General features: G+C 50.5%; 49 protein-coding genes and 2 rRNA genes (1 of these 51 running past the window's edge). 26 read left to right on the forward strand and 25 right to left on the reverse strand.

Annotation, left to right across the window (positions count from 1 at the left end; all coding sequences use genetic code 11):
- From rpoN to DYH27_RS00020, 5 genes are all read left to right on the forward strand, one after another.
- On the forward strand, nt 1-1,515 hold the full coding sequence (rpoN, locus tag DYH27_RS00005) for an RNA polymerase factor sigma-54 (RefSeq protein WP_025067036.1): 1,515 nt from the start codon (nt 1-3) through the stop codon (nt 1,513-1,515).
- Between the two features lie 6 nt (nt 1,516-1,521).
- A complete protein-coding gene (locus DYH27_RS13640) occupies nt 1,522-1,653 on the forward strand; it encodes a hypothetical protein (RefSeq protein ID WP_262510576.1) in 132 nt (43 codons plus the stop codon).
- Nucleotides 1,650-2,267: a hypothetical protein gene (locus DYH27_RS00010; protein WP_013670719.1), complete on the forward strand. Its 618-nt coding sequence runs from the start codon at nt 1,650-1,652 to the stop codon at nt 2,265-2,267. The genes DYH27_RS13640 and DYH27_RS00010 overlap by 4 nt, the downstream gene beginning before the upstream one ends.
- Before the next feature lie 27 nt (nt 2,268-2,294).
- Nucleotides 2,295-2,801, forward strand: coding sequence for a 5-(carboxyamino)imidazole ribonucleotide mutase (gene purE, locus DYH27_RS00015; protein WP_004354089.1), 507 nt, complete (start codon nt 2,295-2,297; stop codon nt 2,799-2,801).
- 237 nt (nt 2,802-3,038) lie between these two features.
- The gene (locus DYH27_RS00020) at nt 3,039-4,964 is read left to right on the forward strand and encodes a 4-hydroxy-3-methylbut-2-en-1-yl diphosphate synthase (protein ID WP_029216431.1); all 1,926 of its coding nucleotides are present in this window, start codon (nt 3,039-3,041) and stop codon (nt 4,962-4,964) included.
- Nucleotides 4,965-5,515: 551 nt separating this feature from the next.
- On the opposite strand, the gene DYH27_RS00030 is transcribed toward DYH27_RS00020, so the two are convergent.
- Nucleotides 5,516-6,349, reverse strand: a complete 834-nt coding sequence (locus DYH27_RS00030; RefSeq protein WP_025067034.1) for a LytTR family DNA-binding domain-containing protein — start codon at nt 6,347-6,349, stop codon at nt 5,516-5,518.
- A 301-nt stretch (nt 6,350-6,650) separates the two neighbouring features.
- Here DYH27_RS00030 and nosZ point away from each other — a divergent pair, with 301 nt between their 5' ends.
- The 6 genes from nosZ to DYH27_RS00065 all read left to right on the forward strand — a co-directional run bounded on the left by nosZ (nt 6,651) and on the right by DYH27_RS00065 (nt 12,608).
- Nucleotides 6,651-8,687 carry a Sec-dependent nitrous-oxide reductase gene (gene nosZ, locus DYH27_RS00040; protein WP_025067032.1) on the forward strand — a complete coding sequence of 679 codons (2,037 nt, stop codon included), beginning with the start codon at nt 6,651-6,653 and terminating at the stop codon, nt 8,685-8,687.
- A 102-nt stretch (nt 8,688-8,789) separates the two neighbouring features.
- Nucleotides 8,790-9,407 carry a hypothetical protein gene (locus DYH27_RS00045; RefSeq protein WP_231287497.1) on the forward strand — a complete coding sequence of 206 codons (618 nt, stop codon included), beginning with the start codon at nt 8,790-8,792 and terminating at the stop codon, nt 9,405-9,407.
- A gap of 13 nt (nt 9,408-9,420) precedes the next feature.
- Nucleotides 9,421-9,906, forward strand: a complete 486-nt coding sequence (locus DYH27_RS00050; protein ID WP_025067030.1) for a nitrous oxide reductase accessory protein NosL — start codon at nt 9,421-9,423, stop codon at nt 9,904-9,906.
- Between the two features lie 35 nt (nt 9,907-9,941).
- Entirely contained in the window at nt 9,942-11,129 is a 1,188-nt protein-coding gene (gene nosD, locus DYH27_RS00055; RefSeq protein WP_036860342.1) for a nitrous oxide reductase family maturation protein NosD, read from the forward strand.
- On the forward strand, nt 11,126-11,836 hold the full coding sequence (locus DYH27_RS00060; protein WP_004354126.1) for an ABC transporter ATP-binding protein: 711 nt from the start codon (nt 11,126-11,128) through the stop codon (nt 11,834-11,836). Before nosD ends, DYH27_RS00060 begins: the two co-directional genes overlap by 4 nt.
- A 4-nt stretch (nt 11,837-11,840) precedes the next feature.
- Nucleotides 11,841-12,608, forward strand: coding sequence for an ABC transporter permease subunit (locus DYH27_RS00065; RefSeq protein WP_004353934.1), 768 nt, complete (start codon nt 11,841-11,843; stop codon nt 12,606-12,608).
- 92 nt (nt 12,609-12,700) lie between these two features.
- Here the strand turns inward: DYH27_RS00065 and cysS are convergent, their stop codons facing one another.
- Nucleotides 12,701-14,188, reverse strand: coding sequence for a cysteine--tRNA ligase (gene cysS / locus DYH27_RS00070; protein ID WP_025067028.1), 1,488 nt, complete (start codon nt 14,186-14,188; stop codon nt 12,701-12,703).
- 156 nt (nt 14,189-14,344) lie between these two features.
- On the opposite strand from cysS, the gene DYH27_RS00075 reads away from it, so the two are divergent.
- The gene (locus tag DYH27_RS00075; RefSeq protein WP_004354005.1) at nt 14,345-14,665 is read left to right on the forward strand and encodes a heavy metal-binding domain-containing protein; all 321 of its coding nucleotides are present in this window, start codon (nt 14,345-14,347) and stop codon (nt 14,663-14,665) included.
- Nucleotides 14,666-15,101: 436 nt separating this feature from the next.
- On the opposite strand, the gene lgt is transcribed toward DYH27_RS00075, so the two are convergent.
- The 5 genes from lgt to DYH27_RS00100 all read right to left on the reverse strand — a co-directional run bounded on the left by lgt (nt 15,102) and on the right by DYH27_RS00100 (nt 19,977).
- Nucleotides 15,102-15,944: a prolipoprotein diacylglyceryl transferase gene (gene lgt / locus DYH27_RS00080; RefSeq protein ID WP_004354094.1), complete on the reverse strand. Its 843-nt coding sequence runs from the start codon at nt 15,942-15,944 to the stop codon at nt 15,102-15,104.
- A gap of 96 nt (nt 15,945-16,040) precedes the next feature.
- Complete coding sequence (ychF, locus tag DYH27_RS00085; RefSeq protein ID WP_029216429.1) at nt 16,041-17,144, reverse strand: redox-regulated ATPase YchF; 1,104 nt, start codon at nt 17,142-17,144, stop codon at nt 16,041-16,043.
- A 184-nt stretch (nt 17,145-17,328) separates the two neighbouring features.
- Entirely contained in the window at nt 17,329-18,399 is a 1,071-nt protein-coding gene (rnc, locus tag DYH27_RS00090; protein WP_004353969.1) for a ribonuclease III, read from the reverse strand.
- On the reverse strand, nt 18,389-19,651 hold the full coding sequence (gene fabF / locus DYH27_RS00095; RefSeq protein WP_004354127.1) for a beta-ketoacyl-ACP synthase II: 1,263 nt from the start codon (nt 19,649-19,651) through the stop codon (nt 18,389-18,391). Before fabF ends, rnc begins: the two co-directional genes overlap by 11 nt.
- A gap of 89 nt (nt 19,652-19,740) precedes the next feature.
- The gene (locus DYH27_RS00100; RefSeq protein ID WP_004347843.1) at nt 19,741-19,977 is read right to left on the reverse strand and encodes an acyl carrier protein; all 237 of its coding nucleotides are present in this window, start codon (nt 19,975-19,977) and stop codon (nt 19,741-19,743) included.
- 356 nt (nt 19,978-20,333) lie between these two features.
- On the opposite strand from DYH27_RS00100, the gene DYH27_RS00105 reads away from it, so the two are divergent.
- The 4 genes from DYH27_RS00105 to DYH27_RS00115 all read left to right on the forward strand — a co-directional run bounded on the left by DYH27_RS00105 (nt 20,334) and on the right by DYH27_RS00115 (nt 22,593).
- Nucleotides 20,334-20,945: a DUF4254 domain-containing protein gene (locus DYH27_RS00105; protein ID WP_025067026.1), complete on the forward strand. Its 612-nt coding sequence runs from the start codon at nt 20,334-20,336 to the stop codon at nt 20,943-20,945.
- A gap of 30 nt (nt 20,946-20,975) precedes the next feature.
- A complete protein-coding gene (locus DYH27_RS13335; RefSeq protein ID WP_155803257.1) occupies nt 20,976-21,137 on the forward strand; it encodes a hypothetical protein in 162 nt (53 codons plus the stop codon).
- A complete protein-coding gene (locus DYH27_RS00110) occupies nt 21,134-22,207 on the forward strand; it encodes a glycosyltransferase family 9 protein (RefSeq protein ID WP_025067025.1) in 1,074 nt (357 codons plus the stop codon). The genes DYH27_RS13335 and DYH27_RS00110 overlap by 4 nt, the downstream gene beginning before the upstream one ends.
- 62 nt (nt 22,208-22,269) lie before the next feature.
- Nucleotides 22,270-22,593, forward strand: a complete 324-nt coding sequence (locus tag DYH27_RS00115; RefSeq protein ID WP_025067024.1) for a hypothetical protein — start codon at nt 22,270-22,272, stop codon at nt 22,591-22,593.
- Between the two features lie 313 nt (nt 22,594-22,906).
- Here DYH27_RS00115 and DYH27_RS00120 read toward each other — a convergent pair whose 3' ends face one another.
- Nucleotides 22,907-23,893 carry a ketopantoate reductase family protein gene (locus DYH27_RS00120; RefSeq protein WP_025067023.1) on the reverse strand — a complete coding sequence of 329 codons (987 nt, stop codon included), beginning with the start codon at nt 23,891-23,893 and terminating at the stop codon, nt 22,907-22,909.
- A gap of 115 nt (nt 23,894-24,008) precedes the next feature.
- Between DYH27_RS00120 and mutS the strand changes: the two genes are divergently transcribed.
- A complete protein-coding gene (mutS, locus tag DYH27_RS00125; protein WP_029216428.1) occupies nt 24,009-26,672 on the forward strand; it encodes a DNA mismatch repair protein MutS in 2,664 nt (887 codons plus the stop codon).
- A 304-nt stretch (nt 26,673-26,976) separates the two neighbouring features.
- On the opposite strand, the gene DYH27_RS00130 is transcribed toward mutS, so the two are convergent.
- The 6 genes from DYH27_RS00130 to DYH27_RS00155 form a co-directional block, all read right to left on the reverse strand.
- A complete protein-coding gene (locus DYH27_RS00130) occupies nt 26,977-29,553 on the reverse strand; it encodes an outer membrane beta-barrel family protein (RefSeq protein WP_025067022.1) in 2,577 nt (858 codons plus the stop codon).
- Nucleotides 29,554-29,559: 6 nt separating this feature from the next.
- Nucleotides 29,560-30,258 (reverse strand): DUF4974 domain-containing protein, encoded by a 699-nt coding sequence (locus DYH27_RS00135; RefSeq protein WP_029216427.1) that lies wholly within the window; start codon nt 30,256-30,258, stop codon nt 29,560-29,562.
- Entirely contained in the window at nt 30,255-30,752 is a 498-nt protein-coding gene (locus DYH27_RS00140) for an RNA polymerase sigma factor (RefSeq protein ID WP_004354061.1), read from the reverse strand. The genes DYH27_RS00135 and DYH27_RS00140 overlap by 4 nt, the downstream gene beginning before the upstream one ends.
- A gap of 212 nt (nt 30,753-30,964) precedes the next feature.
- Complete coding sequence (locus tag DYH27_RS00145; protein ID WP_025067021.1) at nt 30,965-32,044, reverse strand: S41 family peptidase; 1,080 nt, start codon at nt 32,042-32,044, stop codon at nt 30,965-30,967.
- Nucleotides 32,045-32,191: 147 nt separating this feature from the next.
- Nucleotides 32,192-33,334: a glycosyltransferase family 4 protein gene (locus DYH27_RS00150; RefSeq protein ID WP_029216426.1), complete on the reverse strand. Its 1,143-nt coding sequence runs from the start codon at nt 33,332-33,334 to the stop codon at nt 32,192-32,194.
- On the reverse strand, nt 33,309-34,508 hold the full coding sequence (locus tag DYH27_RS00155; RefSeq protein ID WP_029216425.1) for a glycosyltransferase family 87 protein: 1,200 nt from the start codon (nt 34,506-34,508) through the stop codon (nt 33,309-33,311). The genes DYH27_RS00150 and DYH27_RS00155 overlap by 26 nt, the downstream gene beginning before the upstream one ends.
- Before the next feature lie 294 nt (nt 34,509-34,802).
- On the opposite strand from DYH27_RS00155, the gene DYH27_RS00160 reads away from it, so the two are divergent.
- Nucleotides 34,803-36,125 (forward strand): reverse transcriptase family protein, encoded by a 1,323-nt coding sequence (locus DYH27_RS00160; RefSeq protein WP_029216424.1) that lies wholly within the window; start codon nt 34,803-34,805, stop codon nt 36,123-36,125.
- A gap of 98 nt (nt 36,126-36,223) precedes the next feature.
- Here DYH27_RS00160 and DYH27_RS00165 read toward each other — a convergent pair whose 3' ends face one another.
- From DYH27_RS00165 to DYH27_RS00175, 3 genes are all read right to left on the reverse strand, one after another.
- On the reverse strand, nt 36,224-36,841 hold the full coding sequence (locus DYH27_RS00165; protein WP_025067018.1) for an aminotransferase class IV: 618 nt from the start codon (nt 36,839-36,841) through the stop codon (nt 36,224-36,226).
- Complete coding sequence (locus DYH27_RS00170) at nt 36,825-37,814, reverse strand: aminodeoxychorismate synthase component I (RefSeq protein WP_029216423.1); 990 nt, start codon at nt 37,812-37,814, stop codon at nt 36,825-36,827. The genes DYH27_RS00165 and DYH27_RS00170 overlap by 17 nt, the downstream gene beginning before the upstream one ends.
- A gap of 98 nt (nt 37,815-37,912) precedes the next feature.
- Nucleotides 37,913-38,998: a sensor histidine kinase gene (locus tag DYH27_RS00175; RefSeq protein ID WP_025067017.1), complete on the reverse strand. Its 1,086-nt coding sequence runs from the start codon at nt 38,996-38,998 to the stop codon at nt 37,913-37,915.
- 671 nt (nt 38,999-39,669) lie between these two features.
- Between DYH27_RS00175 and DYH27_RS00180 the strand changes: the two genes are divergently transcribed.
- Nucleotides 39,670-40,311 carry a hypothetical protein gene (locus DYH27_RS00180; RefSeq protein ID WP_004353937.1) on the forward strand — a complete coding sequence of 214 codons (642 nt, stop codon included), beginning with the start codon at nt 39,670-39,672 and terminating at the stop codon, nt 40,309-40,311.
- A 16-nt stretch (nt 40,312-40,327) separates the two neighbouring features.
- Here DYH27_RS00180 and upp read toward each other — a convergent pair whose 3' ends face one another.
- Nucleotides 40,328-40,987, reverse strand: a complete 660-nt coding sequence (gene upp / locus DYH27_RS00185; protein ID WP_013670693.1) for a uracil phosphoribosyltransferase — start codon at nt 40,985-40,987, stop codon at nt 40,328-40,330.
- Between the two features lie 277 nt (nt 40,988-41,264).
- Between upp and pckA the strand changes: the two genes are divergently transcribed.
- A complete protein-coding gene (pckA, locus tag DYH27_RS00190) occupies nt 41,265-42,878 on the forward strand; it encodes a phosphoenolpyruvate carboxykinase (ATP) (protein WP_013670692.1) in 1,614 nt (537 codons plus the stop codon).
- Nucleotides 42,879-43,216: 338 nt separating this feature from the next.
- On the opposite strand, the gene DYH27_RS00195 is transcribed toward pckA, so the two are convergent.
- The 7 genes from DYH27_RS00195 to DYH27_RS13485 form a co-directional block, all read right to left on the reverse strand.
- Nucleotides 43,217-45,391, reverse strand: coding sequence for an outer membrane beta-barrel family protein (locus DYH27_RS00195; protein WP_025067016.1), 2,175 nt, complete (start codon nt 45,389-45,391; stop codon nt 43,217-43,219).
- Between the two features lie 761 nt (nt 45,392-46,152).
- Nucleotides 46,153-46,764, reverse strand: a complete 612-nt coding sequence (locus DYH27_RS00200; protein WP_025067015.1) for a hypothetical protein — start codon at nt 46,762-46,764, stop codon at nt 46,153-46,155.
- Nucleotides 46,765-46,832: 68 nt separating this feature from the next.
- The gene (locus DYH27_RS00205; RefSeq protein ID WP_025067014.1) at nt 46,833-47,447 is read right to left on the reverse strand and encodes a hypothetical protein; all 615 of its coding nucleotides are present in this window, start codon (nt 47,445-47,447) and stop codon (nt 46,833-46,835) included.
- Nucleotides 47,444-48,649, reverse strand: a complete 1,206-nt coding sequence (locus DYH27_RS00210; RefSeq protein WP_025067013.1) for a DUF4280 domain-containing protein — start codon at nt 48,647-48,649, stop codon at nt 47,444-47,446. The genes DYH27_RS00205 and DYH27_RS00210 overlap by 4 nt, the downstream gene beginning before the upstream one ends.
- A 2-nt stretch (nt 48,650-48,651) precedes the next feature.
- A complete protein-coding gene (locus DYH27_RS00215; RefSeq protein WP_025067012.1) occupies nt 48,652-49,569 on the reverse strand; it encodes a hypothetical protein in 918 nt (305 codons plus the stop codon).
- 132 nt (nt 49,570-49,701) lie between these two features.
- Nucleotides 49,702-50,091 (reverse strand): transposase, encoded by a 390-nt coding sequence (locus DYH27_RS00220; protein WP_051132049.1) that lies wholly within the window; start codon nt 50,089-50,091, stop codon nt 49,702-49,704.
- Nucleotides 50,072-50,608 carry a hypothetical protein gene (locus tag DYH27_RS13485; RefSeq protein ID WP_051132048.1) on the reverse strand — a complete coding sequence of 179 codons (537 nt, stop codon included), beginning with the start codon at nt 50,606-50,608 and terminating at the stop codon, nt 50,072-50,074. Before DYH27_RS13485 ends, DYH27_RS00220 begins: the two co-directional genes overlap by 20 nt.
- 597 nt (nt 50,609-51,205) lie before the next feature.
- On the opposite strand from DYH27_RS13485, the gene DYH27_RS00235 reads away from it, so the two are divergent.
- From DYH27_RS00235 to DYH27_RS00260, 6 genes are all read left to right on the forward strand, one after another.
- Nucleotides 51,206-51,682, forward strand: coding sequence for an arginine repressor (locus DYH27_RS00235; RefSeq protein ID WP_004353991.1), 477 nt, complete (start codon nt 51,206-51,208; stop codon nt 51,680-51,682).
- Nucleotides 51,683-51,733: 51 nt separating this feature from the next.
- A complete protein-coding gene (locus tag DYH27_RS00240; RefSeq protein WP_004353986.1) occupies nt 51,734-51,934 on the forward strand; it encodes a PspC domain-containing protein in 201 nt (66 codons plus the stop codon).
- 276 nt (nt 51,935-52,210) lie between these two features.
- Nucleotides 52,211-52,765: a helix-turn-helix domain-containing protein gene (locus DYH27_RS00245; protein ID WP_004354046.1), complete on the forward strand. Its 555-nt coding sequence runs from the start codon at nt 52,211-52,213 to the stop codon at nt 52,763-52,765.
- A gap of 147 nt (nt 52,766-52,912) precedes the next feature.
- The gene (locus tag DYH27_RS00250) at nt 52,913-54,586 is read left to right on the forward strand and encodes an AMP-binding protein (RefSeq protein ID WP_025067010.1); all 1,674 of its coding nucleotides are present in this window, start codon (nt 52,913-52,915) and stop codon (nt 54,584-54,586) included.
- Nucleotides 54,587-55,120: 534 nt separating this feature from the next.
- A 16S ribosomal RNA gene (locus tag DYH27_RS00255) occupies nt 55,121-56,651 on the forward strand.
- Nucleotides 56,652-57,043: 392 nt separating this feature from the next.
- Nucleotides 57,044-57,500 (forward strand): 23S ribosomal RNA (locus tag DYH27_RS00260); it runs 2,448 nt beyond the window's last position.
- The 16S and 23S rRNA genes sit together here, the layout of an rRNA operon.

A 57,500-nucleotide genomic window follows, 5' to 3' on the forward strand; every position in this document is an offset into this window, starting at 1 on the left:
ATGGCACAGGAACAAGTACAGATCCAGACCCAGAAACAGCAGCAGGTGCAGCGGCTCTCGCAGCAGCAGATGCTGCAGGTGAAGCTGTTGGAAATGCCGCTGACGGAACTGGAGGAGTGTGTCAATGCCGAACTGGACGACAATCCCGCACTGGAACGAGGCGGTGAGGAGACAGACGATATTGATACCGGCGACGCAGCAGAGCAGACGGAGGATGACGACTTCGACACACAACAGGAACGGGAAGAACGGCAGGACGCACTCGACTCGGCGCTGGAGCGCATGAAGTCGGATGATGATATTCCCACCTACGACTCCCGCCAGCAGCGGAACAACGCCGACTACGAGGAGATTGTCTACGGAGACACGACTTCCTTCATCGACAAGCTCAACGAACAGGTGGGCGAGAGAGAACTTACCGGCCGGCAGAGGGAGATCCTGGAATATCTTATCGGCAGTCTGGACAATGACGGACTCCTGCGGAAGGACCTCGGCAGCATCAGCGACGAGCTGGCTATCTACCATGGCATAGACGCTGCCGTCGGCGAACTGGAGGAGGTCCTGAAGATATTGCAGGACTTCGACCCCCCCGGCATCGGAGCCAGGACACTGCAGGAATGCCTGCTGCTGCAGGTGGACCGGAAAGCGGAAAACGGCGAGTGGGATCGTGACGGGCAGCTGTACCGCTGCATCCGCACCATCCTCTCCGACTATTTCGACGCTTTTACAAAGAAACACTGGGACAAGATACAGTCGGCACTCCTGCTGTCTGACCGTCAGGTTGAGACGCTTCAGCGAGAGATCCGCAAGCTGAACCCGAAGCCGGGTGCCTCCATGGGCGAGACGCAGGGCCGGAATCTCCAGCAGATCACCCCCGACTTCATCATCGACACCGAGGATGACGGGACGATCACCTTCAGCCTCAATCACGGCAATCTGCCCGAACTGCACGTCTCCACGGCATTCAGCGAGATGCTGGCAGCCTACCGGGATAACAAGGCGGGCATGAACCGGCAGGAGAAGGAGGCTTTGCTCTATGCCAAAGAGAAGGTCGACAAGGCACAGGGGTTCATCGAGGCGGTGAAGCAGAGACGGCATACGCTGCAGGTGACGATGAAAACTATCATCGATATACAGCGCAGGTTTTTCCAGGACGGCGATGAAGCTGACCTCAAGCCGATGATTCTCAAGGACATCGCCGACCGGACCGGACTGGACATATCGACTATCTCGCGGGTGAGCAACATCAAGTATGCGCAGACAAGATGGGGCATCTTCCCGCTCCGCTTCTTCTTCTCGGACAGCTATACGACGGAAGACGGCGAGGAGATGTCTACCCGGAAAATCAAGGTCGCACTCAAGGAAGTAATCGGGCAGGAGGACAAACGCCGGCCGCTCAGCGATGACGCACTTGCCAAGGTCATGAAAGAAAAGGGGTTCCCGATAGCCCGCCGCACGGTCGCCAAGTACCGGGAACAGCTCGGACTGCCTGTCGCAAGACTGCGAAAGGAATGACGGGTCGTGGATGGTGGCTCGTGGGTGGTGAGTGCTGATGCTTACCTGTTCATCGCTTATCATCGTCCCGCCTATCATCGCCCATCATCGCCTATCCCCGCTTATCATCGCCCATCCTCTCCCACCCTAAAAGAATGAAGGAAAAGAACATCATATTGACAGCAAGAATCGTGAGCATGGTGCTCACGCCTTTCTATCTGCCCGTCGTGGGCATACTGGCTATCTTCATATTCAGTTATCTCAGTATGTTCCCATGGCAGGCCAAGCTGGCATACGTCCTGATGGTCTATGCCTTCACGGTACTCATCCCTACCTTGCTCATCCACCTCTACCGGCAGTATCATGGCTGGACGCTCATTCAGCTGGGGCAGCGGGAGCGGAGAATGGTCCCTTATGCCATCTCCATCATCTGTTATTTCACGTGTTTCTACATCATGAACCTGCTGCATCTGCCGCACATGCTGACATCGATACTTATGGCGGCACTGGTGATACAGATTCTCTGTGCCGTCATCAACGTGTGGTGGAAAATCTCTACCCATACGGCAGCCATCGGCGGAGTGACCGGCTCGCTGATAGCCTTCTCTCTGCTGCTCAGCTTTGATCCGATGTGGTGGCTCTGTCTTACCCTCGTCGTCTCCGGCATGGTAGGCAGCAGCAGGATGATTCTCAGGCAGCATTCATTGGAACAGGTCACATCGGGATTCTTCCTGGGACTGGTCTGCTCATTCCTTACCGTCATCATCGTGTAAGCCTATTCATTTAAAACAATACAGAACATGAAGCCATTAGTAAGCATTATCATGGGTTCGACAAGCGACTTGCCCGTCATGGAAAAAGCTTGTAAGTGGTTGGAGCAGCAGGAGATTCCCTTTGAGGTGAATGCCCTCTCTGCCCATCGCACACCCGATGCCGTCGAAACCTTCGCCAAGGAAGCCAAAGGGCGGGGCATAAAGGTAATCATCGCAGGTGCCGGCATGGCGGCGGCACTGCCCGGTGTCATCGCTGCCTCAACTCCGCTTCCGGTCATCGGCGTGCCGATTAAGGGAATGCTCGACGGTCTCGATGCCATGCTGTCCATCATCCAGATGCCACCGGGCATACCGGTTGCCACCGTGGGTGTCAACGGTGCCCAGAATGCCGCCATTCTTGCCGCAGAGATGATGGCGATCGGCGATGAGGCCATTGCCTGTAAAGTGGATGCCTGGAAGGCTTCTCTGGGAGAGAAGATTGAGAAGGCCAACAGGGAACTGGCCGAGCTGAAGGATTACAGGTTCAAGTGCTGAAGGGCCTTAGGCCTGGGCCAGCCCCAGCCCAGCCTCACCCCCGGTCCGGCCTCACCCCCGGCCCCTCTCCGAATGGATAGGGGAGTAATCACCGACGAAGGGTCTTGTCAGGGGATGGCTTGAGTAGACTCATCACCGCCTATCACCGCTTATCACCATTTATCATCGCCTACCACTCACCACCTATTATCGCCTACCGCATCGCCTATCATCGCCCATCACAACTTATCATCATCCATGATCGATTTATTCAACTTTGAAAGAAGGAAAACCTCAGTCACCCATGTCGGCACACTCGACATCGGTGGAGAGAACCCAGTACGCATACAGTCAATGACCACCACCTCCACGGACGATACCGAAGGGAGCGTGGCACAGGCAGAGCGCATCATTGATGCAGGAGGAGAACTCGTGCGCCTCACCACGCAAGGAAAGCGAGAGGCAGAGAATCTCAAGAACATCAATGCGCAGCTGCGGGCCGACGGCTACATGACACCTCTCTGTGCCGATGTCCACTTCAATGCGAATGTAGCGGACGTGGCAGCTCTCTATGCGGAGAAAGTCCGCATCAATCCCGGCAACTATGTGGATCCGGCACGGACGTTCAAGAAACTGGAGTACACCGATGAGGAATATGCCCGGGAACTGCAGAAGATTGAGGATCGGCTTGTTCCGTTCATCAATATCTGCAAGGAGAACCACACCGCCGTACGCATCGGCGTAAACCATGGCAGCCTGTCCGACCGCATCCGCAACCGCTATGGAGACACACCGGCAGGCATCGTGGAGAGCTGCATGGAGTTCCTGCGTATCTTCCGCAGGCATGATTTCCATGATATTGTCATCTCCATCAAGTCATCCAACACCGTTGTCATGGTCCGATCGGTGCGTCTCCTCGTGGCCGAAATGGACAAAGAGGATATGCACTATCCGCTCCATCTCGGTGTCACGGAGGCCGGCGAGGGTGAAGACGGCCGTATCAAAAGCGCCGTGGGCATCGGTGCGCTGCTTGCCGACGGCATCGGCGATACTATCCGTGTGTCGCTGAGTGAAGAGCCGGAGTGCGAGATTCCTGTAGCGAGGTATCTCGCATGGTATATCCGTCGTCACGAGAAGCATCTTCTCATCCCCGGCGAACGGTATTCCGGCTTTGATTATCTCCATCCTGAACGCCGCGAAACGGTGGCGGCAGGCAATATCGGTGGCGGCAACGTGCCTGTTGTCATTGCCACCCGAAAGGCCGGACAGGCTGCTGTTGATGTCTCTTCGCCTGAACTGCCGAAGCCGGACTATATCTATGTACAGGGAAGACTACCTGAAAACAAGGTGAAGAACCAGAAGTACATCCTTGATTACGATGCCTATATGGAGCTTGCCCATGGTGGCAGGCAGTCCCTTGAGAATGTTTACCCCATCTTCCCTGTCACAGGAATGCCCTTCATCAGTGCGATAGATACGGAAGTTAAGTTCCTTGTCCTGAAGTTCGGAACACCTTCCGAAGAATTCCTTGCCTGCCTGAAGGCCCACCCTGAAGTGGTGGTCGTCTGCATGACAAGCCATCAGAACCGTCTCGGCGACCAGCGGGCACTGGCGCACCAGCTGATGATTGCGGGCGTGAAGAACCCCATTGTCTTCGCACAGATGTACCGGCATTCCACACCAGCAGCAGAGGAAGAACCCCTCGCCAGCCAATCTACAGCCCCCATCACTCCGAAGGAACAGTTCCAGCTGGAGGCGGCAGCCGACATGGGAGCACTGATGATGGACGGACTGACCGATGGTGTCTGGCTTATGAACGACGGAAATCTGTCACAGGACGACATCGAGCAGACCGCCTTCGCCATCCTCCAGGCAGGCCGGCTGCGCATGGTGAAGACCGAATACATTTCCTGCCCGGGCTGCGGGCGGACCCTCTACGACCTCCGTACCACCATCGCCCGCATCAAGGAAGCTACCAAGGGCATGACGGGACTGAAGGTAGGTATCATGGGGTGTATTGTGAACGGACCGGGCGAGATGGCTGATGCCGACTATGGATACGTGGGTGCGGGTCCGAAGAAAGTCAGTCTATACCGCCGGCAGGTATGTGTTGAACATAACATCCCGGAAGAAGAAGCCGTGGACCATCTGCTGGCTCTGATCAAGGCAGACCGGGAGAAGTAGCCTCCGTGAATCCTGCCGCAACCGCACTGTCAGGATGGCCGGATGAAACAGAATGGAGGAAAGGGCTTATGGAGCAGGCTGTCTTCATAAGCCCTGATTCGTTTACAGGCCGGCCCTGGCATTTCCCGGAATCCGTTTGTATCCCTTATTGTCGCTGTCCGTTAGAACTTGAATGTCATGGATTTCCATGTGTAACTTTCTTTCAACCGGCAATCTCTCATTGCCTTTGGGAAAGCCGGTGCGCCCCATCAAATTACCATCTATATGATAGTGACAAGGAGCAGACATAGCCACCTTCTGCCGATGTGTTGATGCCCGACACACATTGTGCTGGCCGTGAACACCAGACGTGTCGAGGGACAACTCTCTTGCGATATGCCGCCGGGAAGAAAGCGGGTTGCGGCAGGCTGCAGTGTCAATGCTCCCCATCGCATCTATTCCCGGTCTATCCCGGCAAGGGCGACGACCGGACTGTCTGCCGAAACATAAAGGCTTCCTCCCCGCAACGGACAGACCGTCCCTGCCCTTTCCATCACGCCATGGGCAACCCGTCAACCGACGAATCGGCGGAGTCCTGGGACAAAAGTGCGGGAGACAGGGACGGTGTCATCACAGCCGGAGAGACGCAGCTGGTAACCGTTGGAATTGCCTTTAGCAGAGCTGATGTTGTTGATGTTCACAAGAAACGAACGGTGGCACTGGAAGATGTTGTCGTAAGGCAAGGCGGCTTTCAAGGCTACCAGTGTTGACCGGAGTTCGGTTTTCACCGTTTTGCCTTCATTCCGGTAACACACACAGACATTGTTTTTTCGCGATTCGATATACAGCAGGTCGTTGATGGGCAGGGTGAGGTCGGCTCCCCGAAGATTCTGGTCGTGCAGCGTGATGACAATGCCCGCCTGCTCATCGGTGGTCTTCCGTATCAGCTCTTCCAGTCTGCCGTTCAGCATCCGGTTGTAGTTTATCAGCGTAAAAATGCCCGTGACGATCACCCAGACAAGGAAAGTCCAGTAAAAGAAGACCCAGAACAGTCTTCCCGTCAACGGGATATGGAAAAAGAAGGCGGCATAGACCGTCATGGAGACTGCCATGGCCAGTTCAATGCCGATACTGTACAGAATCTGATGTCCGTTGGTCACCGCGATTTTCCTGTACGACAGCGTCTTGAAGAAAAGGACTGAACCCAGCCACAGGACACAGGCGGTCAGTACGCCGAAGCCCAGGCACATCAGGAAAATACTGCCCCGGTACTGGCTGATCCCGAACGGCTGCAGAAGATAGAGAAACAGGAAAATGCCACCTCCTGACGCAACACTCGTGCGCCAGGAGGTGGCATTTCCCTGCAATGTACATCTGCTGCGGAGGAAAGATGACAGTCTGCTCATGATTTTTCTTAAAGGGTTGTTGTCTGCCTGCAAAGTTACGCTTTTTCTCCCTTTCCTGCAAGTCTCATGCCCGGATAAGACCAATGGCCTGACAGTCCTGGCGTTCCCTGCCGTTTATGTCTGGAAACCTCCGGAATCCTTCATGGGCGGCCTACGGAACAGTTCTACAGGCTTTTCCCCTTTCGACAGCAGACAGCAGATTATTCATAAAGGAAACATTATATTGCTTTATAATTTGCTTATTTCTTTAAAATTCCATACCTTTATGCCCTCAAAACAAAACTTTTAATTGATCTTCATTATGAAAAAGTCTATTCTATTTTCGCTGGCATCGCTCATTGCCTTCGGCGGTGTGCTGCATTCCTGCAAGCCCAAGAAGACCGGGCAGATTGCAGTCGACGACGATGCAGCCAAGCAGGTCTACGTTGCTCCCGGGCACTATGACGAGTACTACGACTTCGTGTCGGGAGGCTTCAGCGGACAGGTGGCTGTCTATGGCATCCCGTCCGGCCGCCTGCTCAAGGTAATCCCCGTCTTTTCACAGAACGGTGAAAACGGCTATGGCTATGACGAGAACACCAAGCCCATGCTGAACACATCCTTCGGATTCGTGCCATGGGACGACTCGCACCATACACAGCTTTCCGAGACCGATGCCATGTACGACGGCCGCTGGCTGTTCATCAATGCCAACAACACGCCGCGTATTGCACGCATCGACCTCAAGAGCTTCCGTACAGCAGAAATCATCGAACTGCCGAATACGAGCGGCAACCATGCTTCGCCGTTCATCACCTGCAACACAGAGTACATCGTGGCAGGTACCCGCTTCAGCGTCCCGGCCGATTACGAGAACGGTGACGTGCCCATCAAGGACTACAAGGAGAAGTTCCGCGGACACATTTCTTATATAAAGGTAGACAAGAACACCGGCGGTCTCAGCCTGGACTTCCAGCTGGCTCTGCCGCCGTTCAACTACGACCTGAGCCACAGCGGCAAGAATGCCTCTGCCGACTGGTCGTTCTTCACCTGCTACAACACCGAGGAGGCCCACTCCCTTCTGGAGGTCAACGCTTCTCACAACGACAAGGACTACATCCTCGCCATCAACTGGAAGAAGGCTGCGGAACACGCAGCAAAGGGCGACTTCGACTGGAAGCCCTGTAAGTATGCGCACAACGTGATGCACGAAGACACCGAGCAGGCCACTTCCGAAATCCTGAACAAGGTGAAGGTGATTGATACCAGGAAATACAACGACTTCCTTTATCTCATCCCATGTCCGAAGTCTCCGCATGGCGTGGACGTGGACCCGTCCGGCGAGTACATCGTAGGTAACGGCAAGCTGAGTGCCAACCTGCCTGTATTCAGCTTCACGAAGATACAGGATGCCATCAAGAACCACCAGTTCGACGGCAAGGTCGACGGCATCAACGTCATCAAGTATGAATCTGCCCTGCACGGTGAAGTACAGTCGCCGGGGCTGGGATCACTCCATACCGAGTTCGATGCTGACGGAAACGCCTATACCAGCTTCTTCATCTCTTCGGAGATTGTGAAATGGAGACTGAAAGACTGCCAGATAGAAGACCGCATCCCTACTTATTACTCCATCGGCCATCTGTCCGTACTGGGTGCCGACACCAAGAAGCCCTACGGAAAGTACATGGTAGCCTACAACAAGATTACGAAGGACTGCTTCCTGCCGACGGGTCCGGAGCTTTGCCAGGCAGCACAGCTCTATGACATCAGCGGAAAGAAAATGCGTCTGATCCTGGAATTCCCGACCATCGGCGAACCCCACTATGCCAGTGCCATCGCAGCAGATATGCTGAAACCGAACATGATGTACTTCACCCGCCTGGCCGACAACCACAATCCTTACAAGATAAGCACTGCCCAGCAGGCACGTGTGGAGCGTCACGACAACCGCGTGGACATCTACATGGCAGCCATCCGCTCACGCCTCGTTCCCGACAACATCGAGGGCATCAGGCTGGGTGACGAGGTTTATTTCCACGTGACGAACATCGAGCAGGAGTGGGACATACCGCACGGCTTCACCGTAAAGGGCAACAACAATGCCGAGATTCTCGTCATGCCGGGTGAGACCTGCACGCTGAAATGGATTCCGAACAGGGTAGGCATCCTTCCGTTCTACTGTACCGACTTCTGCAGTGCGCTCCATCAGGAAATGCAGGGATATGCCCGCGTCTCTCCGAAGGGCAGCAACACACCGCTGAGCTTCACCATCGACGACAAGCTGCCGTCACAGTTCGCTGCCACGAAACCGACGACCCAGTCGGCTGCAGCTCCTACGACGCACAAGAGAAAATAATCACTGAAAACAAGTCAGAATCCAATGACCTGCCCTCATCGCCTGTACAAGGACAGAATGTCCAGCAGGCATGAGCGACAGGTGCTTAAATCTGTAAAGAACATGAAATTGAGTTTTTCCGGTAAGATAACAAAATCGAGCATGATACTGCTCATCGTTGCAGCACTGTTCACGGCAGTGAGTGCTTTCACTTCGGTATGGCGCATCGACCTGTCGGCCCCACAGTACCCGGAGGGCATGGTGCTTTATATTGGAGGCACGGAGGGTGTCTCCGGAGGTGATGATGGAAACGACCTCTACAAGATCAACGAACTGAACCACTACGTAGGCATGGCACAGATCCACCCGGGCGACTTCTGGGAATTCACGGTACTGCCGATCCTGCTCTGCGCCTTTGCCGTCTTGTTCCTGGTCGCAGCGATTATGAAGAGCAAGAAGCTGAGCATCGCATCGCTGATTTCCTTCGGTATCTTCGGCATCCTCGGCTTCGTCGATTTCTACCACTGGACGTATGTCTACGGCCATAATCTGTCGCCCGATGCTCCTATCAAGGTGCCGGGGATGGCTTATCAGCCGCCTATCATCGGCGAGAAGCAGCTACTGAACTTCGACGCACTGTCCCAGCCGGACCTCGGAGGCTATCTCCTGGTTGCTGCAGGACTTCTCCTTGCCTTCGTAGTAATCAAGGAGATGGGTGTCTTCGGAAACAAGAAGAACTGAAAATATCCGATAAATGAAAAAGACTATCACCACTCATCTGACGGGTGTAGCAGTGTCAGCCGCAGTGCTGATGCTGACGCTCGTCTCTCTGGTGGCCTGTACGCATGACAACAGGCCCCAGCCCATCAGTCTCGGGAAAGAAGACTGCGCCGGCTGTGGAATGACCATAGAAGTTCCCAGGTTCGCCTGTGAATTCATCACGGACAAAGGCAAGTGCTTCAAGTTCGACGACCTGTCCTGCCTGTTCCATTACATGAATGCCAAGAACCTCTCGGACAGCACAGTCGAAAAAATTTACGTGGCCGACTATGAGCATCCTGACTCGCTGATAGACATCAAGCAGGCAGGACTTGTTCTCGGACAGGACATCAAGAGTCCTATGAATGGCGGCGTGGCAGCCTTTCGCAATCGCGCTCATGCCCAGAAGTTCGCCGTCAAGACCCGTTCTATTCTCCTTGATTCATGGGAAAGATTAAAGATACAGCACGCAGAACATTAACATTTTCCGTATGCCTTGCCCTATCAGTGTCTTCATTGTCTGCACGGACAATCGAGGTCGGAAAAGGCAAGGCATTCGTCTCCATAAGTAAGGCTCTGCGCACGGCAAAGCCTCATGACGTGATTCTTGTCTATGGGAATAAGGTCTATAAAGAACACCTGCTCATCGACAAGCCTGTCCTGCTCAGAGGGACGGGACACCCCGTCGTGGACGGTGGACAGCGGGGCAACGTGGTCAGCATCAAGGCAGACAATGCCGTCGTGGAAGGCTTTCAGATACAGAACTCCGGCCGTTCCTCACAGATAGACTACAGCGGCCTGCATGCCGAAAACGTGCAGAACGTCACGGTACGCAACTGCGTGTTCCGCGCCAACCAGTTCAGCGTGATGTTCCAGAACTGCAGGCACTGCACGGTTGCAGGCAACGACATCTCCAGCAACATCACGCTCAACCCCATCATGGGAAATGCCGTACACTGCTGGAAATGCGACCATATGCACATCACGGGCAACAAGATCGGGTACAACCGGGACGGCATCTACCTGGAGTTCGTCAACAGTTCGCACATCGACCGCAATACGGTCAACGGCTGTGAACGCTACGGACTGCATTTCATGTTCTCCCATTTCAACGTCTACAGTTCCAATCATTTCAGCCACAACCAGGCAGGAGTGGCGGTGATGTTCGCCCACAACGTGACAATGCTCAACAACATCTTCGAGTTCAACCGGGGCACATCCTCCTACGGACTGCTCATCAAAGAGCTGCAATACAGCACCATCAAAGGAAACCGTTTCCGCAACAACACGGTGGGACTGCTGGTAGACGGCGGCTCCGACCTGCTGGTACATCACAATGAAATCAAGGCCAACGGATGGGGAATGCGGCTGATTTCGGCCAGCACCAATGACACCATCACCTGCAACAACTTCCTCGGGAACACCTTTGACATGACCACCAACGTGAGTTACAACCGCAATACGGTCAACGGAAACTACTGGGACAAATACGAGGGTTACGACCTTGACAAGAACGGTTACGGCGACGTTCCTTTCCATCCGCTCAGCCTTTTCTCCATGCTGGCCGAACAGAACGAGAACGTCCTGTTCTTCTTCCACAGCTTCCTGATGAACCTGCTGGATGCCACAGAGAAGGTACTTCCATCCGTGACCCCAGACAATTATGTCGATGAATATCCCCACATGAAATCTTACAAGATATGATTACCATCAAGAACCTCAATAAGTTTTACGGCAGACAGCATGTGCTGCACGACATCAATCTGCAGCTGGAACAGGGACAGTGCATCGGCTTCGTGGGACCGAACGGATGCGGCAAGACGACACTGATGAAATGTATCCTCGGACTGGCAACGCCGCAGTCAGGTGAGGTGCTGGTTGACGGCATGAACGTACAGGAGAATCCCTCATACCGCCGGCACATCGGCTTCATGCCGCAGAACAGTTGCTTCCCGGAGAACATGAGCGTAGGCGAGACATTCAGGACCATCCGTGACGTACGCAAGGACAGCGACAATCTCGACAAGGAACTCTATGATGCCTTTGAGATTGAAGCCATTGCCGGCAAAAAGACGAAAACCCTGTCCGGAGGGACAAGCCAGAAGGTAAACGCCGCTCTGGCATTCCTTTTCAATCCGGACATCCTCATCCTCGACGAGCCTACGGCAAGCCTGGACCCCATCGCCGCCAGCATTCTGAAAGACAAGATTGTCAGGGAGAAGAACAAGCTGGTGTTCATCACCTCCCACATTCTCAGCGAGCTGGAGGGCATCGCCACGCACATCATCTTCATGGAGGAGGGGCACATCCTGTTCTTCAAACCAGTAGAACAGCTCCTGCGTGAGACCTGCCAGGACAACGTGTCACAGGCTGTCATGTATTATTTAAAGAAGAGCGGTAAACACCAATAAAACTATGGGAAAGATAACAAAGATCATCTTCATGGACAACGTCAAAAGCAGGGTCGTTGTCTTTTATTTTGTCCTGCTGGCCCTGCTGTCATGGACCTCTCTGCTGCTGCAGGACAACGAGTCGAAAGGCGCACTGACAATACTCAATATCATCCTGTTCGTCACGCCGCTCATGTCCCTGCTCTATACGGTGACGTATCTGTACGACGCACACGATTTCCTCGTACTGCTGCTGAGTCAGCCCGTCGAGCGGCGGCGCATCTGGCAAAGCCTCTATACGGGAGTCTCTTCCAGCCTGCTCATCGCCTTCCTGCTGGGGGCGGGCATCCCCATGCTGCTCTATACGGACTGGGGAACAGGACTGGTGCTGCTGCTCATGGGATGTGTCACCACGCAGATATTCGTCTCCCTGGCTTTCCTGGCGACCATGCTCGCCAGCGACAAGACACGCGGCACGGGTATCTCCATTCTCATCTGGCTGCTCTTCACAATGATCTACGATGCTGTCCTGCTCTATGCCCTGTTCCTGCTAAGCGATTGGCCTGTAGAGACACCGCTGCTGGCTCTGCTCATGCTCAATCCACTCGACCTGACCCGCTTCCAGGTCATCCTCAAGATGGATGTATCGGCCATGATGGGATATGGCGGTGCCGCCTTCAAGGAGTTCCTCGGGGCTGCCGGTGGAATCGTCGTGTCCTCACTGCTGCTCCTGCTGTGGATCATCGTCCCCTACTTCCTTTCCCTGCGCATCTTCCGAAAGAAAGATTTATAAGAATGTAAGAAAAGAAAACACCATAACAAGATCCCGCCCTTCACACAATGTGCTGGGCGGGATTTTCCGTGCAAGCGTTGTTACATCATTACTTACCGGTCGAGCTTCCACGTGACACCGTCCTTGGTGTCCTTCACCTGGAAGCCGGCAGCGGAGAGGGCATCGCGGATCTGGTCGCTGACGGCCCAGTTCTTCTCGGCCTTCGCCTTGGCACGGAGGTCGAGCACCATATCGACAACCTTTCCATAAGCCTCCTCACGAGCATCATTGTCGGCACTGCGCTCGTTCTTCAGACCGAGGATGTCGAAGGCGAAGAGGTGCATCGCCTCCGTGAGTTCCTTGAGGTCATCGGCAGAAATCTGCGCTTTATGGTCGATGAGGATGTTCACAAGATGGCAGGCCTCGAAGAGTTCCGAGATGACGGCAGGCGTCATCAGGTCGTCGTTCATCGCCTCGTAGCACTTCTGCCGGAAGGCCGATACGAACTTGCCGGTATTTCCGTCGGAGGCTGCGGAGGCCTGGATACGGGCCAGGTCTTCAATGCCGTTCATCAGCCGTTCATAGCCCTTCTCGGCAGCCTGCAATGCCTCGTTGGAGAAGTCGACCGTCCCGCGGTAATGCGCCGAGAGGATGAAGAAGCGGATGGTCATGGGCGAATAGGGCTGCATGAGCGTCTCGTGCCTGCCGGTGAAGAACTGTTCAAGCGTGATGAAGTTGCCGAGCGACTTGCCCATCTTCTGTCCGTTGATGGTAATCATGTTGTTGTGCATCCAGTACTTCACCATCTGGTCGCCCTGGGAGGCCACGGCCTGTGCGATCTCGCACTCATGGTGCGGGAAGATGAGGTCCATTCCCCCGCCGTGGATATCGAAGTGTTCGCCCAGATACTTCCGTCCCATCGCCGTACACTCGCAGTGCCAGCCGGGGAATCCGTCGCTCCACGGTGAGGGCCAGCGCATGATGTGTTCCGGCATGGCACGCTTCCAGAGTGCGAAGTCGGCCTGGTTGTGTTTCTCACCTACTCCTGCCAGCTCGCGCGAGTTGTTGATCATGTCGGTGAGGTTGCGCCCGGAGAGGATGCCGTAGTGGTGGTCCTTGTCGTATTTCTCCACATCGAAGTAAATGCTGCCGTTGCTTTCGTAGGCATATCCGTTGGCAAGAATCTGCTTTACAAGCTCTTCCTGCTCGATGATGTGGCCTGTAGCGTGCGGCTCGATGCTCGGCGGAAGAACGTTCAGCGCACGCATCGCATCGTGGTAACGGTTGGTGTAATGCTGCGCGATTTCCATCGGTTCCAGCTGTTCGAGGCGTGCTTTCTTCTCTATTTTGTCATCGCCTTCGTCCGCATCATGCTCCAGATGGCCCACATCAGTGATGTTGCGCACGTAGCGCACCTTGTACCCGATGTGCCTCAGATAGCGGAAGAGAATGTCGAAGGTGATGGCAGGCCGGGCATGCCCGAGATGCGGATCACCGTAAACGGTAGGTCCGCAGACATACATGCCCACGTGGGGGGCTGCTATCGGCTGGAAGAGTTCCTTCTTCCGGTGCAGCGTATTGTAAATAACCAAGTCTTGCATAAGAGAGCTGTTTATAATCTTTATGTTGCAAAATTACAAAATTATTATCAGCCTTCATACAATTGTGCGGTCTTTTTGCTACCTTTGCCGCACGGCGGTCCTGCCCATGCAGGGAAGCAGCCGTTCGTTTTCAGAAACAATCAAAAACAAAATCTTATGATTATCACGACAACTCCGACCATTGAAGGTCATCCCATCCAAGCGTACAAAGGACTGGTAACAGGCGAGACCATTATCGGTGCAAACGTTTTCAAGGACTTCCTTGCCGGCATCCGCGACTTCATCGGCGGGCGCAGCGGTGCCTACGAGAAAGTGCTCCGTGAAGCCAAGGACACGTCACTTCAGGAGATGATGCAGCGGGCGGAAGAGCTGGGAGCCAACGCCATTGTCGGCATCGACCTCGATTATGAAACTGTCGGACAGGGCAGCTCGATGCTTATGGTGACGTGCTCCGGTACGGCGGTGAGAATTGAATAAAATGAACAGGAAGAATCTAAAAAGGTGTGCTGGAATATTTCCGACACACCTTTTTCAATTCTGGCACTTATTCAGAGTTATTGCTGTCCGATAAAACTTAAATGGCCTGATTTCCCATACGGCATCTCCCTTAGGCAGACAATCCTATATTGCTTTCGGCAAGATAAGTCCCCAATCCGATAAGTTTTGTCGGCTTTTAAACTGCAAGCAGCTTCACAACCCGGCAAAAACTCGTAGGGTGTCGGGGGCTCACACCATTGGTGTCTGCCGACGACACCACCCGAGATGGACACCAACACACAGGCAGGAAAGGGTAAGAAAGTCATATTCCTGTCAATACAATATATATCAAGATGTGCCCATGACTGACTTATACAGGGAATGTTTACCGGAACCGTAATCATCCAGAACAGAGCGATGACAGTCTGACGGATTGTTACTGCCTCCTGTATTCTTTTCCCCTCGACCGCAGGATGGCCCACACACCTATAGCGATGAGCGGAAGGCTGAGGATCTGTCCCATGTCAATGGGCAAGCCTGCCTCGAAGGCTTCCTGCACTTCCTTGGTGTATTCGATGGCGAAACGGAAAGTGAAAATAAGCGTGAGGCAGAGACCGAAGTAGAGCCCTGTCCCGACCTTCTCCGGATGTTTCCGGTAAATCAGGAAGATGACAACGAAGAATACGAGGTAGGCAATGGCTTCATAGAGCTGCCCGGGATGGCGCGGGTGGGTGTCGACATTGTAGAAGATGAACGCCCACGGCACGTCCGTCACCTTACCGATGATTTCCGAATTCATCAGGTTTCCAAGCCGGATAAAACAGGCCGTGATGCCCGAGCAGATGCCGAAGAAATCGAGCACCACCCAGGTATTCATCCCCGACCGGCGGATGTAGAGGTAGAGTGCGATGAGCAGTCCGGCCACTCCGCCGTGGGATGCCAGCCCCTGATAGCCCACGTATTTCCACGATCCGTCGGCAAGGTGGTGGAAAGGAATGAAGATGGAGAGGAATCCGTCCCATGAAGTAAGGAAGTCCTGCGGCTCATAGAAGAGACAGTGACCCAACCGGGCACCTGCCAGTACGCCGAAGAAGACATAGAGGAAAAGCGGGTCGAACTTCTCGTCAGGGAATTTGTGCCGCCTGTAGAGCCACTGCATCAGAAAATAACCCAGGACAAGTCCCACGAGCCAGCACATTCCGTACCAGCGGACAGGAACCGAGCCGATGCGGAAGATTACCTCTTCGGGCTGCCAGACGATGTAAAGTAGATTGTTCATAAGATAAAAGAAATCAGAACAGCCTCATCCTCGAACCCCTCCCCGGTGCATTCGGCCGGTGACCGTCGGTCTGGAGAAGGGATGGAGGGGAAGACGCTATACGTTGAACCTGAAGTGCATGATGTCGCCGTCCTGCACCACGTAATCCTTGCCTTCAATACCGAGCTTGCCGGCTTCGCGAATGGCAGCCTCTGAACCATACCTGAGGTAGTCGTCGTACTTGATGACCTCCGCACGGATGAAACCCTTCTCAAAGTCGGTGTGAATGACGCCGGCACACTGCGGAGCTTTCCAGCCTTTGTGGAAGGTCCAGGCCTTTACCTCCATCTCTCCGGCGGTGATGAAGGTCTGGAGGTTCAGCAGGTGGTAGGCCTTCTTGATGAGCCGGCTCACGCCGCTCTCCTCCAGCCCGAGCTCTTCCAGAAACATCTTCTTGTCCTCGTAGCTATCGAGAGACGCAATGTCCTCCTCGGTCTTGGCAGCGATGATCATGGCCTCCGCTCCCTCCTCGGCAGCAATCTGCTCAATCTGCCGGCTGTATTCGTTGCCGGTCTTGGCACTGTCCTCATCGACGTTGCAGACATAAAGCACCGGTTTTGTCGTCAGGAGGAAGAGGTCGTGGGCGGCCTGCTGTTCCTCCTTGCTGTCAAACTCCACGCTGCGGGCGTTCTTCCCCTGCTCCAATGCTTCTTTATAAGCCTCCAGGACAGACACCATCAGCTTGGCGTCCTTATTACCCGCAGCGGCTACCTTCTGCTGTTTCGAGAGCTGCGCCTCGATGGTTTCGAGGTCCTTGAGCTGCAGTTCGGTGTCTATGATTTCCTTATCCTCAACCGGATTGACAGCCATGCCGCCCTCTCGTACCACGTTGTCATCCTCGAAGCAGCGGACGACATGGATGATGGCATCGCACTCACGGATGTTGCCAAGGAACTTGTTGCCCAGCCCTTCACCCTTTGAAGCACCCTTTACAAGTCCTGCTATATCGACAATCTCGCAGGTAGCAGGAACGATGCGTCCCGGATGGACAATCTCCGCCAGCTTGTTCAGCCGCTCGTCAGGAACAGTGATGACACCGAGGTTCGGCTCAATCGTACAGAATGGGAAGTTGGCTGCCTGTGCCTTGGCACTGCTCAGACAGTTGAAAAGCGTGGACTTGCCGACATTCGGCAGTCCTACTATACCACATTTTAATGCCATGCTTAAATAAACGTTTATATCTCTGGTGCAAAAGTACACAATTTATTTGAGATAAGCGATGATAGGCGGGGATAAGCGATGATGACCTGTGAGGGATAGGCGATTGTAAGCGGGGATAAATTAGGTAATGGGGATTAGGGCAACTCATTATCGCCTATCCCCATTTATAATCGCTTATCATCGTCTACATCTCCGCCTCAAAGGCTTCTGCCTCAGCAGCGGCGATGATGGCCTCCCTGTCGTTTCCCTGTGGTAAAGATCCATCGGGGAAATCATGGTCGCAGGCTGTCTTGCCGGATTCCGCTTTCTCTGAACCGGTCGCCTTCCCATACCCCTTCTCATCGGCAGCCGACGACTTCTCGTCGAAGACTTCTTCCTGGAAGGGGTTCTCGTGCTTCTCCATCTCAGTCTCCGCACCCACGATGAAGTTCATATCCTGCGATGTTTCCGGCACGTCCAGCACCGGCTCTTCCTCCATCTTCGTGCGGCTGGCCTTGGCCGAGAACACCTCGTCGATGAACTGCGGTTCGCGGCGCAGACGCTGGAGTGTCAGTTTGGAAGCCTCCTGCTGGCTTTCCTTTTTCGAGTAGCCGCGCCCCTCACCGCATGGCAGCCCTTCCATGAGTACCTGAAAGTAGAAAGTAGGGCTTCCCTGCTTGTCCTTCTGGTTCTCAATCAGTTTGAATTCCATCTTCACCTTGTTCTTCTGACTCCATTCAATGAGCTTCGACTTGAAGTTCACCTCCTTGTAGGCCACCTTGTCAATGTTGATGAGTTCACCGAGAATCTGGGTCTTCATGAACTTCATGCAGGCATTGTAACCATGGTCGAGATAGAGTGCGCCGACCAGCGCCTCAAAGGCATTTCCTCCCAGATAACTGTTATGTGAAGACGAGTGGCCGTTGGAGAGAATCAGCTGGTTGATACCCATCTCCTTTGCCAGCCGGTTGAGCGTATCGCGTTGTACGATCTTCGAACGTGTATTGGTAAGGAAACCTTCCCGCTTCCCCGGGAAATGTTCGTAGACAATGTCGCCGACGATGGCATCAAGGATGGCATCGCCAAGGAATTCCAACCGTTCATTGTTTACAGGCTTACCCTTTGCATTACGCCGTGCGACGCTCTTGTGCAGGAGTGCTGTCTTGTAATAAGTGATATCGTGTGGAATGATGCCGATGATCTGGTACAAGGACAGATAAAGCTCCTTCTCCTTGCGGAAAGGGAGCCTTATCCTGTCAATAATATTATTCAGCATACTTCTTGAATACAACACAAGCATTGTGGCCGCCGAAACCGAAGGTATTGCTGAGCGCAGCACGTACCTCGCGTTTCTGGGCCTTGTTGAACGTGAAGTTCAGGTTGTAGTCCAGTTCCGGATCCTTGTCATCTTCCTTGTGGTTGATGGTAGGAGGAACGATGTCGTTTCTGACAGACAGTACACACGCCATGGCCTCTACGGCACCTGCCGCACCGAGGAGGTGCCCGGTCATACTCTTGGTAGAAGAAATGTTCAGCTTGTAGGCAGCCTCACCGAACAGCTCCTTGATGGCTTTCGCCTCGGAGATGTCACCGACGTGGGTAGATGTACCGTGGACGTTGATATAGTCGATGTCCTCCGGCTTCAGACCTGCATCCTCAAGAGCTGCTTTCATGACGAGCTTGGCACCGAGTCCTTCCGGGTGAGAAGCAGTGATGTGATAGGCATCAGCCGACTCACCTTCACCGATCATCTCAGCATAGATCCGGGCACCGCGGGCTTTCGCATGCTCCAGCTCCTCGAGAATCAGGCAGCCGGCACCCTCACCCATCACGAAGCCGTCGCGGCTTGCAGAGAACGGACGGGAAGCGTGTTCCGGGTCGTCGTTGCGTGTAGACAGGGCGTGCATGGCGTTGAAACCACCTACACCGCAGGCGCAGATGGCAGCCTCAGCACCACCGCTGACGATAATGTCGGCCTTGCCAAGACGGATCTGGTTGAATGCAGCTGCCAGCGCATTGCTCGAAGAAGCACAGGCGGAGGTCGTCGTATAGTTAGGACCGTGGAATCCGAAGTGGATGCTGATCTGTCCAGCTGCGATGTCCGCAATCATCTTCGGGATGAAGAAAGGATTGAACTTGGGACCGTTCTCCGGATGGGTTGCATAGTAGCTCACCTCATCCTCGAAGGTCTTGATACCGCCGATGCCCACACCATAGATGACACCGATGCGGTTCTTGTCGGCCGTCTCCAGGTCGATTGCCGCATCCTTTACACCCTGGATGGCGCTGATCATTGCCAGCTGGGTGTAGCGGTCGAGCTTGCGGGCCTCCTTGCGGTCAATGTAATCATTGATGTTCAGGCCTTTGACCTCACAGGCGAACTGCGTCTTGAACTGGGTTGTATCGAAACTTGTAATAGGAGCTGCACCGCTCTTCCCTGCCAGCATGTTCTGCCAGGTCTCCTCAGGAGTGTTACCCAACGGAGTAACGGCACCCAGACCTGTTACGACTACTCTTTTTAATTCCATGCGTTGAAATATAAACTAAAAAAGTAAAGCTAAAAAAAAGCCAAGCAAAGGGATAGGCTTTGCTTGGTACTTTTATCTTGAGCAGACGCTTACTTTGCGTTCTCCTCAATATAAGAGATTGCGTCGCCTACGGTAGCGATCTTCTCAGCCTTATCGTCCGGAATAGAGATACCGAACTCCTTCTCGAATTCCATGATGAGCTCTACTGTGTCCAGTGAGTCAGCACCGAGGTCATTTGTGAAGCTTGCTTCAGGCTTTACTTCAGCCTCGTCAACACCGAGCTTATCTACGATAATAGCCTTTACCTTTGATTCAATTTCTGACATAATTGTAAGTTTTAATTGTTTAATATTGATTTCCAAATTCTAAAATGCGCTTGCAAAGGAACTGTTTTTTTTCGATGTATGCAAGTTTTTTACTCAAAAAAGCACATTTAACTGCACATAGTATATGTATTTGTGCAGCTTTTTAAGCATTTTGCTACTTTATCTGGCGACAAATCAAATGATTATATCAGTTCATTCAAACCTTTAATTATCCTGCCATGCTGTTGCCTGTCTGGTGCAGTACGCCGTCCGGCAAGGTTTCCCTGGATTTCTTACAAAGAAAAACAACGGTATTTATTTTGCGCTTTAAGGATTTTACTATATATTTGCAAAATAAACAGAAAAATAAAAACCGAATGTCATTTACAGAGCATTGTAACGAGATTTTCAATCAGGCAATCCGCGATTACCACATCACGGATAATGTAGATACCCCCATCAGTAACCCTTATGACAGGGATTCCATCGAGAACCGGCTCTACCTGAAGTGCTGGATAGACACAGTCCAGTGGCATTTCGAGGACCTCATCCGTGACCCGCACATCAACCCGGAGAACGGAATGAGCCTGAAACACCGCATCGACCGGTCCAACCAGGACCGTACTGACCTTGTGGAGCAGATCGACTCCTACTTCCGTCAGCTCTACTCAGATGTGGCACCCTTGCCCGAGGCAACCATCAACACGGAAAGTCCGGCATGGGCGGTAGACCGGCTGTCGATTCTGGCACTGAAAATCTACCACATGAAGGAGCAGACCGAACGCACGGATGCACCGGCCGAACACATCGAGAAATGCAGGTCGAAACTGAACATCCTCCTCGAACAGCAGAAGGACCTCAGCCTCGCCATCGACCAGCTGCTCGATGACATCCAGCACGGACGGAAGTACATGAAAGTGTACCGACAGATGAAGATGTACAACGACCCTGCGACAAACCCGATACTTTATAATAACAAGAAGAAGTAAGCCTAAGCCTCACCCCCAACCCCTCTCCGAATGGAGAGGGGAGTAATCACCGATGAGGGGTCTTGTCAGGGGGATAACTTGGGCAGAATCATCACCGCCTATCACCGCCTATCACCGCCTATCACCGCCTATCACCGCCCTTCATCGCCTATCACCGCCTACAGCCTCTCGTCACCGCCCATCATCCTATGAAGACCCCACACCTCCTTATTATCCGTTTCTCGGCCATGGGCGATGTCGCCATGACAGTTCCCATCGTCTACTCGCTTGCGAGACAGTATCCCGATGTGAGGATCAGCGTTCTTTCCCGTCCTTTCGCACAGCCTTTCTTCCAGGACCTTGCACCGAACGTATGCTTCATGGCGGCTGACCTGAAAGGAGAATACAAGGGGCTGGCAGGCCTCAACAGGCTATACCGCCGTCTGATTGCCAAGCAGCCCACTGCCGTGGCCGACCTCCACAATGTTCTCCGCACACGTTACCTCCGCCTGCGCTTCCTTCTTGGCGGCTATCCTGTGGCACATATCAACAAACACAAGAAAGGGAAAAGACAGCTGTGCCGGAAAGAGAACAAGGTGTTCGCACAGCAGCCCACCTCCTTCCACAACTATGCGGATGTGCTCGGACAGCTGGGCTATCCTGTCAAACCTGATTTCAAGAGTATCTTCCCACAGGAAGGCGGCGACCTCCGGAACCTCCCTAATATAATAGGTGTAAAACAGCCTGATGAATGCTGGATCGGCATCGCACCCTTCGCTGCCCATGCCGGCAAGATGTATCCACAGGAGAAGATGGGAAAGGTCATCTCTCTGCTCACAAAACAGCATCCTTCCTGGCGCATCTTCCTCTTCGGCGGTGGCAGACAGGAAATTGAAGTGCTGAACGGCTGGGCAGCAGAGTTTCCGCAATGTCTATGCGTTGCCAATGCCCTTAAAGGACTGGAACAGGAACTCATCCTCATGAGCCACCTCGACACCATGCTCTCCATGGACAGTGCCAACATGCACCTGACCTCCCTCACCGGTACGAGGGTCGTAAGCGTATGGGGGGCAACACACCCTTACTGCGGATTCATGGGATGGAACCAGAAGGCGGAGGATGCCGTGCAGATTACCCCCCTGCCCTGCCGTCCCTGTTCCGTCTTCGGCAACAGACCCTGCCATCGTGGCGACTTCGCCTGTATGAACAATATCCTGCCTGAAGAAATCGTACAACGCATCGAAGCAGGATTACTGTCGGGACAGAAGACCATGGTGTTATAACAAATGGTGTCGATATCAACAATGACGTCTTTATAATCCACCCGGCTTATCATGATGCGTTTATGGGTGGAGAATGGTCTGTTGATGATATGTATCCTTCGCACTATTACAAAATTGACGACCGCATCGTCTTTCTCTGCTCACGTGCAGATTCCTTTACAAAACAGGAGAAATGCAGGAAAGCCTATCATCAGATAGTGCCCGACAGCCTACGTGTGCGCTATGATGACTTGGCCTTTATCCTTATTGAACATAAAGGAAACAAGGCTAATTTGCTGTCAAGTGATGAAATAAGAAAGCGAAAAATCAGCTCCGTAAGTGCTTTTAGGGAAGCTGTCAAATTCATAGCTCCAAAGGTTACTGAAGAGCAATTAGAAAACGAATAACTTTATCAAGCAGTACGGTAAGGTGATTTTATAATACAGAAACAGTAACTGTAAACACCGGAAAAGACAATTCCTCTCCTGATCTCCCATCCTTATTTCAGCCGATAATCAGCCTTGACGGAATTATTTTCATGAAAAAAAATATTTCTGTTCATGAAGAAAAATATTTCTTTTCGTGAAGAAAAACATTTTCTTTCATGAAAATAATTTTGTGCGTGATAGCTTTTCAGAAATGAAAGGGACGAAGATAACCTTACCATCTGGTATCAGACAGAGATTAAAAAGCTGCTTCCTTTCCTTCCTTATATTTCTTTTACCTTTCGATTATTTTTCTTCTAATATCCTCTAAATACTGATAGAAAACAGGGGCTGGAACATTGTTCGTTTTTCCTTCGTTATATACGCTATTGCAGATATACTGCAAGTCATCAATGTTCCCATGTAGTTCCATAATCCTTCTTGTAAGATTATTTGTGGCAAACATACGTTTCATGAAAATAGCTGAAAGCTGAGCCGGTAGTTTATATACCCATAATTCATTTCTGTAATATTTCATATTGATGCCACGTGAAGCTGCTATTTTTGTTGTCTCACGAATGGTTTTTATGACAGTTGTCAATAGCTTTAGAGAGTTCATAAGTTTATGCACTGAAGCTGTGCTGTCATTTATATCTCCATTTTTCCCGATAACCGAGATGACTGCTGCATTGACAGCCATGTGTATCCATATCCACTCCAGCATATTATAAGGGTTCTCAAGTTTGATATTACAAGACTTGAATAGATTGCAGACAGCCTTGTAATTTGATATTGTTGTCTTGTTTTCAGACTCTATCATGAAATGATCGAATAAACAACAATCAAGTTCAGCCTTTGCAACCAGCTCTTCTCTTTTTGTTCTTATGCAACCTCCTGCAACGGGAAAGCCTAAGACATAATCGTATCCTTGCATGATACCGTCAAGATATTGCTTGTCATACCATAGATTACAGCACAAGAGTATTGTTCCTTTGAATGCTTCTTTTTGCAGTATCTCCATCACATTGGCAATCTTTCCTTGTGAAATACTTATGAAAATCATGTCATATTCTTTTTTTGAGTGTGGATTTACCGTATACTCACTCTTGACTTGAATACCTTTAGATGATTTTCTTCCGTCTAATAACGTAACTTCAATATTGGTTACGTCTTTTTTATTACTTCCTTCCCGAATGTAATGTTCAACATTGTGACCAGCTTCTTTAAAAACAGAACCATAAGTTGTTCCGATAACTCCTAATCCTATAATCAATATATCCATGTTTGTGTTTATTTTTGACAAAGGTAATTAATTATTTGGGCTTTCCTCCTTATTTTTGTAATTTTGTAAGTCTAAGGATAAAATAGGAAACAGACTTAATAAGGAAGTAAAAGACATGGCAAAGGACGACAAGGGACTGACTCCGATGATGAAGCAGTTCTTCTCGATGAAGGCACAGCACCCGGGTGCCCTGATGCTTTTCCGCTGCGGCGACTTCTACGAGACGTATGGTGAGGATGCCGTGGAATCGGCAAAGATACTCGGTATCACCCTTACACGCCGTAACAACGGAGGAAACTGCGATTCAATAGAGATGGCCGGGTTCCCGCATCATGCCCTCGATACTTATCTGCCAAAACTCATCCGTGCCGGAAAGCGAGTGGCCATCTGCGACCAGCTTGAGGATCCGAAGAAGAAACGCGAGGCCATCAAAGGGAAAAAAGGACTTTCGGCAATGGACAAGATGGTGAAGCGTGGCATCACCGAACTTGTCACTCCAGGGGTCGCCCTGAGCGATAACGTGCTGAACTACAAGGAAAACAACTTCCTTGCAGCGGTACATTTCGGTAAAGGTGCCTGTGGGGTAAGTTTCTTAGACATATCTACCGGTGAGTTCCTGACGGGTGAAGGCACCTTTGATTACGTCGAGAAGCTGCTGGGCAACTTCCAACCCAAGGAGGTACTCTTCGACCGTGCGAAGAAACAGGACTTTGAACGATACTTCGGCACACGGCTCTGCACGTTCGAAATGGACGACTGGGTGTTTACCGACCAGACAGCGCGCCAGAAGCTCCTGAAGCATTTCGGCACGAAGAACCTCAAGGGATTCGGCGTTGACCACCTGCATAACGGCGTTGTTGCAGCAGGCGCCATCCTGCAGTATCTGGAGATAACACAGCATACCCACATCAACCACATCACTTCGCTGGCACGTATTGAAGAAGACAAGTACGTGCGGATGGACCGCTTTACCATCCGATCCCTGGAACTGATTGCACCGATGAACGAAGACGGGGCATCACTTCTGGATGTCATCGACAATACCGTCACGCCGATGGGCGGACGTATGCTGCGCCGCTGGATGGTCTTTCCGCTGAAGGATGCAAAACCCATCAATGAGCGGCTGGACGTAGTGGACTATCTTTTCCGTGAGCCAGATTTCCGCGAATGCATCGATGAGCAGTTCCACCGCATCGGCGACCTGGAGCGTATCATCTCAAAGGTAGCTGTCGGCCGGGTGTCACCACGTGAGGTAGTGCAGCTGAAGAACGCCCTCATGGCTATCCAGCCAGTGAAGACAGCCTGTCTTTATGCAAAGAGCGAGACGCTGAAAAGGATCGGCGAACAGCTGAACCTCTGCGAGTCCCTGCGTGACAGAATAGAAAAGGAGATACAGCCCGACCCGCCGCAGCTGGCGGCGAAAGGCAACGTGATAGCACCGGGGTATGACCGGCAGCTCGACGAGCTGCGCTCTATCCGTGACAACGGCAAGCAGTATCTGCTGGAGATTCAGGAGAAAGAGGCAGAACAGACGGGTATCACCTCCCTGAAGATAGGATTCAACAACGTTTTCGGCTATTACTTAGAGGTACGCAATACGTTCAAGGACAAGGTGCCGGAGGATTGGATCCGCAAACAGACACTGGCGCAGGCAGAGCGTTACATCACACCCGAACTCAAGGAGTACGAGGAGAAGATACTGGGTGCTGACGAGAAGATACTGGCGATGGAGGGGCAGCTTTTCATGGAACTGATACAGGATATGCAGGAGTTCATTCCGCAGATACAGATCAATGCCAACCTCATTGCCCATCTCGACTGTCTGCTTTCGTTCATGAAGGTGTCGCAGCAGCAGCGGTATGTACGCCCGGTGGTAGACGGTTCGGAGGTATTGGACATCAAGCAGGGTCGCCACCCGGTGATTGAGACACAGCTTCCGATAGGCGAACAGTACGTGCCTAACGATGTGCTGCTTGATACGGAACACCAGCAGATCATGATGATAACGGGTCCGAACATGGCAGGCAAGTCGGCACTGCTGCGGCAGACGGCACTCATCGTGCTCCTGGCGCAGATAGGCTGCTTCGTCCCGGCCGAACGGGCACGCATCGGGATGGTGGACAAAATCTTCACACGTGTGGGGGCTTCGGACAACATCTCACTGGGGGAGTCTACCTTCATGGTGGAGATGACAGAGGCCTCGAACATCCTTAACAATGTCACTCCACGCTCGCTGGTCCTCTTCGACGAACTGGGACGCGGCACAAGTACCTACGACGGCATCAGCATTGCATGGGCCATCGTGGAGTATCTGCACGAACATCCACGTGCACAGGCACGTACCCTCTTCGCCACGCACTACCATGAACTGAACGAGATGGAGAAGAGCTTCCCACGTATCAGGAACTTCAACGTCTCTGTAAAGGAAGTCGACGGCAAGATCATCTTCCTCCGCAAGCTGGAACCGGGCGGCAGCGAGCATTCCTTCGGTATTCATGTCGCCGAGATAGCGGGCATGCCACGCTCCATTGTCAAGCGTGCGAACGTCATTCTCAAGGAGCTTGAAACGGATAATGCGCAGGTGGGGGGTGTCGGCAAGGCTGCCGTTGAGCGGCTTGACCAGAGCAGGGAAGGCGTGCAGCTCTCCTTCTTCCAGCTCGACGATCCTGTCCTCACGCAGATCCGTGACGAGATTCTCGGTCTGGATGTCAACAACCTTACGCCTGTTGAAGCCCTCAACAAGCTGAATGACATTAAGAAAATACTGAAAGGCCAGTAACTAAACATCTGCTAATTCTTGCAAGTTTTTGAAGAACTTGCAAGAATTGGCAGGTATATGAAAAGTTGATTAAGTCTTATCTCATCAATATTTTCACAGCCACATATTACCGGTTCTCTGAATGAATAATTTCCCGGAAAAAAATTACTGTCATTCCTGTCATCCGGCATAGGCTTATAAATATTTAGTATACTGCCAGTTGGTTGGGAATGTTAAAATGACAGCAAACATTCTTGATACTTACATCATGATAACGACTAAATTATAAAGAGCATTATAACTCCTGTCATTTATGCTCTCTTCTCTACTTTGCGCGCTGAGATTCCGTATCACGGTTGTCATGGTAGGTGCGGTGGACCTGCCTGCCGCCGAATGACCATGCAGCACGGAATCCGATATACCGGGAATGATTGTCAAATCGGTTCGTGTTGGTGTACTCCTGGTAGAATATGGTGTTCCGGTTGATATTCTGATGAAAGGGATCGCCAATGGTAAGACCCATTTTCAAGCGGTCGTCCAGACAGCTGTATTTAAGGCTCATCCGCAGGTAAGCATGAGGATCACTTTGAGTCTGTGCAAAATATTCCCGGAACCAGTGCCGATAGTTGATCTCGGCAATGAGCGTCTTCTGCCGGTTGAGCAGGAACGAGAGCGAACCTTCAGCCCGCCTGCCCCATCCATTTATCTGTAGCACGTCTGTCTGATAATCGGAATGGGAATCATAGTAATATACTTCTCCTCCTATGTTAAGGTTCATCCATGCCAGCACATTACGGTTATAATTGGCATAGACACCGGTCTTTTCATGGCGCAGGCCGTCATAGGGACCGGTTACCTGACTTCCGTTTGCGAGGAATGTGGTTCTCCAGCCTGTCTCCCCTTTGGCATGACTGCTGTAGAGAACGGCATAAAGTCCTTTCCCATTGCTATAGTTTATCTCCATGTTGCGGGTATAGGCAGCTGCGAGATAAGGGTTTCCTGTCATGTAATCAGTGGTGGATGTATAGATACGGAAAGGATTGAGGTCGTTGAAATCGGGTCGTTCTATCCCCCAGTTGGCAGCAAATGCCAGATTCTGATTCCCTTTCAATTGCCAGTTCAGGTGCAGCGTGGGATAGAAGCGTCCGTAATGACTGCGGCTGATCTGTCCCTGTGTGAGCTGGTTGCTTTCCGTCCATGTATGTTCGTAGCGTAATCCGGCCTGCACCTGAAGCTTTTCCGTGAGCTGTTTCTTTACCGATAGATAGGCTGCAAGGGTTCGCTCTTTGTACAGAAATTCATTGCTTTCGGCCGCATTGTACTTCCACTGTCCGTTGGCAAAGTTCTCCAGCATCAGACTTGTCTTGTTGCAGATGGCAGAGAAAGATGCCCCTGTCTCCATATAGAGATGCTTGAAAGGCAGGGAAAAATCAAGTTTCAAGGCGTTTATCTGGTATTTTGCCTTGCTTTCATTGCGCAGCGATTCGGTCATCCCGTTTGTTACCGACACGTTCTCGCTTTGCGTGGGGGCATTGCTGTTGAAGATGTTATAGTTCAGGCTGACAGTCTTCTCTAATGAATCGAGCCTGTATTCTGCATACAGTGTCGTACTTACGTTGTCGTTCCAGACAGCCGGGGCATGAGCTGTCGTAAATGTCGTGTCCTTGTTGATTGAAACAAACGTGTGCCGGGGAGATGTGTGGTCGGCATAGACTGATGCCATAACACCCAGTTCCAACCGTCGGGTGGCATGATATTTCACGATGGCATCTGCATTATACGACGGCCAGGGGGCTATGGTCCGCTTTCTTGTACTGCGCTGATGACCGTCTTTGAAGTCATAGACACAGTAAGACTCGTTGATTACTTTATCCAAAGACATTCCCAGACCTGTGGACAGCTCAAGTTTCCTGCCGGCATAGTTGAGGTTTATATCCTGGAAATACCGCCCACGGTACTGCCGCTGCACCTCCTCACTGATACTTCCACTCCACCCTTTCGACTGGTCACGCTTCATGACGACGTTGATGTATCCCGCATTGGCTTCTGCCTTATACTTTGCCGGTGGAATGGTTATTACCTCTATACGCTCAATATCTTCCGCCTTCAGGCTGCGGAGCTTTGCCTTGACAGCATCGGCAGTCATTTCAAGGATATGCCCGTCAAGCATGATGTGGGTACTGCCTTTGCCTACGATGCTGACGATCTCGTCGCTGACAGTCAGCATCGGTACACGTCCCATCACTTCTATACCGTTCATCCCCTTGGAGAAAGGGTCATTGCCGACAAGATATTGCAGCCGGTCAACATCATTTTTGATAACCCGACGCATCCCTTTTACTGTCACAGCTTTCAGCCTGTATGCATCTGGCTTCATACGGACGGTACCGATATTGCCGACATTGACCAGCTTACAGTAAGTAGCGAATCCAACGAAAGAAACCCGCAGCAAGACCTTCCGCTGACTGCAGGGGATGACAAAATCGCCTCCGTTATTGGTCACTCCGCCATTGATGAAGCCGGAATCCGATGGATTCAACAAAGCTACATTGGCAAACGGTACAGGCTGGCTGTGCTGATCAACAACGTGTCCGATGACCTTTGCTGGTGATTTCTGCGTACACTCTACGAAGATAATACTGTCACTGACGGTCATGCGCATGGGATAGAAGCCCAATACCTCCCGTACCGCTTCGGGAACGGTGCGGTTACGTAGGTTCGCTGTGACTGTAAAGTCCTCTAATTCGTTATAGATGAAGTTGATTGTGTACCGCTGGCTGGCATTGTCAATGTCGGTCAGCACATACGGCAGAGGAGTCTTATTGTAGTTCCGGGTGATGTGCTGTGCCTGCACGCCACAGGCAATCAGCAGCAGTATGCCAAGAAAGAGATGCTTTCTCATAGTGCTTTACTCTATGGTGATTGTACTGTCAGCCAAAGTCAGCTGTACTTTTTCAAAGCTGTTCAGTGTCTCTACTGCACGTTCTACGCTCTGGTCTCTGTTCCAAAGAAAGCGCAGGCGCAGCCGTCCCGCTTCGGGGTTACGACAGACAGTTCTTATCCCATAATAACCGGCTATCTCCCGGACAATGTCCTGCAACATGACATTATCAAACTGCCTGGAAAGAACCGTCTCCCCTGCCTCCTTTCCCGTTTCTTGCCGCCTGTTGTATGTGGAAGCTGTGCGTATTGAGTCTTTTCCCCGTAATGTTTCAGTATGGGCCATTTTGTCTGTGACTGCAACATCTGCATCCGTTGCCAACTGTTTTCTGCCACCTTTGACAATACTGACCGCAGCCAAGGCAATTCCCGATACAGTGAGAACACCAATGACTGCTGCTGCAATCTGTCTGTTATAATGGTGTACAGGTCTGGAAGTAGACTTCTTTTCCATCAGCTTGTGCCATTCCTCTTCTATGACCTCATCTGTCAGTTTATCGGAAGCCCGTCCGTACTCGTATGCACCGGCAGCGTCTGACAGGAGCTGATAGGTCTGCCGCAACTCGTCATCACGCAACAGTTCGTTCAGCTGTTCGTCAGTATATCGGTCAGGATGCTCTGTCATGTCAAGCAGCCTTTCCATCCGTCCGTAACTATCTTTCTTCATTTCTGGTTGGGGTTAAATTGTTCTTTCATTTTCCTGATCGCCTTTGCCAAGTGCTTGTAGACGGCGGCTTCACTGATGCCGGTCTGTTCTGCAATGGCTTTATAGGACAGTCGCTTGTCAAAGCGCAGGCGGAAGACAGTACGGGTCTGTGATGTCAGCCTGCTGTCTGCAAAGGCCAATAATGCCATGTAGCGATCCGTCTGGTGCTGTATGAGCGATAAGTCAGGCTCGGTTTCTGTTGTCAACAGCTTATTGACACGCTCCCTCATCTGTTTCTGTCGGATGATGTCCAGGCACTGGTTGCGCACGCTTGCAAGCAGATAGCTGTCTGTTCCTTTCTCTGGCAGGTGGGCATTGCCACGGAACAGCCGTGCAAACACTTCGCTCACGGCATCTTTTGCCTCATCAGTATCATGCAGCATTGCCACCGCCAGCCTGAACATTGCACCGTAGTGCATTCGGAACAGGTGTTCAATGGTTTCTTCTTTCGACATAGATATCTATTCGTTTTTTTTCTGTTCTTACCCTTATAACGAATGAAGATGGATTTCCCCAACCCCTTGATGTCGTAAATTGTCTTTAAAGTGGGATTTATGTATTATGGGACAGGATAAAAGTTTGAAGACAGCGTAGCAAAGTGAACCGCAAGGGTCTGTTCCTTTGGTACGCTGTCTTTTGTCAGGTCATAAAAAAGGACTTGCTTTTTTCAGTTCGTCTTCAAATGCCGTGCAACCCATATCACCCATGTATCAACGTTGTCTTTTAGAGAGGTTGGAAGTGGAATAGGTATCTTTACATCTGGTTTGATACCCAATTCTTTGTTTTTAATTTGCAAAGCGAAATCTTCATCGACACAGGTGGGGTAATAGCAGGTAATCCCGCTGTGTGGGAGTCGGAAAGGGGTTACATTACCCGACAGGTTGGCTCCGCTGGTATTGTCTTGTCCATATATTTTCCCACGGTTGCAATAATCTTTAGTAAAACGGACTAATGTCTCTCCAGAACTTGCTGTTCTATTATCGACAAGGATTGCAACTTTGATGAACTTGCTTGGTAAGAAAGTTATCTCCTCATCGTTTTCTTCTTCGTTTAAGGGTATAAACTGTGACTTTGATATCTTCGCTTTTTCAGCGAGGGTTATGTCCCCTTGTTTCATCAGTACATCTATGTTCGCAGGACTGCATCTGAATAACACTTTCCAACTCTTGGTAGGTTTATGATCTGCAAGTATTTCAAAGAAAGGTTCCCAGATTGCATCATTCCCGCCTGTATTGCCTCGGATGTCCAGGATCAGGTAGGGACAGTCTGTCTTTTTGTACACCTGCGCTACACTGTCAACCCATGCAAAAGTGGGATTCTGCCCGCCACAGGAGGGTATTCTTACCAGATACGTATCCGAATCAACCCTACAGGCAAGCGGCTGTGGATCATATTCCATTTTCTCCTTGTACTGGGTATGCACCTTTCGGTCGTATTCCTGCCAGAATTTATGCCGGTCAACAATAAAATGCGTGTCGAATTGAGAAAAGAACCAGAACACGTAATCACAGGTTGCGGTCTCTATATCTTGTCCTTTCAACAGGTGTTTTCTGATTGCCTTTTTATGTTTTCTATATTCCTTACCGTACATTTCGTTGATGTATGGGAAAGTGGCAAGATTGGCTTCTGTAAACTGTGTGAGATATTGATAATCCTGCAGATTATGGTTTATGCTGTCAGGACAGGTTGCAGATGATGGCAATATCCAGTATAAAGCTAAGAATACGAAAAACGATTTCAAGTTCATAATATCTTTTTTTAGATTTACGTCCGACATTCCCGACCGCTTGGGAATGCTGTTCCCAAGGCCTGGGAGGCGTATTCCCGACCGTCCGGGAACTTCATTCCCAGACGGTCGGGAACAGTAGGTCTGTAGTTTTACCGTCTTGCCTTTTCACCTGTTTATCTTTCCCAAGGCTTTCCCATAGACTTCAAGGACCTGTGAAGCGACATCCTGATTTTCGAACCGTCTGACGTAATGCCGGCTTCTCTCAACCATTCCTGTACGGTTTTCCATCGCTGACAGCACAGCGGCGGCAGATCCGTCAGCATCGTCCGGGTCCACATACAGGCTGTCGGGGCCTCCCGCCTCTTCCAGGCAGCTGCCCGTTGCAGCCACCACCGGCAGTCCACTTTGTATGGCCTCGATGACAGGTACGCCGAAACCCTCGTACCGGGAGGGATAGATAAATGCCTCCGCCTGCCGATAGACAGCCGGGAGCAGGGTGTTGGGAACACCCTGCAGGAAGTGTATGCGATTGCCAAGGCCCAGTCTTCTGATTTCCGCATCAAGCCGTTTCTGGTATTTCGTCTGCCGGCCTACGATGACAAGATGCAGGTCGGCTGGCAGTTTTGCCATCGCCCGGATGCCCAGGAGGATGTTCTTCCGTACCTCCACCGTACCGACATTCAGCACATAACGCTGCGGAAGCCGGTACTTCCGGCGTGCCTCTACCAGCAGGGAGGGGCTGACGGACTGGCTGAAGCGGGTGCTGCAGCTCTGATAGACCAGGTCGATCCTGTCCTCAGGGAAGTCGCCATAATATAATATGTCACGCTTCGTACACGCACTGATGGCGATGATGCGCGTTGCCTCCCGCAGCATCTTGCGGAACTTCAGCTTATAGAAGAAGGCATCAAGGGCAGGGTAGAACTCCGGATGACGCAGGAAGATAAGGTCGTGGACGGTGACGACTCCGGGAATGCCGGCCGCCGAAAGGCCTTCCGGCAGTTCTCCCGACAGACCGTGGTACAGTTCCACCCCATCGCGCCGGAGATCCTTCACCACACCTTTCATGCGCCACCAGTCACGCTGCAGACGGAAATGAAGGTGGCGGGGATAGCAGAACCGCACATTCTCCCTGGGCTGCACCTGGCAGCGGAGGTCGTCGCGGCCGGCATCAGGAGCGTAGAGCCGCAAGGTCGTGTCGGGCATGATGGGTGCAAGGTCGTTGACCAGCGTACGTCCGTAGCTGCCCAGACCTGTTCCGTTTCTTACGATCCGTTTGGCATCATAGCCTATTGTCTTCTTTCTCATGGGCTGTAATCTTTTCGGTTGGGGCATAGTCCCTGAAGCCTAATTCATAGCAGAGCCAGAACCAGAGGATGCTTATCGGCAAGGCACGGAGAGCGTAAGCCTGGATGTAGTCGTGACGTATGTGCTTCGGGAAGAGGTCGCAGTTGCCCATTCCCGACAGTATGAAAACAAATGCCATCAGTGCCACTGCCCACTTCCCGCGCTTCCAGGGCGCAGCCGTGTACCATATACAGGCACCTGTGAGGGCGATAATATAGCCGCTTGCCTCACTGCCCGTACTGAAGAGTATCACGAAGAGCAGCACCGAGGCAAGGAGGGTTTCGCGGAAGGCAAGATACCGGTACTGCCGGCGGCGGAGGTAAGGCAGGGCGAAGAGCACCATGCCCGGGAGGATGAGCCACAGGTCGGAATAGTCCATATTGCCTGTCGTGCGCCGTACCAGACCCAACAGAGAGATGTTCTGTGCAAAGGAATGGATGTTCTCCGTGTTCTTTCCTACGAGGCAGCTGAACCATTCGTGATACTGCCCTATGATGTAGGCAGGTGAACTGATGGCCATCGGTGCAAGGAAAAGAACAACAGTCCAGACCGCCAGCCAGACCACCAGCCGCACCTTGTGGCGTGAGAAGAGGAAGAATGCCAGTCCGACGATTCCGTAGAGTTTCACCAGCGTCCCCAGCACGATGAAGAAAGCCGCCCATCCTTCATGCTCCTTCTCGATGAGAAAGAACGACGACAGGATGATGGCGGCAATGGCGATGTTGAACTGCTGCATGAACAGTGCCGTCAGCAGAGTAAAGCCGCAGAACCAGTAGATGTATACCTGCTGGCTCTTCCGCAGCCCCGACCAGTAGACTGCCGCAAACAGCCAGCCCGACAGGAACAGAAGCCACAGCAGCATGCCCGCCCACTCCGGGAGAACGGCGAAAGGAGCGATGATCAGGGAGAAAAGAGGGCCGTAATGGTTCACGTCATCATACTCTGCCGGGTAGGCGGCATAGAGCGACGTTCCGTTGACGGTATGCCAGAATACGCCCTTGAAGATGAGAAAGTTGTTGTGGCTGCGGTGCAGTTTCAGCATCCCCGCCAGCGACAGCACCGTCCACAGTCCCAGCAGCACACGGCGGTCGGTGAGTAGGGGGTGACTCAGAATTCGTTTGATTTTATCGTTCATTACCGTTAGTTTCGTTTTTGTTGCATTGCATTCCATACGCCTTTGACAGCGCAAAAGTAGCAATAAAGAATGACAAAAGCCCTGAATCGGCACGTTTTTATGGCGGAAAAGTTTTGGTAGATAGAAAAAAACATCTATCTTTGTCACCGATAGGAACGTCTGAAAGAATTAGAAGTAGTTTCCGGCGTATTCGCCGGAGTTTGATACGAAGTATCATTTTATTGATAACGAAGGTTCTCAATAAAAGTAATTCCCTTACAGCGTTCCTATTTTTTTGTCTGAAAACAATGCACTATGGCAACCAGAACAGTAAACGGGAATGAATTTACGAAAGCCGACTTTGACAGCCGGCTACGATGGCTCAACGAGCCGAAAGAGCTTTCTGCACTTCTCAATGAGGTGCTTGATGCATTCTGCTTCACCAAGAGTCGTCCTGCACAGCTGCGTTTCTTCGCCAACACGTATAATACACAACGACGCTGCCGGACTTTCAGACTCCGCAAGAAGCACGGCGGATATCGTGAAATCATCGCCCCGAAAGGAAAACTGCGTGATATTCTTCATGCGCTGAACATTGTGCTGCAGACTTTCGACGACCCTACTCCATGGGCCTACGGTTTCGTCTGCGGACGCTCCGTAGTGGACAATGCCCGTCCGCACGTAGGCAAACGCTATGTACTGGGGCTTGACCTAAAGGATTTCTTCCCCTCCATCACACGCCGGCAGGTGGCCGACTGCCTGACGACGGAGCCTCTCGGTTTCTCGCCAGTGGCTGCAGATCTTGTCGCAGGGCTGGCTTCAGTGCGTACAGACGAAGGCCAGGAGGTGCTGGCACAGGGCTTCGCCACATCACCGACACTGTCGAATTTCGTCTGCCGGGAGATGGATCGGGAAATTGCGGACGTTGCCGCAGCACAGAGCATCACCTTCACCCGTTATGCAGACGATCTCACCTTCAGTTCTGATGCGGACATACTTCGGCCTCAGGGAGCGTTTGTACAGCAGATAAAGACCATCGTTGAGCGTCACGGATTCAGGCTGAATGAGGCGAAAACCCACCTGCAGCGGCGCGGAAGGCGGCAGGAGGTAACGGGTTTGATGGTAACGGAGAAGGTGAACGTAAGCCGTCATTACGTCCGCGAAGTGCGTTCACTGCTGTATATCTGGGAACGCTACGGATATGAAAATGCCTGCAAGGCTGCGTGGAAAAGCTACAAGCTGCAGCACGGAAAGACCAAAGGACACCTGCATCATGTACCCCTCAACAGGGTTCTGGCCGGCAAGCTGAACTATATGAAGATGATCCGTGGAGCCAGTGATCCGCTCTACCAGCGTCTTGCTGGCCGATACGCTGCCCTGCGGGATGCGAACAGAGACGGAATCATGAATGTGGAATACAATGCCTATATGGGCGAGTATGTTCCAAATTCACACAGAAGGCGGCCGGCTGGCGACGACGGTCTTTATACAGAGAATACTGCGGGACGGTACCGCCGCAGCGGTACCCGCGACATTTACAGCCCTGAAAGAAAAGGCAACCGCATTCTGAAATTCATCCTGAAGGTCGCCATGTGGGCCGCCATCATACTGGCCTATCTGTATTTCCGCTCACGTTGATCCTACTGGTAAAGGCGGCTGTCGGGGCTGTTACTTGCTTGCCTTCCTTATTCCCGGGCTGGTGAAAGAGAGGAGCTGCTCCTGTTGCTTCACTGCTTTCAGATGTCCTCGGCATCTGTTCTCTGTATGATTCTGTCGACAGGCAGGACGGTTGTTCCCAGAGGCAGCATGGCATTGATGAGACTGATCTGCCGGTAACGGGGCAGGTCGGTGACAAGAATATCACGCTCCTGGAGCAGACCGCTGTCGAGCAGACTCTGCCGCATGGTGCCGCAAAGGAGCGGAGCAGCGGGTGTAAACCATTGTTCACCGTCGCAGAGTGCGATGTTGGTATAAGAAGTATCGGTAAGGTGATTGTCACGAATGATAAGTATTTCGTCACAGTCGCCTTGCCGTTTTTTCAGCCTGTCGAGTGCGGAACGGTCTGCACACTTGTAGGAATAGCTTATGCCGTTGTCGTAGACAAGGCGCAGGGAGTTGATTTGCCGGGGTGCATAAGGCATACAGGTAAGGTCGTGGATGCCCTCCTTGTCATAGACGAAGCGCAGCTTCGAGCAGCCCATGGGCAGGCTTACAGACTTCAGGACATCAGCGATGCGCACACAGCCCGCCATCCCCAATGCCTCTCTGTATGTGCGGTTCATCCGCTGCTCGTGGTAAACAAGGTTGCAGACGTGTCCGTCAACAACCCTCATCGTTTCAATATATCGGGACATACACCTTCTCTATCACCTCTTTATATTCATCATCATTATTGCTCTGTGCCGTAATGCCGCCCCCGGCCTTGTAACAGAACTGTCCGTCCCTGTCCTGGTCGATGAAGCGGATCATCACCGCACTGTCCAGCTGTCCTTTGCTGTAACATCCCATCACACCTGTGTAAAATCCTCTTTCGTAACCTTCGGCTTCATGGATGATCTCCATGGTACGCTGTTTAGGGGCACCCGTGATGGAACCGGCAGGGAGCAGGCGGAAGAGCAGGGAGCCGATATGCTCGCGGTAGCCGGCAGAAAGCTGCCCTGTAATCTCCGAACTCGTCTGGAGGATTTCGCCCTTGTTCGTCGTCACGTGGTCGACATACCGGTAGCGTTTCACCTGCACCTTCTCTGCTATCATGCTCAAGTCATTGCGGATAAGATCGACGATGGTAGCGTGCTCGGCGGCCTCTTTCCTGTTTTCCATCAGCTCCTTCTCTGCTTCAGGGCGTGTGGCGTCAATCGTCCCCTTCATCGGAAAGGAACTGACAACGCCTTCTCCGTTGATACGGACGAATATCTCGGGAGAGAAACAGACGAAGCGGTCCTTTAGCCAACAGCGGTACAACGCCTTTGAACGCATGAAGATGTCGTGCAGCGAGAGGTTGGTACGGACAGGAATTCTGCACGTCAGGTTGGCCAGATAGCTGTCTCCCTCCCGCTCCCGTTGTTTCACGAGGCTGATGCGCCGTTCGTAGTCCTCCCTTGAGGGCGGCTCGGTGTACCACTCTACCGGCCCGGCTGTGCTGGTCTCATCCTCAGGTATGTTGCCAAGCGCAGGAAAGGAAAAGAGCAGCTCGGAAGGATCGACCGCCGCCGTCTCTTCCACATAGGCGCAGTCGGCCTTGTAGTTGATGATGAAGACAAAGCCTTTTCCGTTCTTTGCCAGCGTGTTCATGCGCTGGATGGCGTGTTCTTGATTGTATGGTGTCATATTCTTTTGTAGGGGGTGGGCGATGATAGGCGATGATAGGCGGGGATGGATGGAGACAAGCGAGGATAGGAGGGGATGGACGAGGATAAGCGGGGGGATTATACCTTTGGGGGATTAGCCTGCCGGCAAGGCTTAATGGTGATTTTGATAAGATAGGTACCTTTGCTGATGCGCTGCTCAATCTGATACCTTTCAGGATAAATCAGCTCCAGCCGGCGGTACATGTTCTCCAGTCCGATGCCCCTTCCGCTCTTGTCCATGTCGGTCTTCGGATAGTTGCTGTTCTCACACAGGAAGATGATTTCTCCCTTGTCTTCCGTGATGGATATGTGTATGAACGACGGTCTGTTGCCGCTCACACCGTGCTTGAAGGCATTTTCTACGGGTGTCAGGAATACCAGCGGTGCAATGAGCAGCTGTGAGTTGTGGATGACGAATTCACTCTTTATCTCCACATTGCCGGCTGAACGCAGCGTCATCAGGTTGATGTAGTTCTTGATGAAGGCGATCTCGCCGTTCAGGCTCACCTCCTTGGGCTGCGTCTCGTAGAGTGCGTAGCGCAGCAGTTCGGACAGCTGCCCGATGGCCTTCTGCGCATTGCTCGGGCTTGTCTGTGTCAGCGATGATATGTTGTTGAGCGTATTGAAGAGGAAGTGCGGGTTCAGCTGGTTCTTCAGCCATGCCAGTTCGGCCTCGGTCATCTTCTGTTTCTGCTCGCGGAGCTGTCTCCGGAGGGTGTTGTGGCGGATATAGTAGCGCACGAAGATGGCTGCGACCACCATGGCATAATTGAGAATCGTCCACATCACACCGAACTGGTAGAATCCGATCCGGATGGTGGTGTCGGGCAGGTCGGCGTTGTAGATGGAAAAGATATGCTTGTTCCACAACAGGATGAAAAGCAGATTGATAATCCAGAAGGCGCACTGCTTCACCTTGCTTCTCTTTTCAAAGAGATAGGGAACAAGCAGGTAGAAGTTCGCCATGAAGACGGTAAGGAGCAGGAACAGCACGAAAGCATTGACGCGCATCGACTCCTTGGCGGCACTGACATCGTGTTCGAGTAGCATGATGACCAGCGACCAGATGGAGACGAGCAACGCATAGATTCCCACCTGTACGCCCAGGACGGACAGGTTGCGGCGGCTCAGGCAGAGCTTCTTTATCTCTTCCATTGTCTTCATGCTGCAAAGATAATCTTTTAAAAGGAAAGAAACAAGCGGATTCCATACTACATTTTCACTTTTACACTGTTCGTCTTCAACATTCAGGATAATAAACGAAGAATCAGTACCTTATAATGAATTATCGCTGTCTGGTAAACTTTTCCATTATAAGTCGGTCAGTTCCCTTGTCCTATGTATGACAGTGACAGGAACGAAACCGATATCCTTCCGGTGTGCTGATGCCCGACACCGGCCGTGCTGTTGGTAAACACCAGTCGTGCTGAGGGCCCGCACGCCTGCAATCTGCCGCCCGGATGGAAACAGCTTGCAGCAAATACCAAAGGGCAACGTACTTTATTTGCAATGTGCAGTATTCGGGAGAATGTCCACCGGGTTGTGATAAACTCTTTGCCATCATTTTAATGGTAATCAATGAGGATATATGAAAAGCTTGTTCTGAAAAATCCATGCTGGTCTGTTCCTACAGTTCAGCTACCATATCAACTTTTGACACACTCTCTCGGGGTGACAGGGGTTCTTAGTCATTCGTCCCGAAACATAGCATCTCAGCGGTCCGGATAGCTATGCGGCCCGCATTCTCGCCGTCTGTCCCTGATATTTGGAGGCAGCCGGAAGGTTTCATACTTTTGCAGCGAAGATTTATGTTTCACTTGTTAAATTCAAAGCGTATGAAAACTTTAGTTTCTAAACTCGTCGTTATCGTTGCCCTTATGTGTGCAACCAGTGTGAATGCCCAGGATGCCCGTCCGTCTGACAGACAGCTGGAGACGGCATTAAGCAAGGTGAATGCCGATGAGGCAGTGTCTGTCGTGAAAGGGATGGATGAACTGAAACGGATAGAGGCACAGACTCCTGATGCGTGGCTGCCTGTTTATTACCGGACGCTCTTTGCCCTCCAGTATGCCGTCCGTTTCCCGCAGAACAGTTATTCCACGTTGTTTCTGGATGCCGTAAAGACGGATGTCGAGGCATTGCAGTCGAAGGAGGATGCCGACCGCTCAGAGGCGTTGACGCTCAAAGGGCTCTATTACACGGCCCTCATCGTGCAGAATCCTCCAGTGAACGGGAAGCGGTATTGTGTGGATGCCATCATTGCCTACAAGTCGGCAATAGGTGTCAACCCGGATAATCCCCGCGCCCGACTGCTCCTTTACATCTTCTTCGATCAGATGAGCAAGGCCACCGGGAAGCCCAGTATGAACGGCCCGGAGGAGCTGGCGACCATCAGGCAGCTTTTTGCAAAGGAAAAGCCGATGGGGCTGCAGCCTGCATGGGGCAGTAATCTGATGGACTTTTATGGGTTGAAGTAAAGGGGGGAGGTCCTTTCTAAATCTTCTCTCCATAGCACAGGTCACCGGCATCGCCGAAGCCCGGGACGATGTACTTATGCTCGTTCAGTCCTTCGTCGATAGCCGCACACCAGATGGTCGTGGAGGCTTCGGGGAATGTCTTGCGGATGTGTGCGATGCCCTCCGGCGTAGCCAGCAGGCAGGCAACGTGGACATGGCGAGGTGTTCCTTTGGAGAGAATGGCCTTGTAGCCCAGCTCCATGGAGCCGCCGGTAGCCAGCATCGGGTCGGCAATGATGAGGGTCTTGCCGTTGATGTCAGGCGTTGCAAGATATTCCACGTGGATGCCGACCTCGTGATGGGCGGCATCCTTGTATTCGCGATAGGCACTGACAAAAGCATTGCCGGCGTGGTCGAAGATGTTGAGGAAGCCATTGTGGAAAGGCAGTCCGGCACGGAAGATAGTGGCCAGGACAATCTTGTCCGTCGGTACATTTATCTGTGCAGTGCCCAGCGGTGTGACGACACGCTTGGGTTCGTAGTTCAGCGTCTTGGAGATTTCAAAAGCCTCGAACTCGCCGATGCGCATGACATTGTTGCGGAAAAGCAGCCGGTTCTTCTGATAGTCCTTGTCGCGGATTTCTGCCAGATACTGGTTGATGATTGAATTCTGTTCCGAAAAATTAATGATATCCATTCTTTATCTTAGGCTTTATAGATGTATGGGGAGCAACCCTCTGTGCAAAATTTCGGCAAATTTAAGAAATAATCTGAAGTTTTGCAAAGTCTGATTTACAAATATACCAGTGTCGGCAATTATTTTAAAATCTTTAACCTTACAGGCAAATACTTTGATACTTTTTCTCGGCTATTTTTTGTTTGAATTTAATAATTATGTTACCTTTGCGGTGTCCTTTTATGGGACACGCTGACAATGTAAAAATCAAGTTTCAACTAAATACATTTATAACGAAATGGCAAAGTTTGACAAGAGCGTACTTGAGAAGTACGGAATTACAGGTACAACAGAAGTACTCTACAATCCTTCTTACGAGGTATTGTTCAACGAGGAGACAAAAGAGGGCCTTGAGGGCTTCGAGGTAGGTCAGGAAACAGAACTCGGTGCAATCAACGTAAAGACCGGTATCTATACTGGCCGTTCTCCTAAAGATAAGTTCATCGTTGATGACGAGACTTCTCACGACACAGTATGGTGGGATTCTGAGGAATACCACAACGATAATCACCGTGCAACCAAAGAGGCATGGGCAGCCGTAAAGGATATCGCAAAGAAGGAGCTTTCAAACAAGCGTCTTTTCGTTGTTGACGGTTTCTGCGGAACACACAAGGATACACGTATGAAGATCCGTTTCATCGTGGAGGTTGCATGGCAGGCTCACTTTGTTACAAATATGTTTATCCGTCCGAAGAGCGAGGCTGACTTCGACCAGGAGCCTGACTTCATTGTTTACAACGCTTCGAAGGCTAAGGTTGAGAACTGGAAAGAACTCGGTCTGCACTCAGAGACGGCTGTTGTCTTCAACGTTACTTCCAAGGAGCAGGTCATCATCAACACCTGGTACGGCGGTGAGATGAAGAAGGGTATGTTCTCTATGATGAACTACTTCCTCCCGTTGAAGGGCATAGCTGCTATGCACTGTTCTGCAAATACCGATATGAAGGGTGAGAACACTGCTATCTTCTTCGGTCTTTCCGGTACAGGCAAGACGACTCTTTCTACCGATCCGAAGCGTAAGCTCATCGGTGACGACGAGCACGGATGGGACGACAAGGGTGTCTTCAACTTCGAAGGCGGCTGCTATGCGAAGGTCATCAACCTCGACAAGGAATCGGAGCCAGACATCTACGGTGCCATTACACGTGACGCACTGCTCGAGAACGTAACGGTTGACAAGAACGGAAAGATCGACTTCGCTGACAAGAGCGTAACCGAGAACACACGTGTTTCTTACCCGATCTACCACATCAAGAACATCCAGCGTCCGGAGTCACAGGGTCCGGCTGCAAAGCAGGTTATCTTCCTGTCAGCTGACGCATTCGGCGTATTGCCTCCTGTATCTATCCTGAGCGCAGAGCAGACCAAGTATTACTTCCTCTCCGGCTTCACAGCCAAGCTGGCTGGTACAGAGCGCGGCATTACCGAGCCTACACCGACATTCTCCGCTTGCTTCGGCCAGGCATTCCTCGAGCTTCACCCGACAAAGTATGCTGAGGAACTGGTTAAGAAGATGCAGAAGAGCGGTGCCAAGGCTTACCTCGTAAACACCGGTTGGAACGGTACCGGCAAGCGTATCTCTATCCGCGATACACGTGGTATCATCGACGCTATCCTGAATCACTCCATCGATGCTGCTCCGACAAAGCAGATTCCTTACTTCAACTTCACTGTTCCTACGAAGCTCGAGGGTGTTGCTACCGAGATTCTCGATCCACGCGACACTTACAAGGATGCAGCCCAGTGGGATGAGAAGGCCAAGGATCTTGCTGCCCGCTTTATCAAGAACTTCAAGAAGTATGAGAACAACGAAGCCGGCAAGGCTCTCGTTGCAGCTGGCCCGCAGCTCTAAGTCTTCTGGTTACATTTTCAGTAATCACGGTTACATTTTCAGTAATCAGATATAAAGTACGAAGTCCTGTCCATATCATGTGGGCAGGACTTTGTGTTTGCAAGGAAGTCCTGTGTCAAATCAATGTTCTCGGCTGTCGGGAAGCGGGTGCAGGTCCTTACTTCGGTTATTTGACATCATTTCTATTGCAGGTATGAGGCCTCTATTGCAGGTATGAGACCTCCGCAAAAGTCTTGTTACATCCGAAAACCACTGTTGATAACCGATGGTTTATGGTTATGATCTCGACATTTTAATGGAGTTCTGCAGAGGTCTCGGTTGTTCTGCGAACTTGTTTTTCATTTCTTCACACCACCCACCAGATCGTCATTCTGAATACTTCGTTCCGTCTTTTTCACACTTGCCTTCAGTTTGCCGAAGCTCCATGAAGCACGGATACCGAAAAATCTCGTCTTGTCCCAGGAGAGGTTATAGCCGGTGTAATCTCCATGTACGGTTCGATACCTGTATTTTTCACGGGTGGTGAAGGGCATATTGGCGTAGACTGCCACTGACAGGCGGTCGTTGAGGAAGCTGCGGTTGATCGTGAATCTGTAGTTATGCCATCTTGCCTCATAGGCGTAAGGGTCATGGATGGGGCGACCGCATTGCAGGGCAAGGCTGGTGTCGAAGTGCAGTTTCCAGGGGAGTTTCTGTCCATAGTCCAGAAAGACGGAGCCTGACCACCCCTTGTTCTCCACTTCGGGGGCAGGCACTGCAATCCTTGCATACTTTGCGGAAGCGTTCAGACTCAGCGTTGTCCCTCTGAAAGGCTGCCACCGGGTGTATGTCAAAAGACCGGCTTCCCTACGTTTCTGTACATTTCCGTAGGTCGACACGATTGTCCGCCCTTCGACGTAACGGATGTCTGTAATACCGTTGTTGGTGAAGTCGTAATACGGAGTCAGGTTCATTGTCAGCTTCCGGGCATTCAGCATGTAGCTGATCTGCAGCTTCTGGTTGCGGCTGCTCCCCAGGCTGGCATTTCCATACTGACGGGTGTTCGGCGAACTGATGACGGCGGGATTGAGGTAAGTGATGCCCGGACGGTTGATGCTGGTGCTGTAGCTGATTTTCATCGACTGGGTATCTGTCATCTTGTATTGCAGACTCATCGAAGGCACCCAGTCGTTGAGACGGGCATGGAAACTGTTGTTGCTTCCATCGGGATATTCCCCTTTCATGTAGCTGTATTCGTATCTCAGACCGGTGCGTGCCGACCATTTACCCGCTGTGACAAGGTAGGAAAGATAGGCTGCGGCCACCTGTGTACCGTGTTTGAAGTGGGTGTCAACGTCGGTTGCCGTACCGGTGTAATCTATGAAGGTAAGGCTGTTGTTGTGACGGAGGATGTATTTCAGGCCGCTTTCCAGCTTGTGGTGTTTCCCGAATGGACGTATATAGTCAACCTGGAATGTGTGCTCGCTGAAGTGTTCACGGCTGTTGAGATCGTACCCGGTATAGGAAACGGGCATATTCACAGCATTGCTGTATTCCTCTCGGCTGGTGTTATGCCGTCGTGTGGCAGCCAGCATATAGGACAAGGTCAGTATTTCTCCGTCAAGATGTGTCTTGTGCTGATAGTCGAGGCGTCCGCCGAAATTCAGGTAAGCGTATTCTGGCGTATAAGATCTGCGGTCGTATTGATAGATAAGACTGCCGTCTTTGTCCCGGCGTTCGTGTGTCCCATGGGCATTGTTGTCCATCGCATATCCGAATCCGGATGCAGACGCGCTCAGGAGGTTGAGCGAGTCAATTTCGTAACTGGCACTGATGTCGCCGATGTGTATATTGTATTTTGTCGAGCTGTTCTGGCTGGCAAACGACCGTTCACCGCTCTCTATGTAGTGATAGGCCGCCTCCGAGCCGCCCTCGCTCTGCTTTGCGCTCTGATAGTATTCATTGTAGCTGACGGTAGTCGTGATCTTCCCTGTTTTCGTGGTCAGGTAAGCCCCCGCACCCATTGACCCCCATGTATTGGCAGAAAGGTTCACGTTGCCCGACACCCCTTGCAGTCTTGTGTCGTTTGTCATGACGATGTTGAGGATAGCTGTCGTCCCTTCAGCATCATATCTGGCACCGGGATCGGTGATAACCTCGATTTTCTTGATGGTGGAGGCAGGGATTGCCTTTAGAATCTCCTTGAGGTTCTGCCCTGAGAAACCAGGGTCGGGATGTCCGTTCTTGTACACCTTGAAGCTGGAAGAGCCCTGTACCTTGATGTTCTCCTGTCCGTCAACAGACACGAACGGAATCTGTTTGAGTATCTCCAGAGTGGATTTTGTCTTCGCTGTCTCGTCATGCTGGACATCGTAGGTCAGCTTGTCGATATCGTTCCTGACCAGTTGCCGGCGGCGGGTCACGACTACTTCGTCCATTTTCTGTGTCCTGACGGAGTCTGTGCGGTTCGTGTTCTGTGCCGTCAGGGCTGTCGCTGAAAGGCAGGCAGCAAGGATCAACAGTTTCTTTCGCATGGTAAATCGTACTTTATCATTAGTAGTATAGGCTGCAAAGTTAGCTTTTTTCCCCATGAAAAGCAACTTTCCTGCAATAAATCTCCATAGGTTTGTATGAAAATGGAAGAATGGGAGTGTCCCCCCATTGTTCTTTGGAAAAGCCCCCTTTCATCAAGAAAGTTACGTTAGTTTCCGGCAGTACAACTCTTCTTTCACTGCAGCTTGCTCCCATCCCGGCAGCATATTGTAAGCGTGCGAGCCCTCAGCACGCCTGGTGTCCACTGACAACACAATATGTGATGACCCTCGGCACATCGGCAGGAGGTGGCAAAACACAGCCGCAACAGCTCCACCTGCTGCCCCTCAAAACCTCCAAGCAAAGCATTTGCACCATTGCCAGTAAGCCCTTGTCATCAACACTGCTGTAGCTCCCATTGCAGCTAAGATTATAGGGATGGCAGTACCCGCCGTTATTACAACCAATTTCACGTCTAAAGCTCCAAGTGCAAGACCTGTAAGCAATTCTGCAAGTCCAGAGAAGAAAGATTGTTTGATACGACATTGTAACGAGCAACTCAACTTCTTGTCACAAGTATTCAGCAAAGGCTTTTTTCCTTGCCATACAAGACCGTAGCATCACGTGTCAAGCCTAATTGTGCTGGAACTCCTCCTGTCATCTCTGTACAGATAACATCTGTGCCAGCAGGTATATATGATTGTGCCATAGTTGTTGCTTATAGAAAGACTGGATATATTCAGAAGAATAGGTTTATCAAGAATTACTCTTTATTCTTGAATCGTCTTTTAAACTCACTTTTGGGCATCTTGTATTTCAAATAACGTATGACATTCTTACGATAGAAGCTGTCCATATATGCCTTATCATAATCTCTGTCATTGTCTCTAATGGATTCATAAACTCCTACCACCTTTAGAACAGGAACAGGATTATCCTTAGTTCCATATTCAGGGTTAATCATATCATCCTTATTTACTGTCAAATACACTTCCTTATTGTCATAACCATAAACCTTAGGAAAATCAAAATACATTATGCTAAAATACTTCTTATACTCAGGGCTATAGAAAGGGATGTAACGTGCCTCAGGATTAGCAAAATAATTACCATCCATCTTCACCATAAAAGTCTCTAATGTTTTTGTTTCTGGCTCAAGATTAGATAAATACAATTTAGAGTCATAATCAGACATATAAACTTTAATGCGCATTGAATTTTTAATATAGTTCTCAGCATAAACTTCAACATTATCATTATACTTACATGGAAAATACAATTTGTTGATGAGAAAATATATCAAAGGGACAACCAATACCCCCCCTATAATCTGCCCAAAAGTAACCATTGGAATATATTTGAAGATATTTCTCATAACTAATGTGCTTGGATTTTCATTCTCCCCTAATTGCTGATACGATTCCTACTCCTTGCAGTACAAACTTATTCTTTATTCTTAAATCGTCTTTTAAACTCACTTTTGGGCATCTTATATTTCAAATAACGTATAACATTCTCACGATAGAAACTATCCATATATGCCTTATCATAATCTTGGTCGTTGTCTCGGATAGATTCATCTACGCCAATATCCTTCAATACTGGCACTGGGTTCTCCTTTGTTCCATACGCTGGATTGTTCATATCATCCCTGTTGACAGTCAAGATAACCTTCCTATTATAAGGCCAATGCATAAGATTAGCACCTAAGAAACACATAATATTGAAATACTTCTTATATTCTACAGAATAAAAAGGTAAAAACAACCCTCTCGGATTACTAAAATAATTGTTATCTATTCTTTCACGAAACGTTTCAGATGTAATAACATCTTTATCCACATTCTCTATATAATACTTTGACTTCTCTTCAGGCATTGCAACCTCTATGTCATAAGAATTATTCATATACTCTTTGCAATACTGTTCTGCGTCATCGTTATACTTATTTGAATAATAAAATATATTTATCAGAAATAGAAGTAAAGGAAATACTATAACAGTTCCTATAATTTGTCCTAATGTCACCATAGGGAAATACTTGAATATATTTTTCATGATTTATTCGATTGAACAGTTATTCCTGTTAGATTACTATCTTGAGATTTAATAATTTCATCTATCATTTTAGCATATAGAGTATTCTCGTTTTCATTTATAGCTTTTTCTATGCTATTACTTATAACAGCCGCAACAACACCCACTCCAAGCTTCTGCAAATTGGTTTTGTCTTTAAGACCTTTAATACTTTCACTTACCATTCCTTTTCCAACATTTTTAGCTGTTCTTCCTGCAAAGACCCTCCAGAAAGCTCTGGAAACATTGTTACCTTGAGAAACTTCTTCTGCTCCCCAACGTCCAAGAGTTTTGAGAACTTCACCATTACTTCCAATAACACCTACTGAAGCTTCTCCTGCTGTAAGAACACCGCTTACCCCAGCGTCACGTCCCATTTCTGGTTTCAAGATGCTACCATCTGCTTCCAACTCAGCATTCTCTCCTTTTAAGACTTTATGAGCATACTCCTGCTGATTCTTCATATTCTGATTACGGTAGTTATCATCTGCACCCGAAACATAATCATACACCGCCAATCCCGAACTGATGATGAGTCCAGCTACATCCCAGCCTCCTGATGCCTTAAAGGCATTAGCAACTGACCCTATAAAACCTTGTGAAAGATTGGAATAGTAATTCAACTCTAATATCTTCTTATTACTATCGCTAATCTTCTTTGAAAGTTCAAGAGCTTTTTCATGACTCATCACCAAAGAGACAACCCCTCCTTTCTGACAGGTAAGGAAAGAACGTTCCAATATAGCATTTGCCTTCTCTATATAAACTTTACGATGAAACAACTCCCACGTCCCTCCTTTTGTACTATCACATTCATGCGGAGCCTGTCTACTTTCATGCGCCTTATCCCCATAAAAGATAGCAGCTCCCCCTAAGGCACCAGTAGTAAGTACAGCTGCTGCAACAACAGCTGTACCAGCACCACAAGTTAAAACAGTAAGTGCAACAACTGCTGCACCCAATGCCAAGCCAGTAAGCAAACTACTAAGCCCCTCGTAATACGAAACTTTGATGCGACACTGCAATTGGCAAGTTAATTTCTTGTCGCAAGTGTTGAGTAATGCTTTCTTTTCATTGCCATACAAAACCTTAGCTTTTCTTTCCGTCACAATTTGGCTGGGTAATGTAGACATCATCTCCGTACAGATAACATCTGTGCCAGCAGGTATATATGATTGTGCCATAGTTATTTCAGTCTGTGAATACGATAAGTTACCAATATCTCAATATTATTCTTTACTTCCTCTATGATATTCACCTTTATTTCTTGAGGTAGTCCGTCATCTGCAAGGAGGATATCATGATAGAACTCATAATTATACTGCGTAAAGCTATACTTGATAATTGGCTGATAGCGTTCTTTATAGGTCTTCATGATGCCATACTCATTGACAAACTTTGTACGTTGATCATCAGCAGAGATATAGCGTGATATCTTTTTCAGTCCCGTCTCTTCATCAGTGCTTAACTCTTGCGTAAGAGAAGTCTTAATCGGTATCTGGTCAAAGAGGAAAGAATAGAAGGTTTGCTCGAACTTCTCATCTTCCAGCTTTCTCCCTAAAAGATACTTATCAAAGAAAACATCATAAAACAACTTACTTGAGAGTTCTTTTCTGAAAGTCGGTTCATCAATAAATTGCTTGTCGATAAGGTCAGTAAACTTCTCTACCTGCTTACCTTCATCAGAACCCCGTCCCATTGTAGAATTGATAGTATAGAACATATCAGCACGATATTCCTCCCAGCGTTTCTTGATTTCTTCAAAGTTCACCACCCTGTTAATCTTACCAGTCATCGTGTCAACCGTAACTTCTGCACGACACTTGATACTATCAATCTTATCCAATAACTCCAGAGCCGCCATCATATTTTCTGGTCGTATCTTGACAAAACTCTCCGTCACTTCACCTTTAAACCTGTTATTTTTCAGTTTGGAGTCATACTGCAAAGATATTTCACGCCGTGTATCAGAATGACTTGTTATCATTCCGTCTATACGGTTCAACACTTTTTGTTCACATCTGTACTTGACCGTCTTATCAAATAATTCAGCCTTCTCGTTTAGATTACGCCATGGGCTACCTTCTTCTCCCCAATCTATCATATCGGTTTATATAGAATTAGTAAATATGGTTATAGAATTTGTAGGAAAAGAGGAAGATAACTACAATCCTACTTGTCAAATGCAAATATACGCAAAAAGCATTAGAATAACAAATAAAAAGGCTGACAAAAGTTAGGATCTTCCGAGGTATGGAAGGATAAAGTCGGTTTTAATTATGGAGAAAGTATTTCTACCGGCGGCCCGTGCGCACTCCATGATGGTTTTGCGGAGATATACATTTCCGTGGGTGATGCTCCGTGATTTGATCTTCTTGTTGGATTCGTCGTTTCTCGGCTTCAGACCGCTCCATGATGAAAGGTGGGCGGCCGTTTCGAGCTTGTCCATGTCCGTTCCGATCTCTACGATTAATGATGTGGCTGAACGTTCCTTTATCTCCGGTATGGTCTGTAGCCGCTTCAACTCTTCGGGAAACTTCTCTCCGCAAATCTCGAGCCTTTTTTCCCGGTACTTTTCCCTGTGCTTCTCCGCCAGATCCGTTTCTTCACGCAGCTGTGCTATCATGTCTGTCTCGGCAGGGCTGACCACGCCTTTGAGCGAGGCGAGGATGATGTCTTTGCCGTGATGGCTGACGATGGTGCCCGTGTATGAGCTTCACCAGCTCTTCCAGGTCGGTGATCTCCTCTGAAATACCTTTCACCACGGCCTTGTAGCTTTTGCCGTCAATATTGGACACATAATTGCTCAGCCGTATGTTGCAACGCTGCGGCACGGCGTCAATTTTGGAAAGATTCCTTGCGATTTCCCTGTTGAGGTCGAAGATGCGGTCATACAGGCACAGCTGCTGTATGACTTCAGGAGGGACGAAACTGCCCCGTATGAGTACCTTCCCCGTGCACTCGGCAATCCATCGGGCATCCTTCACATCGCTCTTCCGTCTGGGAAGCTGTCTGATGAAGTAAGGATTGGCAAGATTGAGCTTGAAAAGAGGGGAAAGCACGCACCATATAGGAGTCCAGTAGACGCTGGTGCTTTCCATTGACGCCTCTACCACATGGTACCTGAGCATCAGGTCGCGCATTTCCTCCAGCTGATAAGTTAAAACTCCGAAGCCCTTTCAAAAAGCTCTCCAAATTCTGTCAAAATACAAAGATAAACGCTATCTTTGTGCACGTCAAGACCGCATACTGTTTTCATAAGCCTGCACTTTGGGTTGAACATCAGTTAATAATTAATTCCCCAATATAAACAAATTCTGTGACTTGGAGCAAGGGACGCAGGATTTTCAGTATGCTGGCCTTGACATTTTCAACATTTCCAACGTCAAGCAGCGAGCATTCGGAGATTTCATTTTAGTTTTTTATTCCGACTGGCTTATAATTCGAAAATTTTATCTGAATTTGTATAAAGCCCCAAAAGACATCCCTATATATAAAATTGGCTTACAAGGGAAAATGCTGCGGAATTGAGGTTTTTAGAAAATGCTTTATATTTGCAGAGGGAGTCGTCTGCGTGGTGAATGTTTCGTGATAAATATCAGCCTTGGCAGATGTGCGGTCTCAGAATAGACGGTTATCTGCTCGTAAAATACGTTTCTGGTTACTTTTTGACGGTTTTGCTTGCAGATATGAACCGTATTGTATAATTTTGCATTCATGTAGGAATAAGTATACGGTACATGAAGGTAAAGAACAGTAGACTTGAGGCATTGAAAATGCTCATATCAAGTATGGAACTCGGTTCCCAGGAAGAATTGTTGCGTGCGCTTGAGCAGGAAGGGTTCAGACTGACGCAGGCAACGCTGAGCCGTGACCTCAAGCAGTTGAAGGTGGCGAAAGCTGCCTCGATGAATGGAAAGTATGTCTATGTCCTGCCGAATGAAACGATGTACCGGCGTGTCACCACGCCCCGGAAGGCTACGGAGATGCTGCAGCGCAGTGGTTACGTCTCCGTGAACATATCGGGGCAGCTGGCGATCGTCAAGACACGGCCGGGCTATGCCAGTGCGATAGCCTATGACATTGACTGTTGTGACTCGCCTTATATATTAGGGTCGATTGCCGGTGACGATACCATCTTTGTGGCAATCCGTGAGGGGGCGACACGCGGGCAGGTACTGGAAGCCCTGTCGTACGTGATTCCCGAGATAGGATAGCACCGGATGTCGTTTGCAGAATGTGTAATATTCACCAACAGGTTTTGAAGTATGTATAACAAACGCTTAGTACGTGTCACTGACAATGTCTGGATAGCAGGTGTCTGTGCCGGAGTTGCCGATTATTTTGGTTTCGACAGGGATGCTACCCGCATTGTCTGGCTGCTGCTTACGCTTTTTACCGCAGGTTTCCCCGGGCTGATTCTCTATATTGCCTTGTGGCTGCTGATGCCGGTGTCAGATGGCAGGTGAAGGAGGTATAGTCCTCCATCTCGTCAATTCAGTGGTCCCCGGTTCTGCCCTTTTCCCATTGTATCCTGTTGTTGACTGTGGGGGCGTGTTCCCTCTTTTGAGGAAGGAAAAACGACAGGATTGAGTTGGAATGGGCAGTTTTTTATGCACACATGATTATCGTGTGTGTATTTTTCTGTTTATTTTGTCGGTTTAATAGTGAAAATACAACACTTTTTATTGCTATTATCATTTTATTTGTTACTTTTGTGGCGATAAAAAGCATTGTGTTGATTTATGGATGAAGCACTGAAGCAAATAGGGGAAAGATTGAAAGGTTTACGCGAGTCGTTGGATGTCTCCGTGCAGGAGATGGCGGAAACGTGTGGCGTAACGGAAGAAAAATACCTGAAAATGGAGGGCGGTGAAAGCGACCTGGCGGTCAGCAGGCTGTATAAGCTCTCACGGAAATACGGTGTTTCGCTTGATGTGCTGATGTTCGGCGAGGAACCTCGGATGGGGGCTTATTTCCTTACTCGTAACGGAAAGGGAATGAGTGTCGAGCGCAGGGAAGCCTATAAGTATCAGAGTCTGGCAAGTGGTTTCCGCGGCAGGAAGGCTGATCCTTTCCTGGTGACGGTAGAACCGAAGTCGGATGACGAGCCTGTAGACATGGACACGCATTCCGGGCAGGAATTTGATATGGTGTGGCAGGGACGTATGGCTCTTACCTTGGGTGGAAAACATTTTGTTCTTGAACCGGGTGATACAATTTATTTCGATGCCAGTCAGCCACATTGTATGCGGGCGTTGGACAACAGGACACTGAAGTTCCTGGCAATTATCTTTTAGATTTCCCGGATTCTGCTTCTGAATCCGGCATTGTGTGTAAGATTGTAAGCGCAGGTGTCTCTGGTATCGGCCGGGCAGATGGGAATATCGGATCTGCCAGCGAGCCGCCTGCTTCTATTTTTAAAAACGAATATTCAGAATAACAAGATGATAGAAAGATATTTAACCCAGACTCAATTCTCTTCAGAGGAAGATTTCCGAGAGCATCTGCATTTCAGAGTCCCTGATACTTTCAACTTCGCTTATGACGTCATGGATGAATGGGCAAAGGAAGCACCGGACAAACTTGCGCTTCTCTGGACCAGTGAGCGTGGTGAGGAGGTAAAGACCACCTTTGCCGGTTTCAAGGAGCAGACCGACCGTACAGCAGCTTACTTCCTCAGTCTTGGCATCAGCCGTGGCGACAAGGTGATGCTCATTCTCAAACGGCATTACCAGTGGTGGCTTGCCATGATGGCGTTGTGCAAAATCGGTGCGGTGGCCATCCCCGCTACCCATATGCTTACGACGAAGGACATTGTCTACCGCAACCGGCGTGCTTCCGTGAAGGCAATTATATGTGTGAACGATGAATATGTCACAACGCAGGTCAGGCAGTCTGTTCCGGAGAGTCCGACGGTTGAAGTGCTCGTAGCCGTCAATTCCATGGCGCAGAGGAATAATCCTGTGCCCGAGGGATTTCACGACTGGCATAAGGAATGGCAGGAGGCACCGGCATTCGTCCGTCCTGAAGAAGTGAATACGAATGGGGATACGATGCTGATGTATTTCACCAGCGGTACCAGTGGCGAACCGAAGATGGTGGCGCATGATTATCTCTATGCGCTGGGGCATCTCGTCACAGGTGTCTTCTGGCACAATCTGGACGAGAACGGCATCCATCTTACCGTGGCAGATACGGGATGGGGAAAGGCTGTCTGGGGAAAGCTGTACGGACAGTGGTTTGCCGGTGCGACGGTCTTCGTATATGATCACGAGAAGTTCACGGCAGGAAAAATCATGAGAGTGATGGAGAAATACCGTGTCACGTCTTTCTGTGCTCCCCCCACCATCTACCGTTTCATGATACAGGAGGATTTCGCAAAGTACGACCTCTCTGCGCTGAAATACTGTACCACGGCCGGTGAGGCACTTGAGCCTGCCGTTTACCAGAAGTTCTTCAACCTTACGGGAATCCGGATGATGGAGGGTTTCGGACAGACCGAAACGACCATGACCCTTGGTACATTCCCCTGGATCAAACCGAAGCCGGGAAGCATGGGGAAGCCGAACCCGCAGTATGACATCAGACTGCTGAAGCCGGATGGGGCTGCCTGTGAGGATGGCGAGAAGGGCGAAATCTGCATTGATACCAGTGCAGGAAAGCCAATCGGGCTTTTTAAAGGATATTACCGTGATCCGGAACTGACAGAGAGGGCATGGCACGATGGTCTTTATTATACCGGCGATATTGCCTGGCGAGACGAGGACGGATATTATTGGTTTGTGGGCCGTGCCGATGATGTCATTAAAAGTTCAGGTTATCGCATTGGGCCGTTTGAGGTGGAAAGTGCATTGATGACGCATCCGGCTGTTGTTGAGTGTGCTGTGACCGGCGTGCCCGATGTGGTGCGCGGTATGGTCGTCAAGGCAACCATTGTTCTCGCTGACGAATGGAGAAGCAAGGCAGGTGATGCTCTCGTAAAAGAACTACAGAATCATGTCAAGCATGAAACGGCACCTTACAAGTACCCTCGTATCATCGAGTTTGTCGATGCCCTTCCGAAGACTATCTCCGGCAAGATTCGCCGGGTGGAGATCCGTGAACACGATAATCGGTAGCCTGCCCTTTCTGTTGGTTTTACATTTTTGGGGTAAGCCTTTGAAGTAAGTTCTGTCTTGTGGCTTGATGAAAGAACTGTACAGGTCTATTATATTAAGGTGTAGATAGGTTTTTAAGACTGATATTTGTAATAAAATACGAAAAAACGCACTTTCGTGAAAGTTTTTCTTCAAAACATTTGGCGGGAATGAATTTTCTCCATACCTTTGCACTCGCTTTACAAAACGAGCCGTCCGGCGAGTTGCTTAAAGCGGATAAGAAAAGAGTTCTTTGAAAAGATTTACATAAACAGAGAAGTAGTACAAGAAGCGTCTGTCTGATTCTATATCAGATGGATGGGTAAAAGAAACGAACCGATCAATTCATCGTCCCTGTTTTTGAGGCTCGCCTCAATTACAGGGAACAGAAGAAAGGTGCTTTTTACTTGATACTTTAGGATAAGCGTTCTGGAACAGAGACAACTCGGTGAAGTGCCGGGCTAACGTGGTATTCATTATCATTTATGCCCGTCACCTGTCACCGACACATATTTTACAGTGGAGAGTTTGATCCTGGCTCAGGATGAACGCTGGCTACAGGCTTAACACATGCAAGTCGAGGGGAAACGGCATTGAGTGCTTGCACTGAATGGACGTCGACCGGCGCACGGGTGAGTAACGCGTATCCAACCTTCCCGTTACTGCGGGATAACCTGCCGAAAGGCAGACTAATACCGCATGTTCTTCGATGACGGCATCAGATTCGAAGCAAAGATTCATCGGTAACGGAGGGGGATGCGTCTGATTAGCTGGTTGGCGGGGCGACGGCCCACCAAGGCTACGATCAGTAGGGGTTCTGAGAGGAAGGTCCCCCACATTGGAACTGAGACACGGTCCAAACTCCTACGGGAGGCAGCAGTGAGGAATATTGGTCAATGGGCGGAAGCCTGAACCAGCCAAGTAGCGTGCAGGAGGACGGCCCTACGGGTTGTAAACTGCTTTTATGCGGGGATAAAGTGAGGGACGTGTCCCTTTTTGCAGGTACCGCATGAATAAGGACCGGCTAATTCCGTGCCAGCAGCCGCGGTAATACGGAAGGTCCGGGCGTTATCCGGATTTATTGGGTTTAAAGGGAGCGTAGGCCGGGGATTAAGTGTGTTGTGAAATGTAGGCGCCCAACGTCTGACTTGCAGCGCATACTGGTTCCCTTGAGTACGCGCAACGCCGGCGGAATTCGTCGTGTAGCGGTGAAATGCTTAGATATGACGAAGAACCCCGATTGCGAAGGCAGCCGGCGGGAGCGCAACTGACGCTGAAGCTCGAAGGTGCGGGTATCGAACAGGATTAGATACCCTGGTAGTCCGCACGGTAAACGATGGATGCCCGCTGTCGGCGCCTTGCGCCGGCGGCCAAGCGAAAGCGTTAAGCATCCCACCTGGGGAGTACGCCGGCAACGGTGAAACTCAAAGGAATTGACGGGGGCCCGCACAAGCGGAGGAACATGTGGTTTAATTCGATGATACGCGAGGAACCTTACCCGGGCTTGAATTGCAGGAGAACGAAACAGAGATGTTGAGGTCCTTCGGGACTCCTGCGAAGGTGCTGCATGGTTGTCGTCAGCTCGTGCCGTGAGGTGTCGGCTCAAGTGCCATAACGAGCGCAACCCCTCTCCCCAGTTGCCATCGGGTGATGCCGGGCACTCCGGGGACACTGCCGCCGCAAGGTGCGAGGAAGGCGGGGACGACGTCAAATCAGCACGGCCCTTACGTCCGGGGCTACACACGTGTTACAATGGCCGGCACAGAGTGCTGGTGCGGTGCGAGCCGCATCGAATCTTGAAAACCGGTCTCAGTTCGGACTGGGGTCTGCAACCCGACCCCACGAAGCTGGATTCGCTAGTAATCGCGCATCAGCCACGGCGCGGTGAATACGTTCCCGGGCCTTGTACACACCGCCCGTCAAGCCATGAAAGCCGGGGGTGCCTGAAGTCCGTGACCGCGAGGATCGGCCTAGGGCAAAACTGGTGATTGGGGCTAAGTCGTAACAAGGTAGCCGTACCGGAAGGTGCGGCTGGAACACCTCCTTTCTGGAGAGGACGCTTGTTCGTCTCGTTTTATTACGAGACGCTATGGCATCAATGACGTAAGAAGGACCTCTGGTTCGTTTTTCTTCTTGTACTCACTGCACTCTGTATTATATAAATGTAGGAGTCCAGAGTTTAAGGCTCACATAAAGGTTCAAGTCCTTATCCTCCGCTTCGCTGTCATCTGCTCCTGAGGCGTCGCTTCAGAATAAACGGATTGCACAGCATAAGATCTTTGACATATTGACACAAGCAAGACTGTAAAGTAGAACAATTCTTTCTTTAAATGGAAGAATCAGGATTCTGATTATTGAAGCAAGAACTTCAAATTCTTCAGAATCACACAACAGCTGAAAGTATGAGCTACATTCCCTGTAAGGAATTACAGGGAAGGCGAAGAAAGTAAGAAAGGGCGCATGGCGGATGCCTTGGCTCACGGAGGCGATGAAGGACGTGATAAGCTGCGATAAGCCCCGGGTAGGTGCAAATGACCTTTGATCCGGGGATTTCCGAATGGGACAACCCGGCAGGCTGGAGGCCTGTCATCACTACGGATGTAGTGAGGCGAACGGAGGGAACTGAAACATCTTAGTACCTCCAGGAAGAGAAAATAAACTAATGATTCCCCCAGTAGCGGCGAGCGAACGGGGAAGAGCCCAAACCGGCGGCGTAGCGATGCGCCTCCGGGGTTGTAGGACCACGCAGTCGTACTTGGATTGTGAGAAGAATGTTCTGGAAAGAACAATCATAGAGGGTGATAATCCCGTATTCGAAGCATGACGAGACGTAGTGGTATCCTGAGTAACGCGGAACACGTGAAATTCTGCGCGAATCTGCCGGGACCATCCGGCA

This window comes from Prevotella denticola, assembly GCF_900454835.1.
Taxonomy (GTDB): Bacteria; Bacteroidota; Bacteroidia; order Bacteroidales; family Bacteroidaceae; genus Prevotella; species Prevotella denticola.

Bases quoted from the DNA above. Each gene is read 5' to 3' on its own strand.
- DYH27_RS00220 (WP_051132049.1), bottom strand. From the start codon at position 50,091: ATGATAGCACAGCTGCGTGAAGAAACGGATCTGGCGGAGAAGCACAGG.
- DYH27_RS00100 (WP_004347843.1), bottom strand. From the start codon at position 19,977: ATGTCAGAAATTGAATCAAAGGTAAAGGCTATTATCGTAGATAAGCTC.
- DYH27_RS00075 (WP_004354005.1), top strand. From the start codon at position 14,345: ATGATTATCACGACAACTCCGACCATTGAAGGTCATCCCATCCAAGCG.
- DYH27_RS00165 (WP_025067018.1), bottom strand. From the start codon at position 36,841: ATGTCCCGATATATTGAAACGATGAGGGTTGTTGACGGACACGTCTGC.
- DYH27_RS00240 (WP_004353986.1), top strand. From the start codon at position 51,734: ATGTATAACAAACGCTTAGTACGTGTCACTGACAATGTCTGGATAGCA.
- DYH27_RS00060 (WP_004354126.1), top strand. From the start codon at position 11,126: ATGATTACCATCAAGAACCTCAATAAGTTTTACGGCAGACAGCATGTG.
- DYH27_RS00150 (WP_029216426.1), bottom strand. From the start codon at position 33,334: ATGAGAAAGAAGACAATAGGCTATGATGCCAAACGGATCGTAAGAAAC.
- DYH27_RS00110 (WP_025067025.1), top strand. From the start codon at position 21,134: ATGAAGACCCCACACCTCCTTATTATCCGTTTCTCGGCCATGGGCGAT.
- DYH27_RS13335 (WP_155803257.1), top strand. From the start codon at position 20,976: ATGGAGAGGGGAGTAATCACCGATGAGGGGTCTTGTCAGGGGGATAAC.
- DYH27_RS00235 (WP_004353991.1), top strand. From the start codon at position 51,206: ATGAAGGTAAAGAACAGTAGACTTGAGGCATTGAAAATGCTCATATCA.
- DYH27_RS00245 (WP_004354046.1), top strand. From the start codon at position 52,211: ATGGATGAAGCACTGAAGCAAATAGGGGAAAGATTGAAAGGTTTACGC.
- rnc (WP_004353969.1), bottom strand. From the start codon at position 18,399: ATGCTGAATAATATTATTGACAGGATAAGGCTCCCTTTCCGCAAGGAG.
- DYH27_RS00135 (WP_029216427.1), bottom strand. From the start codon at position 30,258: ATGAAGAAAGATAGTTACGGACGGATGGAAAGGCTGCTTGACATGACA.
- DYH27_RS00145 (WP_025067021.1), bottom strand. From the start codon at position 32,044: ATGAACTTGAAATCGTTTTTCGTATTCTTAGCTTTATACTGGATATTG.
- DYH27_RS00250 (WP_025067010.1), top strand. From the start codon at position 52,913: ATGATAGAAAGATATTTAACCCAGACTCAATTCTCTTCAGAGGAAGAT.
- nosZ (WP_025067032.1), top strand. From the start codon at position 6,651: ATGAAAAAGTCTATTCTATTTTCGCTGGCATCGCTCATTGCCTTCGGC.
- DYH27_RS00195 (WP_025067016.1), bottom strand. From the start codon at position 45,391: ATGCGAAAGAAACTGTTGATCCTTGCTGCCTGCCTTTCAGCGACAGCC.
- DYH27_RS13485 (WP_051132048.1), bottom strand. From the start codon at position 50,608: ATGCGCGACCTGATGCTCAGGTACCATGTGGTAGAGGCGTCAATGGAA.
- DYH27_RS00180 (WP_004353937.1), top strand. From the start codon at position 39,670: ATGAAAACTTTAGTTTCTAAACTCGTCGTTATCGTTGCCCTTATGTGT.
- DYH27_RS00170 (WP_029216423.1), bottom strand. From the start codon at position 37,814: ATGACACCATACAATCAAGAACACGCCATCCAGCGCATGAACACGCTG.
- pckA (WP_013670692.1), top strand. From the start codon at position 41,265: ATGGCAAAGTTTGACAAGAGCGTACTTGAGAAGTACGGAATTACAGGT.
- DYH27_RS00205 (WP_025067014.1), bottom strand. From the start codon at position 47,447: ATGAAAAATATATTCAAGTATTTCCCTATGGTGACATTAGGACAAATT.
- fabF (WP_004354127.1), bottom strand. From the start codon at position 19,651: ATGGAATTAAAAAGAGTAGTCGTAACAGGTCTGGGTGCCGTTACTCCG.
- DYH27_RS00215 (WP_025067012.1), bottom strand. From the start codon at position 49,569: ATGATAGATTGGGGAGAAGAAGGTAGCCCATGGCGTAATCTAAACGAG.
- DYH27_RS00020 (WP_029216431.1), top strand. From the start codon at position 3,039: ATGATCGATTTATTCAACTTTGAAAGAAGGAAAACCTCAGTCACCCAT.
- DYH27_RS00010 (WP_013670719.1), top strand. From the start codon at position 1,650: ATGAAGGAAAAGAACATCATATTGACAGCAAGAATCGTGAGCATGGTG.
- DYH27_RS00120 (WP_025067023.1), bottom strand. From the start codon at position 23,893: ATGGATATATTGATTATAGGATTAGGAGTTATCGGAACAACTTATGGT.
- ychF (WP_029216429.1), bottom strand. From the start codon at position 17,144: ATGGCATTAAAATGTGGTATAGTAGGACTGCCGAATGTCGGCAAGTCC.
- DYH27_RS00065 (WP_004353934.1), top strand. From the start codon at position 11,841: ATGGGAAAGATAACAAAGATCATCTTCATGGACAACGTCAAAAGCAGG.
- DYH27_RS00105 (WP_025067026.1), top strand. From the start codon at position 20,334: ATGTCATTTACAGAGCATTGTAACGAGATTTTCAATCAGGCAATCCGC.
- purE (WP_004354089.1), top strand. From the start codon at position 2,295: ATGAAGCCATTAGTAAGCATTATCATGGGTTCGACAAGCGACTTGCCC.
- DYH27_RS00160 (WP_029216424.1), top strand. From the start codon at position 34,803: ATGGCAACCAGAACAGTAAACGGGAATGAATTTACGAAAGCCGACTTT.
- DYH27_RS00175 (WP_025067017.1), bottom strand. From the start codon at position 38,998: ATGAAGACAATGGAAGAGATAAAGAAGCTCTGCCTGAGCCGCCGCAAC.
- cysS (WP_025067028.1), bottom strand. From the start codon at position 14,188: ATGCAAGACTTGGTTATTTACAATACGCTGCACCGGAAGAAGGAACTC.
- DYH27_RS00050 (WP_025067030.1), top strand. From the start codon at position 9,421: ATGAAAAAGACTATCACCACTCATCTGACGGGTGTAGCAGTGTCAGCC.
- DYH27_RS00030 (WP_025067034.1), bottom strand. From the start codon at position 6,349: ATGAGCAGACTGTCATCTTTCCTCCGCAGCAGATGTACATTGCAGGGA.
- mutS (WP_029216428.1), top strand. From the start codon at position 24,009: ATGGCAAAGGACGACAAGGGACTGACTCCGATGATGAAGCAGTTCTTC.
- DYH27_RS00210 (WP_025067013.1), bottom strand. From the start codon at position 48,649: ATGGCACAATCATATATACCTGCTGGCACAGATGTTATCTGTACGGAG.
- upp (WP_013670693.1), bottom strand. From the start codon at position 40,987: ATGGATATCATTAATTTTTCGGAACAGAATTCAATCATCAACCAGTAT.
- DYH27_RS00140 (WP_004354061.1), bottom strand. From the start codon at position 30,752: ATGTCGAAAGAAGAAACCATTGAACACCTGTTCCGAATGCACTACGGT.
- DYH27_RS00200 (WP_025067015.1), bottom strand. From the start codon at position 46,764: ATGAGAAATATCTTCAAATATATTCCAATGGTTACTTTTGGGCAGATT.
- rpoN (WP_025067036.1), top strand. From the start codon at position 1: ATGGCACAGGAACAAGTACAGATCCAGACCCAGAAACAGCAGCAGGTG.
- DYH27_RS00045 (WP_231287497.1), top strand. From the start codon at position 8,790: ATGAAATTGAGTTTTTCCGGTAAGATAACAAAATCGAGCATGATACTG.
- DYH27_RS00130 (WP_025067022.1), bottom strand. From the start codon at position 29,553: ATGAGAAAGCATCTCTTTCTTGGCATACTGCTGCTGATTGCCTGTGGC.
- lgt (WP_004354094.1), bottom strand. From the start codon at position 15,944: ATGAACAATCTACTTTACATCGTCTGGCAGCCCGAAGAGGTAATCTTC.
- DYH27_RS00155 (WP_029216425.1), bottom strand. From the start codon at position 34,508: ATGAACGATAAAATCAAACGAATTCTGAGTCACCCCCTACTCACCGAC.
- DYH27_RS00115 (WP_025067024.1), top strand. From the start codon at position 22,270: ATGGGTGGAGAATGGTCTGTTGATGATATGTATCCTTCGCACTATTAC.